The 56605-nt window shown below is 51.1% G+C and carries 57 protein-coding genes (2 of these 57 running past the window's edge); 24 read left to right on the top strand and 33 right to left on the bottom strand.

Going from position 1 to position 56605, the window contains the following annotated elements:
* Positions 1 to 140, bottom strand: the 5' end (the start) of a protein-coding gene (locus tag ACYVIY_RS07135; RefSeq protein WP_460975614.1) for a hypothetical protein. Its footprint begins 229 nt before the window's first position; the window shows 140 of its 369 coding nt (coding positions 1–140); its start codon is at positions 138 to 140; the stop codon falls past the left edge of the window.
* 153 nt (positions 141 to 293) lie between these two features.
* Between ACYVIY_RS07135 and ACYVIY_RS07130 the strand changes: the two genes are divergently transcribed.
* From ACYVIY_RS07130 to ACYVIY_RS07110, 5 genes are all read left to right on the top strand, one after another.
* A complete protein-coding gene (locus tag ACYVIY_RS07130) occupies positions 294 to 1235 on the top strand; it encodes a hypothetical protein (RefSeq protein WP_460975613.1) in 942 nt (313 codons plus the stop codon).
* 97 nt (positions 1236 to 1332) lie between these two features.
* Positions 1333 to 3351, top strand: a complete 2019-nt coding sequence (gene ispG / locus ACYVIY_RS07125; RefSeq protein ID WP_460975612.1) for a (E)-4-hydroxy-3-methylbut-2-enyl-diphosphate synthase — start codon at positions 1333 to 1335, stop codon at positions 3349 to 3351.
* An 81-nt stretch (positions 3352 to 3432) separates the two neighbouring features.
* Positions 3433 to 3621 carry a DUF6728 family protein gene (locus ACYVIY_RS07120; RefSeq protein ID WP_460975611.1) on the top strand — a complete coding sequence of 63 codons (189 nt, stop codon included), beginning with the start codon at positions 3433 to 3435 and terminating at the stop codon, positions 3619 to 3621.
* A gap of 109 nt (positions 3622 to 3730) precedes the next feature.
* Positions 3731 to 4081 (top strand): MmcQ/YjbR family DNA-binding protein, encoded by a 351-nt coding sequence (locus ACYVIY_RS07115; protein WP_460975610.1) that lies wholly within the window; start codon positions 3731 to 3733, stop codon positions 4079 to 4081.
* Between the two features lie 63 nt (positions 4082 to 4144).
* Positions 4145 to 4696, top strand: a complete 552-nt coding sequence (locus ACYVIY_RS07110; RefSeq protein ID WP_460975609.1) for a tetratricopeptide repeat protein — start codon at positions 4145 to 4147, stop codon at positions 4694 to 4696.
* Between the two features lie 97 nt (positions 4697 to 4793).
* Here the strand turns inward: ACYVIY_RS07110 and ACYVIY_RS07105 are convergent, their stop codons facing one another.
* Both ACYVIY_RS07105 and gldC read right to left on the bottom strand, forming a co-directional pair.
* Entirely contained in the window at positions 4794 to 5939 is a 1146-nt protein-coding gene (locus ACYVIY_RS07105; protein ID WP_460975608.1) for a thioredoxin family protein, read from the bottom strand.
* A 47-nt stretch (positions 5940 to 5986) separates the two neighbouring features.
* Positions 5987 to 6337: a gliding motility protein GldC gene (gene gldC, locus ACYVIY_RS07100; protein ID WP_460975607.1), complete on the bottom strand. Its 351-nt coding sequence runs from the start codon at positions 6335 to 6337 to the stop codon at positions 5987 to 5989.
* 281 nt (positions 6338 to 6618) lie between these two features.
* On the opposite strand from gldC, the gene ACYVIY_RS07095 reads away from it, so the two are divergent.
* On the top strand, positions 6619 to 7020 hold the full coding sequence (locus tag ACYVIY_RS07095) for a group III truncated hemoglobin (RefSeq protein WP_460975606.1): 402 nt from the start codon (positions 6619 to 6621) through the stop codon (positions 7018 to 7020).
* A gap of 77 nt (positions 7021 to 7097) precedes the next feature.
* Here the strand turns inward: ACYVIY_RS07095 and ACYVIY_RS07090 are convergent, their stop codons facing one another.
* On the bottom strand, positions 7098 to 7853 hold the full coding sequence (locus ACYVIY_RS07090) for a DUF4197 domain-containing protein (RefSeq protein WP_460975605.1): 756 nt from the start codon (positions 7851 to 7853) through the stop codon (positions 7098 to 7100).
* 179 nt (positions 7854 to 8032) lie between these two features.
* On the opposite strand from ACYVIY_RS07090, the gene ACYVIY_RS07085 reads away from it, so the two are divergent.
* From ACYVIY_RS07085 to ACYVIY_RS07075, 3 genes are all read left to right on the top strand, one after another.
* On the top strand, positions 8033 to 9301 hold the full coding sequence (locus tag ACYVIY_RS07085; protein WP_460975604.1) for a competence/damage-inducible protein A: 1269 nt from the start codon (positions 8033 to 8035) through the stop codon (positions 9299 to 9301).
* 90 nt (positions 9302 to 9391) lie between these two features.
* On the top strand, positions 9392 to 10822 hold the full coding sequence (locus ACYVIY_RS07080) for a dihydrolipoamide acetyltransferase family protein (protein ID WP_460975603.1): 1431 nt from the start codon (positions 9392 to 9394) through the stop codon (positions 10820 to 10822).
* A gap of 44 nt (positions 10823 to 10866) precedes the next feature.
* On the top strand, positions 10867 to 11451 hold the full coding sequence (locus tag ACYVIY_RS07075; protein WP_460975602.1) for a 5' nucleotidase, NT5C type: 585 nt from the start codon (positions 10867 to 10869) through the stop codon (positions 11449 to 11451).
* Between the two features lie 93 nt (positions 11452 to 11544).
* Here ACYVIY_RS07075 and ACYVIY_RS07070 read toward each other — a convergent pair whose 3' ends face one another.
* The 6 genes from ACYVIY_RS07070 to aroQ all read right to left on the bottom strand — a co-directional run bounded on the left by ACYVIY_RS07070 (position 11545) and on the right by aroQ (position 15960).
* Entirely contained in the window at positions 11545 to 12357 is an 813-nt protein-coding gene (locus tag ACYVIY_RS07070; protein ID WP_460975601.1) for an acyl-CoA desaturase, read from the bottom strand.
* A gap of 105 nt (positions 12358 to 12462) precedes the next feature.
* Positions 12463 to 13122 (bottom strand): DUF4159 domain-containing protein, encoded by a 660-nt coding sequence (locus tag ACYVIY_RS07065; RefSeq protein WP_460975600.1) that lies wholly within the window; start codon positions 13120 to 13122, stop codon positions 12463 to 12465.
* On the bottom strand, positions 13119 to 13811 hold the full coding sequence (locus tag ACYVIY_RS07060; protein WP_460975599.1) for a 16S rRNA (uracil(1498)-N(3))-methyltransferase: 693 nt from the start codon (positions 13809 to 13811) through the stop codon (positions 13119 to 13121). Before ACYVIY_RS07060 ends, ACYVIY_RS07065 begins: the two co-directional genes overlap by 4 nt.
* Before the next feature lie 37 nt (positions 13812 to 13848).
* Positions 13849 to 14424, bottom strand: a complete 576-nt coding sequence (locus ACYVIY_RS07055; RefSeq protein ID WP_460975598.1) for a MarC family protein — start codon at positions 14422 to 14424, stop codon at positions 13849 to 13851.
* A gap of 27 nt (positions 14425 to 14451) precedes the next feature.
* Complete coding sequence (locus ACYVIY_RS07050; RefSeq protein ID WP_460975597.1) at positions 14452 to 15462, bottom strand: aminotransferase class V-fold PLP-dependent enzyme; 1011 nt, start codon at positions 15460 to 15462, stop codon at positions 14452 to 14454.
* A 69-nt stretch (positions 15463 to 15531) separates the two neighbouring features.
* Entirely contained in the window at positions 15532 to 15960 is a 429-nt protein-coding gene (aroQ, locus tag ACYVIY_RS07045; RefSeq protein WP_460975596.1) for a type II 3-dehydroquinate dehydratase, read from the bottom strand.
* An 83-nt stretch (positions 15961 to 16043) separates the two neighbouring features.
* Between aroQ and xerD the strand changes: the two genes are divergently transcribed.
* The gene (gene xerD, locus ACYVIY_RS07040) at positions 16044 to 16955 is read left to right on the top strand and encodes a site-specific tyrosine recombinase XerD (protein WP_460975595.1); all 912 of its coding nucleotides are present in this window, start codon (positions 16044 to 16046) and stop codon (positions 16953 to 16955) included.
* A 65-nt stretch (positions 16956 to 17020) separates the two neighbouring features.
* On the opposite strand, the gene ACYVIY_RS07035 is transcribed toward xerD, so the two are convergent.
* Both ACYVIY_RS07035 and ACYVIY_RS07030 read right to left on the bottom strand, forming a co-directional pair.
* Positions 17021 to 17560, bottom strand: coding sequence for a hypothetical protein (locus ACYVIY_RS07035; protein WP_460975594.1), 540 nt, complete (start codon positions 17558 to 17560; stop codon positions 17021 to 17023).
* A gap of 223 nt (positions 17561 to 17783) precedes the next feature.
* Positions 17784 to 18320 (bottom strand): hypothetical protein, encoded by a 537-nt coding sequence (locus ACYVIY_RS07030; protein ID WP_460975593.1) that lies wholly within the window; start codon positions 18318 to 18320, stop codon positions 17784 to 17786.
* A gap of 95 nt (positions 18321 to 18415) precedes the next feature.
* Here ACYVIY_RS07030 and ACYVIY_RS07025 point away from each other — a divergent pair, with 95 nt between their 5' ends.
* A complete protein-coding gene (locus ACYVIY_RS07025) occupies positions 18416 to 19612 on the top strand; it encodes an aminotransferase class V-fold PLP-dependent enzyme (protein ID WP_460975592.1) in 1197 nt (398 codons plus the stop codon).
* 87 nt (positions 19613 to 19699) lie between these two features.
* On the opposite strand, the gene gloA2 is transcribed toward ACYVIY_RS07025, so the two are convergent.
* The 3 genes from gloA2 to ACYVIY_RS07010 all read right to left on the bottom strand — a co-directional run bounded on the left by gloA2 (position 19700) and on the right by ACYVIY_RS07010 (position 20862).
* Positions 19700 to 20089, bottom strand: coding sequence for an SMU1112c/YaeR family gloxylase I-like metalloprotein (gene gloA2 / locus ACYVIY_RS07020; RefSeq protein WP_460975591.1), 390 nt, complete (start codon positions 20087 to 20089; stop codon positions 19700 to 19702).
* A 5-nt stretch (positions 20090 to 20094) separates the two neighbouring features.
* A complete protein-coding gene (locus ACYVIY_RS07015; protein ID WP_460975590.1) occupies positions 20095 to 20289 on the bottom strand; it encodes a hypothetical protein in 195 nt (64 codons plus the stop codon).
* 66 nt (positions 20290 to 20355) lie between these two features.
* Positions 20356 to 20862 carry a SixA phosphatase family protein gene (locus tag ACYVIY_RS07010; RefSeq protein WP_460975589.1) on the bottom strand — a complete coding sequence of 169 codons (507 nt, stop codon included), beginning with the start codon at positions 20860 to 20862 and terminating at the stop codon, positions 20356 to 20358.
* Between the two features lie 167 nt (positions 20863 to 21029).
* Between ACYVIY_RS07010 and ACYVIY_RS07005 the strand changes: the two genes are divergently transcribed.
* The 4 genes from ACYVIY_RS07005 to ACYVIY_RS06990 all read left to right on the top strand — a co-directional run bounded on the left by ACYVIY_RS07005 (position 21030) and on the right by ACYVIY_RS06990 (position 25083).
* Complete coding sequence (locus ACYVIY_RS07005) at positions 21030 to 21458, top strand: hypothetical protein (protein WP_460975588.1); 429 nt, start codon at positions 21030 to 21032, stop codon at positions 21456 to 21458.
* 256 nt (positions 21459 to 21714) lie between these two features.
* Positions 21715 to 23184: an asparagine--tRNA ligase gene (gene asnS, locus ACYVIY_RS07000; RefSeq protein ID WP_460975587.1), complete on the top strand. Its 1470-nt coding sequence runs from the start codon at positions 21715 to 21717 to the stop codon at positions 23182 to 23184.
* Positions 23185 to 23267: 83 nt separating this feature from the next.
* Positions 23268 to 24350: a complex I subunit 1/NuoH family protein gene (locus ACYVIY_RS06995; protein WP_460975586.1), complete on the top strand. Its 1083-nt coding sequence runs from the start codon at positions 23268 to 23270 to the stop codon at positions 24348 to 24350.
* Positions 24351 to 24411: 61 nt separating this feature from the next.
* Entirely contained in the window at positions 24412 to 25083 is a 672-nt protein-coding gene (locus tag ACYVIY_RS06990) for a phosphatase PAP2-related protein (RefSeq protein ID WP_460975585.1), read from the top strand.
* 1 nt (position 25084) lies between these two features.
* Here ACYVIY_RS06990 and ACYVIY_RS06985 read toward each other — a convergent pair whose 3' ends face one another.
* Entirely contained in the window at positions 25085 to 26098 is a 1014-nt protein-coding gene (locus ACYVIY_RS06985) for a BamA/TamA family outer membrane protein (protein ID WP_460975584.1), read from the bottom strand.
* A 289-nt stretch (positions 26099 to 26387) separates the two neighbouring features.
* Here ACYVIY_RS06985 and ACYVIY_RS06980 point away from each other — a divergent pair, with 289 nt between their 5' ends.
* The 4 genes from ACYVIY_RS06980 to ACYVIY_RS06965 all read left to right on the top strand — a co-directional run bounded on the left by ACYVIY_RS06980 (position 26388) and on the right by ACYVIY_RS06965 (position 31986).
* Positions 26388 to 27203: a phytanoyl-CoA dioxygenase family protein gene (locus tag ACYVIY_RS06980; RefSeq protein ID WP_460975583.1), complete on the top strand. Its 816-nt coding sequence runs from the start codon at positions 26388 to 26390 to the stop codon at positions 27201 to 27203.
* 98 nt (positions 27204 to 27301) lie between these two features.
* Complete coding sequence (locus ACYVIY_RS06975; RefSeq protein WP_460975582.1) at positions 27302 to 28075, top strand: SDR family NAD(P)-dependent oxidoreductase; 774 nt, start codon at positions 27302 to 27304, stop codon at positions 28073 to 28075.
* A 112-nt stretch (positions 28076 to 28187) separates the two neighbouring features.
* Positions 28188 to 29642 carry a DEAD/DEAH box helicase gene (locus tag ACYVIY_RS06970; protein ID WP_460975581.1) on the top strand — a complete coding sequence of 485 codons (1455 nt, stop codon included), beginning with the start codon at positions 28188 to 28190 and terminating at the stop codon, positions 29640 to 29642.
* Between the two features lie 193 nt (positions 29643 to 29835).
* Positions 29836 to 31986: an outer membrane protein assembly factor BamB family protein gene (locus tag ACYVIY_RS06965; RefSeq protein WP_460975580.1), complete on the top strand. Its 2151-nt coding sequence runs from the start codon at positions 29836 to 29838 to the stop codon at positions 31984 to 31986.
* A 72-nt stretch (positions 31987 to 32058) separates the two neighbouring features.
* On the opposite strand, the gene ACYVIY_RS06960 is transcribed toward ACYVIY_RS06965, so the two are convergent.
* The 3 genes from ACYVIY_RS06960 to ACYVIY_RS06950 all read right to left on the bottom strand — a co-directional run bounded on the left by ACYVIY_RS06960 (position 32059) and on the right by ACYVIY_RS06950 (position 33416).
* Positions 32059 to 32205 carry a hypothetical protein gene (locus ACYVIY_RS06960; RefSeq protein WP_460975579.1) on the bottom strand — a complete coding sequence of 49 codons (147 nt, stop codon included), beginning with the start codon at positions 32203 to 32205 and terminating at the stop codon, positions 32059 to 32061.
* Between the two features lie 15 nt (positions 32206 to 32220).
* Positions 32221 to 32565, bottom strand: a complete 345-nt coding sequence (locus ACYVIY_RS06955; protein WP_460975578.1) for a DUF421 domain-containing protein — start codon at positions 32563 to 32565, stop codon at positions 32221 to 32223.
* A 188-nt stretch (positions 32566 to 32753) separates the two neighbouring features.
* Positions 32754 to 33416: an SGNH/GDSL hydrolase family protein gene (locus ACYVIY_RS06950; RefSeq protein WP_460975577.1), complete on the bottom strand. Its 663-nt coding sequence runs from the start codon at positions 33414 to 33416 to the stop codon at positions 32754 to 32756.
* A 236-nt stretch (positions 33417 to 33652) separates the two neighbouring features.
* Between ACYVIY_RS06950 and ACYVIY_RS06945 the strand changes: the two genes are divergently transcribed.
* Positions 33653 to 34498 carry a class I SAM-dependent methyltransferase gene (locus ACYVIY_RS06945; protein ID WP_460975576.1) on the top strand — a complete coding sequence of 282 codons (846 nt, stop codon included), beginning with the start codon at positions 33653 to 33655 and terminating at the stop codon, positions 34496 to 34498.
* Positions 34499 to 34613: 115 nt separating this feature from the next.
* Here the strand turns inward: ACYVIY_RS06945 and ACYVIY_RS06940 are convergent, their stop codons facing one another.
* From ACYVIY_RS06940 to ACYVIY_RS06885, 12 genes are all read right to left on the bottom strand, one after another.
* Positions 34614 to 35930, bottom strand: a complete 1317-nt coding sequence (locus tag ACYVIY_RS06940; RefSeq protein WP_460975575.1) for a gluconate:H+ symporter — start codon at positions 35928 to 35930, stop codon at positions 34614 to 34616.
* A 104-nt stretch (positions 35931 to 36034) separates the two neighbouring features.
* The gene (locus ACYVIY_RS06935; RefSeq protein ID WP_460975574.1) at positions 36035 to 37309 is read right to left on the bottom strand and encodes an McrC family protein; all 1275 of its coding nucleotides are present in this window, start codon (positions 37307 to 37309) and stop codon (positions 36035 to 36037) included.
* Positions 37310 to 37336: 27 nt separating this feature from the next.
* Positions 37337 to 40747, bottom strand: coding sequence for a VCBS repeat-containing protein (locus tag ACYVIY_RS06930; protein WP_460975573.1), 3411 nt, complete (start codon positions 40745 to 40747; stop codon positions 37337 to 37339).
* Between the two features lie 160 nt (positions 40748 to 40907).
* A complete protein-coding gene (locus ACYVIY_RS06925; protein WP_460975572.1) occupies positions 40908 to 41627 on the bottom strand; it encodes a hypothetical protein in 720 nt (239 codons plus the stop codon).
* A gap of 88 nt (positions 41628 to 41715) precedes the next feature.
* Positions 41716 to 43578, bottom strand: coding sequence for a RagB/SusD family nutrient uptake outer membrane protein (locus ACYVIY_RS06920; RefSeq protein WP_460975571.1), 1863 nt, complete (start codon positions 43576 to 43578; stop codon positions 41716 to 41718).
* Positions 43579 to 43591: 13 nt separating this feature from the next.
* Positions 43592 to 46816 (bottom strand): SusC/RagA family TonB-linked outer membrane protein, encoded by a 3225-nt coding sequence (locus ACYVIY_RS06915; RefSeq protein WP_460975570.1) that lies wholly within the window; start codon positions 46814 to 46816, stop codon positions 43592 to 43594.
* 171 nt (positions 46817 to 46987) lie between these two features.
* Positions 46988 to 49096, bottom strand: coding sequence for an ATP-dependent DNA helicase RecG (gene recG, locus ACYVIY_RS06910; protein WP_460975569.1), 2109 nt, complete (start codon positions 49094 to 49096; stop codon positions 46988 to 46990).
* Between the two features lie 92 nt (positions 49097 to 49188).
* Entirely contained in the window at positions 49189 to 50616 is a 1428-nt protein-coding gene (locus tag ACYVIY_RS06905) for a DUF5723 family protein (protein WP_460975568.1), read from the bottom strand.
* Positions 50617 to 50789: 173 nt separating this feature from the next.
* A complete protein-coding gene (locus ACYVIY_RS06900) occupies positions 50790 to 51392 on the bottom strand; it encodes a NifU family protein (protein ID WP_460975567.1) in 603 nt (200 codons plus the stop codon).
* 132 nt (positions 51393 to 51524) lie between these two features.
* Complete coding sequence (gene rpmA, locus ACYVIY_RS06895; protein WP_460975566.1) at positions 51525 to 51830, bottom strand: 50S ribosomal protein L27; 306 nt, start codon at positions 51828 to 51830, stop codon at positions 51525 to 51527.
* A gap of 97 nt (positions 51831 to 51927) precedes the next feature.
* Entirely contained in the window at positions 51928 to 52245 is a 318-nt protein-coding gene (gene rplU / locus ACYVIY_RS06890; RefSeq protein WP_460975565.1) for a 50S ribosomal protein L21, read from the bottom strand.
* A gap of 92 nt (positions 52246 to 52337) precedes the next feature.
* Complete coding sequence (locus ACYVIY_RS06885) at positions 52338 to 52787, bottom strand: PaaI family thioesterase (protein WP_460975564.1); 450 nt, start codon at positions 52785 to 52787, stop codon at positions 52338 to 52340.
* Positions 52788 to 52917: 130 nt separating this feature from the next.
* Between ACYVIY_RS06885 and ACYVIY_RS06880 the strand changes: the two genes are divergently transcribed.
* The 4 genes from ACYVIY_RS06880 to ACYVIY_RS06865 all read left to right on the top strand — a co-directional run bounded on the left by ACYVIY_RS06880 (position 52918) and on the right by ACYVIY_RS06865 (position 55562).
* Entirely contained in the window at positions 52918 to 53679 is a 762-nt protein-coding gene (locus ACYVIY_RS06880) for a phosphosulfolactate synthase (protein WP_460975563.1), read from the top strand.
* An 88-nt stretch (positions 53680 to 53767) separates the two neighbouring features.
* Positions 53768 to 54409: a DedA family protein gene (locus tag ACYVIY_RS06875; RefSeq protein ID WP_460975562.1), complete on the top strand. Its 642-nt coding sequence runs from the start codon at positions 53768 to 53770 to the stop codon at positions 54407 to 54409.
* Positions 54410 to 54495: 86 nt separating this feature from the next.
* Positions 54496 to 55248, top strand: coding sequence for a shikimate dehydrogenase family protein (locus ACYVIY_RS06870; protein WP_460975561.1), 753 nt, complete (start codon positions 54496 to 54498; stop codon positions 55246 to 55248).
* Positions 55249 to 55277: 29 nt separating this feature from the next.
* Positions 55278 to 55562: a putative quinol monooxygenase gene (locus ACYVIY_RS06865; RefSeq protein WP_460975560.1), complete on the top strand. Its 285-nt coding sequence runs from the start codon at positions 55278 to 55280 to the stop codon at positions 55560 to 55562.
* Positions 55563 to 55593: 31 nt separating this feature from the next.
* On the opposite strand, the gene ACYVIY_RS06860 is transcribed toward ACYVIY_RS06865, so the two are convergent.
* Together ACYVIY_RS06860 and ACYVIY_RS06855 are read right to left on the bottom strand one after the other, a co-directional pair.
* A complete protein-coding gene (locus tag ACYVIY_RS06860; RefSeq protein ID WP_460975559.1) occupies positions 55594 to 56370 on the bottom strand; it encodes a glycoside hydrolase family 25 protein in 777 nt (258 codons plus the stop codon).
* 146 nt (positions 56371 to 56516) lie between these two features.
* Positions 56517 to 56605 carry the 3' end of a tetratricopeptide repeat protein gene (locus ACYVIY_RS06855; protein WP_460975558.1) on the bottom strand. The gene runs 1315 nt beyond the window's last position, so only the last 89 of its 1404 coding nucleotides appear in the window; its start codon lies off the right edge, out of view; its stop codon occupies positions 56517 to 56519.

Below are 56605 nucleotides of genomic sequence, written 5' to 3'. Positions count from 1 at the left end.
GACTTTACCTTTGCTTTACGTTCGGCGCGTTCCAGACGACGTATTTCCTTCTTGGTCATGGCCGACGTAGTATCCTGAGCGTAAGCTCCTGCACTGAATAGCAGAGCAAAAGCGAAGGCAGTGACTATTTTGGTTTTCATAACGTTCATTCGTTTGTGTAAATGACAGGTTGTTCCCTAATAGGGCTGGATAAATCCAGTAACTAATTTAGAGACAACAACCGATTTTAAAACCTATTGTTTTTGCGTATCTTCCCTTCATCACGCGTCTCTCCATTAGCCAGCAGACTACAGATGAAGCGTTCCTGGGCCATGTTCCTATTTATTGTACTGAGTTCACCGGATGCGCGCGCTCAAGCCGACCTGTCTGCTCGGAATAACTCCTTAACCCTGGCCGATACCATTCACCTGACCGCCCGGCGATACTTTCTCTCTACGTCACACGAGTATAGCTTTCATTACGCCAACCATCTTTCCGACGCTCAATTAGTGCCCTTGTTACGTCTCACCCCCGACCCGACGGTGCAAAAATTTGTCCGGCGCGGGCGGCTGGCGAACGGGCTAAAAATCGGGCTTCACACGGCCGGGGCGTCAATGACGGCGGCTGGCTTTCTCACTCCGCGTTACCCTCTCGAACGAAGCGGCATGTTACTATTGTCTGGCCTTGGATTCTTTTATGCAGGCTTTATTCCAAACGGTCAGATGAGAAGACACTATCAACGGGCCGTAGCTACGCACAATACGTTTCTGCGGAGTCAGGCCAGCACTACGTTCTATGCGCCCTACTTTTCCGCGCCGAACGAAGCGCCTGTGCTATCGCTGGCCGATACAGTAGCCATCTCGCGACATGGCCTCAGTAATCGCTATATTTATCGGAGAATCCGGGTGTATCCAGCCTGGCAACTGACGCAACTGGCCGATCGACTGCATGACAATGATGTTAAAGATGGTTTTCAGTACGTTCGACGGGTGAGTTCGATTGCGGGCCTTATCGGAAGCTTCGGTGCCAGCTATCTAACGTCGTCTTTGCTGGTATATGGCATCCGGCGCACGAATGGCAATTCGGCAACGCTCAATACGCCTTTGTTCTGGGGATCGCTGGCAGCAGTAACGTTTACGTACGGCATCCGCTTACACGTCGGTCGGGTTCAGCTACGTACTATTGAGTTAGTCAATAAACGAATACGCGATCGACATAACCCGGCCGCAACAGGCGAACATTTCGTTCAACCCTAACGTTTTTCAATCACACGGACAGTCAATAGAAGAAGCGGTTTTTCCGTACCTTTGCTTATGACAACCGTCCGTACCAAACGGCTCTGCCGACATTTGTATGTTTGATTCGTTGCTTACTCCTTCTATCTCGGCGGTGACTAATACGTCGGAACCACCTGTTCTCTACACGCCCTCCCTAACGCAGTACGTTCGTAGGAAAACCATCCCGGTAACGATCGGCGACGTACCGATGGGGTCCGATTACCCAATTCGCGTTCAATCGATGACAACCGTCGATACGATGGATACGGCCGGTTCCGTTGAACAGACCATCCGGATGATCGAAGCCGGTTGTGAATACGTACGGATAACGGCTCCGAGTGTAAAGGAAGCCCAGAACCTCGAAAACATTCGCAAGGAACTGCGGGTGCGGGGCTATACAACTCCACTGGTTGCGGATATTCACTTTACGCCTAATGCAGCTGAGCTGGCGGCTCGAATCGTAGAGAAGGTTCGCATCAACCCCGGCAACTACGCCGACCGCAAACGCTTTGAGTTCATCGACTATTCGGACACGGCCTATGCCGCCGAACTCGAACGGATTCGAGACAAGTTTTTGCCCCTGGTACGTATCTGCAAAGAATACGGTACGGCCATGCGCATCGGCACCAACCACGGCTCTCTGTCAGACCGGATTCTGAGTCGGTATGGCGATACGCCCGTCGGCATGGTGGAGTCGGCCCTGGAATTCCTGCGAATCTGCGAAGACGAAAAATACTACAACATTGTGCTGTCGATGAAATCCAGCAACCCGCAGGTGATGGTGCAGGCGTACCGGCTGCTGGTTCAGCGACTCGGTGAAGAAGGGCTCAAACCTTATCCGTTACACCTGGGCGTTACCGAAGCCGGTGAAGCCGAAGATGGCCGGATTAAATCAGCGCTGGGTATTGGTACGTTACTCGAAGATGGCATTGGCGATACGGTACGCGTTTCGTTGACCGAAGAGCCTGAACGGGAAGCCCCTGTAGCCAAGGCGCTGATCGATCGCTATACCAATCGGGCGACCGAAAGCCATCCCATTCCCGTCGTAACGACTTACCCGATTGATCCGTTTCAGTACACGCGTCGACAAACGCACGAGGTAGCCAATTTTGGTGCCCAGAACGTACCACGCGTTATTGCTGACTACAGTAAGCTACGCGTCATTGAACACGACATTTTGCAGCCGATCGGCCATTTCTACCTGCCCGTTCCTGATAAGTGGCGGATGAATGATCTGGGTGCGGACTATATCTATACCGGTCAGCACCCGGCGCAGTTTATGCTGCCCAATGGCCTGAAAGAAATCCTGGACTACGCAGCCTGGCAAACTGTTGCTGATCAGACAAACGCATTCCCGCTGCTGACAGCCGATGAATTTACCTCGGCCCGTTCGCAGTCGGTTCAACTGCACGCCCGGCTGAATTTCGTACGGCTATCGCTGAGTGAGTTATCAGGTGAGTTGATCGCGTTACTACGTATCGACCGAACGGTGGTGCTGCTCGTTGGCACGACCAACGCCCACGCTATGCCCGAACTACGTCGGCTGTTTGTAGAATTGATCAATCAGGGCGTTACCGCGCCGGTTGTCATTCAGCGTGGCTATCCAGAAGTGCCCGAAGAAGACGAGCCACTGTATGCTGCTACGGACCTGGGAGGCCTGCTGATTGATGGATTAGGCGATGGCGTGATGCTCTCGGTATTTGGTGAAACAGTCAGTTTAAAACGGCTCAACGGTTTGGCCTTCGGCATCTTGCAGGCCGCCCGCACCCGCATTACCAAAACGGAGTACATCTCGTGCCCATCCTGCGGCCGAACCCTGTTTGACTTACAGGAAACGACGGCCATGATCCGCCAGCGGACTGATCACCTGAAAGGGGTTAAGATTGGCATTATGGGCTGTATTGTAAACGGTCCCGGCGAGATGGCGGATGCCGATTACGGATACGTTGGTATCGGACGTGATAAGATTGCGCTATATCGGGGCCAGCAGGTCATCAAGAAATCGGTTCCGGCCGGTCGGGCCGTCGATGAACTGATTGAACTGATTCGGGAAGATAATCGGTGGATTGAGCCCGAAAAAGTTGAAACATTTTGATTGAACAGCGCCTAAATTTTGTTAGCTAATCAGGACAGGACCAGTACCACTCGCATTCTATGACTCCTGTCCGAACTATCTATGAACCGCATCTTAGATTATCTTAAAATAGGGCCTGTTTTTGCGTATTTCCTCCGGGTATTCCGCAAGCCTGACCCAAATCATCCGACAAGCGTGAACCTGCGCATGATGCACGGCATCAACCGGATTTCGATTGTCATGTTTTTGTTCTGCGTATGTGTCATGATTTTTCGAGCCTGCACGCGGTAGGTACACTAGTCATTAGTAGTCATTGGGCATTCAGTTGTCATTCTTCGTTAGTCTACAATAAGTAACAACTGAATGCCCAATGACAATTGAATGACAAGAATAAAGCAGCATGAATCCAGAAACCCTGCGTGACTATTGCTTGACGAAGCCCGGTGTAACCGAATCGTTTCCGTTTGACGAATCGACACTAGTCTTTAAAGTGGGTGGGAAGATCTTCGCCTTGCTGGATACCGAGAGCCGCCCCACAACCATGAATCTGAAATGCGATCCTGAACGGGCTACGCAGCTCCGCGAGGAACACGCGGCTGTTACACCTGGATTTCACATGAACAAAACGCACTGGAACACAATAACGCTGGATGGAAGCGTTCGACAAAGCGATATGCAGGCCTGGATTGATCACTCTTACGAACTGGTCAGAAACGGGCTACCCAAGGCTGTTCGGGCTCAACTTATTTAAGCATCGTTTACCAAAAAAGCCTTAAAAATTGTAATTTCGCAGGGTGTAAAACCAGACTGGGTTATGGAAGTTGCGCTGTTGGGTCTGCTTTTCGTACTTTATCTGACCATTCGTTATTTTGTTACGGATCATGATACGCCGGCCGATAAAGACCGGAATCGGTTTCGAAAAGGAATCGACTTAGTGCAGAAACGTAACTTCTTTGAAGCGCATCGTTATTTCGATGAGGCCGTTCGACAATATCCCAAATCCGCAATCGCCTACGCGTACCGGGGCAAATGCCAGCTCGCTCAGGAGAACTATTATTCCGCCTTATACGACTTAACCCAGGCCGTTAACCGCGATAATACGTTAGCAGATTGTTATCTTGACCGCGGTATTGCTTATTATAGAATTGACGAGTTTCAGAACGCCTTTCGGGAGTTTGATAAGGCTGTCTGGCATTTTCGGGATGAGAAGCCCGATGCGTACCGCTGGCGGGCACTCGCCCGGATTCAGGTTCGTCAACTTCCTCAGGCGGAAAGTGATCTGCGGAGGGCTGTTTCGCTCGGCGATGAAAACTCGTTCCATCTCCTTCGCCAGCCCCCATTCACCCGCCCCGTATATCAAAAGTAGTTTTATAGGTAAAGGGTTGTAAGGTTGTCTAGTCGGTTTATCACCAGTTAACTAGACAACTTTACAACCCTTTACCTATAAAACTTTATAACTCCTTTTATCGTCCGGCCTGCGCCAGCTCTTTCGACTTCTGAGCGGCTTTTTGAGCATCATCGGCTTTGCCGCTACGGCGATAGGCGTTAGCCAGTTCAGCGTACAAGTCAGCCTGTTCTTTGGGCGATGGTTTCAGCGCGAGCGCTTTGTTCACCCATTTTACTACCGTTGGCGCATCGACCGCATCCGGACTGCTTCGGTTGAAGAGCCGCGAGATATAAATATACTCAGGCACTGAGAACTGGTTTGAACTTACCTGACTGTCCATTCGCTCAACGGCCTTAGCCGTCTGGCGAGCACGGAAATAGGCATTCACTTCGGGCAGTAACGTGCGGTTCGCGGCTACCCGAGCGTCGATTCCGATTTTTGTCAAATCTTGACGAATCTGGACAATTTTTGTCGCAGGATACTGAGCACCGCGGCTGCTGTACAGCGACGACATCAAGATGTTTTCAGCTACCTGCTGGCTTGGCTGAGCCCCATATGCTTTCCGATAGATATCCAGGTGACTGAGCATGTATTGAAACATGGGGTTCTCATAATCCAGAACGATCTTCTGTAAGGCTAACCAGTTCGTTTGATTCGCAAACGTAGCGGGCGACTGCTGACGCGCGTAGTCATTCATAGCGGCAATGTTCGCAGCGGTGTCTTTAGTAACACGCCCGTACATGGCATAGTCGATCAGAAAGTTGGCCGACCGCTCGCCCTGCTGATAGCGTGATTTCATGGTTTGGCTGCGCGTTTGTGGGTTTAAGGCGTTGGTGCCGTGCCGGATCACCTCATCCGTCGAGTTATTACTCATGGCGAAGTGCACCAGGTTTTGCTGCGGATCGAAATATAAGAATAAGGGCAGCGACGGCACAAACAAACGTCGGCTATCCAGAAAAGCGCGCGTGGATGGCAGCCCAATGTCGAGCTTCGTGCTGATGAACTTGCTGTTGTAAAACTTGCCAACCCGCGCATCGGCTAAGGTGGGCATAAAGCTCTGGCAAACGTGGCAGGTCGGCGAAAAAATTTCGATGAATACCGGCTTACCCGTCCGTCGGGCTTCCTGAAACACTTTCTCGACCGCGCCTTCGCGGAACTGAATACCGGCTTTCTGGGCCAACGCTGCCGTGGACAGCAGTACGAACAGAATAATTTTTCTCATATCAAATCGATCAGCTAACTAACGAAGGCTTCGCTGTCCAGCGTCTGTTACTGTTGTTTTTTCTGTTCCTTAATCTCTTCTTCCAGACGCTTACTCAAGACCCGGCACGTATTCTCGATATCGGCCGCCATCTTCTTATCGCCAGTTGCGTTAATAGCTGTGTCGGCAATGCCACTCATCATCTCGATCAGGAAGCGTTTCATATCCACCACTTCCATATCCTTGGTCCAGAGATCAATTTTCAGAGTACTGTTATGATAATGATCCCACAAGGCAATGGCGATGGCGCGTGTATCGCTGAGGCCTTCGTTGGGGTTGTCCGTAGCATCCCAATAAATCTTATCCGGAATATTTTGATTGTCTAACTCGACCGAAAAATGGATGTCTGATTTTTTCATAATGACAAAAATACGTAGCGCACGCTGAAAGCCGGTTGTTACGTCCCGTAAATCTGTTGATTTACGACGTCTTTAGGGCGCCAGCTGACCAAAGTCATTTTCTAGTCGGCTACGCAGCCGTACATTCGTCAGTACGTCCTGCCAGCATCTATACACGTTACGTGCCAATCCCAAAACAGCCGACGCAGTTGTTGAACGAAAGGATAAATTGGCAGCGTTAACAAACAAAAGCAGGGGTATATAAACGGGTATGCAAACCGTAACGGACTGCGATTTACGCTATGACTGAGAGATTATTGGATTCGCCGGAAGCCGTCCGACTATTAGTAGATTCCTTTTACGCCAAGGTGCAGGTTGACCCGGTGATTGGCCCCATTTTTATGGACGTAGCGCAGGTGGATTGGTCGGCTCACCTGCCGAAGATGTATGCATTCTGGGAAAACCTGATCTTTGGCAACAATGTCTACCACGGACATCCGTTCAGACCGCATTTGATTGTCAATCAGCAATATACGCTGACCATTGACCATTTTCGGCGCTGGCTGGAGTTGTTTACCCAAACGGTCAACGAAAACTTCACCGGTGAAATGGCCGAACAGGTGAAGCAGCGAGCCACGCAAATCGCTCTTGTCTGGAGCAACAAGCTAGACTATATCAACAACGACGCGTACATGGAAGGGTAATTGCCCGGCTGTTAAAAGACTTCCATCTCCCGAAGGTTCAGCGATCCGGAACGGGTGAACCTTCGGGAAACAGGCCGTTACTGTTTGCTGAATACGCGCTTCAGCAGATCCGTAACCCGAGCCGCCGGGTTCTCCCGAATGCGTTTCTCTTCCTGAGCTACGAGCACAAATAGACCATCTACTGCTTTGTTGGTCGCATACTGGGTCAGGTTAGAGTTGACCGGCTGTACCAGCGGTATTTTGTTGTATATATTCACTAAATCGCTGTAATAGCGGGTAGCGTTGTTTTTCTTTAACGTACTGTCAATAATCGGCGTGAACTCGGTCACCAATTGCTGGCCTGAGGTCCGGCGCAGGTATTGCGTAGCGGCATCGTCTGACCCACGTAGAATTCCAACGGCATCCTGAATACTCATGGACGTAATGGCCTTGATGAATACCGGCTTAGCGACTTTTGCCGCATCCTCAGCCGCCCGGTTCAAGGATAACTCGAATTTATCGACCTGTGGTCCGAAGCCAATCTGACGAAGCCGGGCGGCCACTTTCTGAGCTTCCGGCGGAAAAGCAATCCGCAGCAACGGGTTCTTGAAAAAACCATCGGTGGCCGATGCCTGATCGGCTCCTTTGCTGATACCGACCCGTAGCGCTTCACGCAAACCCGACGCAATTTCGCTGCCGCTTAGCCCACCTACCGAACCACCCGACGGTTGTGTAATGGCGTCTAACACTTTTCCAAATAATCCGCCCCCCGACGATTTTTGCCGGGTTGTATCCTGCGCCTGTAACGTAGTGGTTATGATTACCAGGGCAGCGGTCAAAACTTTCTTCTTCATTTTTGCTTTCAGGTTGATGACTAGCTAACGGCCAAAATGACTAAATCGTTTTTTGTACTTTTGACCATAACTAATGACTAATGTAAAGTGAGTGTTGAAAATAATTTTCTAAAGCGCTAACAGTCAGAGAATTAATATCCTAACGCACTTACAATCCATTAGCATTATTCAAGAATCTTATGCGTAATACCATCCGGGCCGAAGTAATCACCATCGGCGACGAAATATTATTCGGTCAAATAACCGATACCAACACCAAGTGGATTGGCACTGAATTAACCAACATCGGCATCCGTACAGTACGTAAATCGTCGGTTGGCGATCAGGCCGACGCAATCTTAGCTGTCCTGCGTGAAGCCCATCAACGGGCGGATGTCATTATCATAACCGGTGGATTAGGGCCAACCAAAGACGACATTACCAAGAAAACGCTGTGTACTTATTTTGGCGTAGATCTAGTGCGTAACGAACAGGCGCTAGCTTTGGTAACGGGTTTCTTTGCCAAACGGGGCCGCGAAATGACCGATCTGAACCGCGGCCAGGCTGATTTACCAGCCAACGCCGTTTACCTCCAGAACGACTGGGGAACGGCTCCAGGTATGTGGTTCGAGCACGACCAGGGCGACGCTCGCGGACGGGTTTACGTCTCCCTGCCCGGTGTGCCGTTCGAGATGAAACAACTGATGACCAATCGGGTATTGCCAAAGCTCGCGGCCCATTTCGAAACGCCGGTTATCAAACACAAAATCATACGTACCATCGGTATTGGCGAGTCGTTTCTGGCCGAACGGATCGAAGCCTGGGAGGATGCGTTACCCGATCACATCCGCCTGGCATATCTACCTAGCTTTGGGGCCGTGAAGTTACGCCTGACCGCCACCGGCGACGATTCGGCAACGATCGATCGGGAGTTGGATGAGCAGGTGCAGCGCGTCCTGCCTCTCATCTCGCAGCACGTATTTGGGTATGACAACGACGAACTGGAAACAGTTGTAGGCCAGCTTTTATCCGCCAGGAAATTAACTTTAGCCACCGCAGAAAGCTGCACGGGGGGCTACGTTGCTTCGCGGATCACCAGCGTTCCGGGCTCGTCGGCCTATTTTTGGGGCAGCATTGTAAGCTACAGCAACAGCGTGAAGGTCCATCAACTTGGTGTTCAGCCAGCGACGTTGGAGCAATTTGGGGCTGTCAGCGAAGAAACGATTCGTCAGATGGCAGAAGGCGTTCGCAACGCGCTTGGCACCGATGTCGGGATTGCTACCAGCGGCATTGCCGGACCGGATGGCGGTACGCCTGATAAACCGGTAGGTACCATCTGGATTGCCTGTACTACTGACCAGCGTACCGTTACGCGGCTACTTAAACTCGGTCAGTACCGCGAGCAGAACATCCAGCTTACCACAACGTATCTGCTCAACTTGCTGCGCGAAGAACTTATCAATCAATAGACAGAAGCGAATTGACAGGCAGGAGAACTCCAACCGTTTTTATACAACTGGGCATTTCCCTCCCGAATTCGATTTTAACTCCTTAAAAAAATGGCCCTCATCGACATGGTAATGCCCAAAATGGGCGAAAGTATAATGGAATGTACAGTTATTACGTGGCTCAAACAGCCCGGTGACCGAATTGAAGTAGATGAATCGGTACTTGAGGTAGCCACCGATAAAGTTGACACCGAAGTACCAGCTCCTCAGAATGGGATTTTGAAAGAAATTCTGGTGAACGATGGCGACGTAGTGGCCGTAGGGGCCCCGATTGCTCGTATCGAAACCGACGTAACCGCCGGGGACGAAGCATCCCAGCCAACCAGCGAGACCCCAGATGCCGATCAGACGCCGGTTGGTGTGGGAGACGTAGCCAATGTCCCCTCCGAAGCCGCAGAACCTCAGCCGGAGGAAGTACAGGTCGCTCAGGATCTGGAAGCCAGCATCTCGGCCATGAGTACTCGTCCAGCCCCTGCACAAGTCGCCAGCGAGTCAGCGTTTGCTGGGCGCTTCTATTCACCACTCGTGCTTAACATCGCGAAAGAAGAAGGCGTAACCCGCGATGAGCTGGATCGAATTCCGGGTTCAGGTGCCGACAATCGGGTAACTAAGAAAGACATACTAGCGTACGTACTTGAGCGAGCCGAAGGAAATTTACCTGCACCAGTCCCCGCTCAGCAACCGGCCTCCCCCGAAGAATCCACTAGTTCACCTACCCATACACCGGCCGCAGCAGTACCCAACGCAAAAGCCAACGGCTCCGTGAACGGCCAGTCCGACATTATTCAAATGGATCGGATGCGCAAGATGATTGCCCAGCGCATGGTCGAGTCGAAGCAGATTTCGCCACACGTCAGCTCGTTTGTCGAAGCCGACATGACGCCGATTGTGCAGTGGCGTACGCGCATGAAAGATCAGTTCAAGCAGCAGACTGGCGAAAATCTGACGTATACTCCTCTCCTGGTGGAAGCGGTGGTGAAAGCCATCAAGGATTTTCCGATGATCAACGTATCGGTTGAGGGCGATGCGATTCTGGTGAAAAAAGCAGTCAACATTGGTATGGCGGTGGCCTTGCCGAATGGCAACCTGATCGTTCCGGTTATTCACAACGCCGACCAGTATAACCTTGTTGGATTAACCAAGAAAGTGAATGATTTGACCAAGCGGGCGCGCGAGAACAAACTTACTGCCGACGATCTGGCCGGTGGTACGTATACCATCTCGAACATTGGCACCTTTGGCAATTTGATGGGTACGCCGATCATTGTTCAACCCCAGGTTGCTATTATGGCCTTTGGTGCTATTGTGAAAAAACCAGCGGTTATTGAAACGCCACAGGGCGACCTGATTGGCATTCGGCAGCTGATGTTCCTGTCGCACTCCTACGACCACCGCGTCGTTGATGGCTCGCTGGGCGGTCAGTTTGTGAAGCGCGTTTCGGATTACCTGGAGCAATTTGATATAAACAGAAACCTAATCTAAACCGGGATTGAGCTGATTTTTGCTGATTAAACTGATATTATCAAATGCCGAAGGCAATCAATTTAATCATCAGCTATCAGGTCAATCCTGGTTCATACAATATGAGAGAACGCATTGCCATCGACATGGATGATGTCATGGCCGACACCCACGCTAAGTTTGTGAAGTTGTATCTGGAAGGCGAAATGCCCCGGTACACCTTAGAAGAGTTGAAAGAAAAGTCGTTTCACGAACTATTCGATGAACACGAATACCGCACCTTGTCAAATCGGGTATACGAGCCTGGTTTTTTTCGCGACATTCCGGTTATGGATGGTGCGCAGGATGTTATTGCTGAACTAATGACGAAGTATGACGTATTCATTGCCTCGGCGGCTCAGGAGTTCCCGAATTCATTACGAGAAAAATGGGATTGGCTCCAGGAGCACTTTCCGGCCATTTCCTGGCACAACTACATCTTCCTGGGCGATAAAAGCGTACTGAACACAGCCTATCTCATCGACGATCTACCCCGCAATCTACGCACCTTTCAAGGACAAGGTCTTTTGTTCGACGCACTCCATAACCGCGATGACAAGACCTTTCAGCGAGTTAAGTCCTGGGAGGATATAGCATCGATTCTACTGTAACGTAACAAAGTTATAACCTGCGTTTGTAGTGCTAAAATGAAAGAGGTCCCGGATGCAGCATCCGGGACCTCTTTGTTGCTAAGCGCGAGTTGATTACGCTTCAATTTCTTTCTCTTCTTCAATAAGTCGGTCGTGTCCGACTTCCTGCTGCGCTTTTTTGCTTTCGGCCGAAGGTCTCAGGCGCACAATGTGCAATTTGTGCAAAACACCGATCAGCGGGTAGGTTGGATCGAATTCGAACCATTTAGCACCGAAGTTAGCCGCATTCGGGCGCTTGTGGTGGTTGTTCTGGAACAATTCACCCATCATTACTACGTCCAGAATCAGCGAGTTTTTCGATTGATCGTGGTTATCGAAGTTCGAATAGCCGTATTTGTGACCACTCCAGTTGATAATCGCTCCATGTACCGGTCCCATTACGAAATGTACGGGCAGCAGAAAAAAGAACGCCCAGTGCATATCCAGGTAGAAGAACGCAAAGATGTAAAACAGGCTATACAGAACACCCCAGCCAGCCCGTGAAACCCACGAATCGCCTACTTTCTCGATCAGGCTCCACTCCGGATAGTTCCGGTCGAACTGGCGCTCAATCGGCTGTTTGCGGTGCAGAACGGCGTTGTAAATATTTTTTGTCTGCCACATCATCGTGAATATGTTCTTTGTATGATGCGGAGAGTGGGGATCTCGGGGGGTGTCGCTGAACGCGTGGTGCATCCGGTGCAACACCGCATAAGCGCGTGGGCTTAAGTAAGAAGAGCCCTGAGAAATATACGTAAGGGCATAAAAGAAGCGCTCCCAGAATTTGCTCATCGAGAACATTTTATGGGCTGAGTAGCGGTGAAGAAAAAAAGTTTGGCAGAACAGGGACAGATACCAATGTCCAATGAATGCGGCCAGTACAATCACAATATCGCTTGATTAAAAGGTAAACGACTGATACACTATTATCACTCCTACAAAACTAACGATTTTTAAACCGTTTTGGCTTGCTGATTACGAATAATAGGCTAATTAATTTGTAGTCGTTGCGTACTGCAACAGGTTAGCGCCCATGCGTAAAGCCTGCTGACGCACGGGTTCGGGGTCATTATAAACGCTCTGATCCTCCCAGCCATTTCCCAGATCACACTCAAAACTATAGAAACAGATCAACCGTCCCTGATAGATCAAGCCGAATCCCTGGGGAGCCTTTCCGTCGTGTTCATGAATCTTGGGCAGCCCACTCGCAAACTTAAATTTCTGCTGATAAACGGGATGGTTAAAGGGCAATTCCACAAAATTTAACTCAGGGAATACCTTCTTCATCTCGCGCCGGATAAACTTGTCGAGGCCGTAGTTATCGTCGATATGCAGAAATCCACCCGCCATCAGATACCGACGCATATTCTGCACTTCGCCATCGCTGAACGTTACGTTGCCGTGCCCCGTCATATGGACGAACGGATAGCCAAAAATGTCAGGGCTGCCGGGCTCTACAATGTCTTCTTCGGGGAAGATGTTCATGCGCAGATTGGCGTTGGCAAACTTGATCAGGTTCGGCAGCGACGTTTTATTAGCGTACCAGTCTCCCCCACCGTTGTATTTGAGCTTGGCGATTTTGTAGGCGTACTGCCCATAGGTAAGCGATAACGTAGCGCACAGCAAGCTCAGTGTGAGTATCAACCGTTTCATGCGTTTATAAAATTTAAAAGTTGACAGGCGGCTAAAGCCGCCGTTTCGGTCCGTAAACGGTTCGCCCCCAGCGTTACCAGCTGAAATCCGGCGGCAACGGCCTGCTGAATTTCAGATTCGGCGAAATCGCCTTCCGGACCAATCAATACCGTATAGATTCCGCCTTTAGCCGCCAGATTTACCAAATGATCGGGCGGCTGGTTGGCGGGCAGATGCGCAATAAACCGCTGCTCACCGTCTGCTGTTTTCAGTACGTCGGCGAACGAAACCGCTTCATCCAGCCGGGGCAGGTACGACTGTAACGACTGTTTCATGGCTGCAATGGCGATCTTCTCCAGACGTTCTAGTTTGAGTACCCGCCGTTCGGAATGCTGACCAAAAAAGAAACTGATTCGCTCGATACCGATCTCCACCGCCTTTTCGACGAACCACTCAATCCGGTCGATGTTCTTCGTGGGTGCTACGCAGATCTGAATGGCGAACGGCCGCGCGGGTGTTGTTTCGGTACTGGTAACTCGAAACGTACACCGGCGAACATCCGCCTGCGTAATAACGGCAGAATAGCGGTTTCCTTGTCCATCGGTAACTGCAATCGACTCTCCCACGCCCAGGCGCAGGGTCTTGACAGCATGGCGTGAATCGTCTTCGGAAAGGTGCTGAACCGGGTCGGGCTGATAAAATAAATGCATACGTTCAGCAAAGATAACCTGATGGCTAATCGTCCGGCTAAAAATCGGCGATCAGGTTGGTCTTAAACAATTTAATGGCGATGGCCAGCAGGATAATACCGAACATCTTACGTAACACCGCCAAACCGCCCGCACCAAGCCGGGTTTCCAGCCACTCTGACGATTTTAGGACAATGTAAATCAGAATAAGGTTGATGACAATGCCTATTACGATATTCAGAATCTGATACTCGGCCCGCAGCGAAATCAGGGTCGTTAACGTACCAGCCCCGGCAATGAGTGGAAAGGCGATCGGAACAATATGCGCTGCCCCACCCGTGTCGACTTCCGATTTAAAGATCGTGCGCCCTAAAATCATTTCCAGTCCGATCAGGAATATAATCAGGGCTCCTGCCACAGCAAATGAAGCTACATCGACCCCGAATAATTTTAAGATTCGCTCGCCGACGAACAGAAACGAAATCATCAGAAGGCCGGAAGCCAGTGTGGCCCGTTCCGATTCGATTTTACCCACTTTCTTGCGCAGATCAATGATGACTGGCAAGGAGCCGATCACATCGATGACCGAAAACAAAATCAGGGTTACCGAGATAACTTCTTTTACATTGAACATGGTGGGGTGATACGTGTCGTTCCTATCTTAGAAAGACAAGAGGAATTGTTTTAAGGTTTCAATCTCCTCATCGGTAATGGCCGGAAAGTTTGCAATGCGGAAGGTGGTGCTTTTCCAGTCTCCGTATCCATTACCCAACGTAATGCCAGCTCGCTGAGCCGCGTCTTTTACCGCCTTGATGTCGGCTTCGGCACCCTGTATCGCAATAACCGTATCAGACCGGTGTGTAGCTTCATCCACCAGTAATCTGAACGGCGAGTGCGCCATCTTCTGCTCGAAAAAGGTGTACCAGTCAGCCGCTCGCTTTCGGGTAATTGCATCGACTTCCTGAATCCCCGGAACCTGCTGAAGAACCCGCATAAGCAGGTATATACCGAGGCCATTAGGTGTATAGGGCGTCTGAAACTTGGCGAAGTTCTCATGTATGAACAGCAAACTGTTGTAGTGCTCGTTTTCACCGATTTCCTGCGCTCGTTGCAGCGCGGCAGGTGAATAGATCAGCACCGCTAATCCGGCCGGGAGACCGAAGCACTTCTGCACCGACGCAAACCATACATCCGCCAGCGACCAGTCGAACGTGATTCCCGCCATCGACGATACGGCATCGACGGCAATCAGCCCCGCAAAATTCTGGCGATACGTGGCGAGAGCATCCATACGCACCTGAGTTCCATTGGAGGTCTCGTTCTGTACAATGCACAGCACATCGGCCTCGGTACGTTCGTTGACTGGTTTAATCCGGTGGGCATACTCCATCCACTTCTTACCAAAGGCTCCGGTATACGGATGGTCGCTGGTAGTCTTGGTCAGCGACTGCGCCACAATTTCCCAGCACTCGGTCGCCGACGCCACAAACGCTAGGTGGTAATCGGCCGGAATAGCGAGCTTTTCGTGAAGTAACCGGATGGTTTGTTCAACAACGCCCATGAACGCTGAACTCCGGTGGTTCAGGCTTACAATCCCTTCCCGCACAGCCTGGGCAGCATAATCAGCGACCTGCGGATAGACTTTTGACGGACCGGGATAAAACGTGATCATAGCTATAAATTTGGTATATACATCTTACGAACTACGGATTGTATAAGTGCAGGTTCTGTGAAAATTGGGTCACTTATCGATGGTTAGCAGATACCGGATCGCCAGTTCGTATCCCGGTAACCCTAGTCCTACGATTACTCCTTTGCACTTAGCCGATAAGTAGCTGTGATGCCGGAACGATTCGCGGGCGTGGACATTGGAGATATGTACCTCAACGGTTGGAGCTGGTATCGCAGACAAAGCGTCGGCAATGGCGATGGAGGTATGCGTGTAGGCCCCGGCGTTGATTACGATTCCATCAACCGTAAAGCCCAGTTCGTGAATTTTATCGATGAGTTCGCCTTCGTGGTTCGATTGAAAATACCGCAGCTTGGCATCGGGGAACACGTCCTCAAGCGTTTTCAGGTAATCCAGAAATGTCTGGCTGCCATAAATATGGGGCTCTCGTTTACCCAGTAGGTTTAAGTTAGGGCCGTTGATAATGAGGAGGTCTTTCATGAATGGAATATGAATTACAGCGTTGCCATTTGAGGATACCCGAAATAGCGCGTAATTCGTCTACTTCAAATGGCAACCCTTCCGTGTGGCAAAGTTATATAAACGCCTTTAAGAACTACCTTACACTCGAACGCTCACTGGCAGAGAACTCCGTAGACGCGTATCTGCACGATGCCGAAAAACTGTACGAGTATATCCTGCTGACAGACCCCGCCCGAACGCCGATTGAGGTTGGCGAAAAAGAGCTAATGAACTTCCTGAAGTACCTCGGCGAGTTGGGCCTGACCGCGCACAGCCAGGCCCGGATGCTGTCGGGGCTGAAATCGTTTTTCAGCTATTTGATACTCGAAAACCTGATTACCCACGATCCAACGCAACTCTTAAAAGCCCCCAAGCTGGGCCGAAAATTGCCCGATACGCTGACTTTCCCGGAAATTGAACGCATACTGGAGGCCATCGACCTATCGACTCCGGGCGGTACCCGCGACCGGGCCATGCTTGAAGTGCTATACAGCTCCGGCTTACGCGTTTCTGAACTGCTCAACCTGCGCCTGACCAACTGTTATTTTAGGGAAGGCTTTATTCGGGTGCTTGGCAAAGGCGATAAGGTACGACTGGTGCCCATCGGGCAGGACGCGATTCATTACACCCAGATTTACGTAGAACACGTACGTAGTAAGCTGGACGTTCAGAAAGGCGACGAAGACACCATTTTCCTGAACCTTCGGGGCAAGCAGCTTTCCCGGATATCGGTCTTCACAACCATCAAAAAATTGGCCGATGAAGCGGGCATAAACAAGACCATCAGCCCGCATACCTTTCGTCACTCGTTTGCGACGCACCTCATCGAAGGCGGAGCTGACCTCAGGGCGGTTCAGCAGATGCTCGGCCATGAATCCATCACAACCACCGAGATCTACACGCACCTCGACCGCGACTATCTCCAGCAAACACTACGTGAGTATCATCCAAGAGGCATAGGGCGTAGGGTATAGGGCAAAAGAATAAACGCTTAGTATAAGTGGCTGTTGCAAAAGGAATAATACTGCGTAAATAACAGCTATCTTTTTGTTAAAATAATGTCACCAAGAACTGTATCTTGGGGGCTCTTCACCATGATTTGTTTACAGTCATTACTTACTTCTTTGAAATACCATCCCTGAGCAAATCGGATACTATTAGATCCTGACTGTATGAATAGTCTTACCCATAACATTGGGCCGTACTGCTTTAGCTCAGGATAGTCATATCCTATCTCAGGAAAAATTACACTACTGATAACGTCAACACCATACGTTTTCTTTACTACTGCACCCACATCCAGCCGATTCTCGAATAATGAATCTGGGTCAATGACACTTCCATCTGGCAAGAAGGTAACCATACCCTCTCTCATTGGAGAAGCTTTATCAGTATTGCCTAGATTAGTTTGAAATTGCCATTGTCCCAGGATGTTTTGTTTGAGTATTGGCGCTTTGCAGGTGGCTTGGGTTGAAGACGGATCTTTCGGAGCTGGTAATGGTGTAATACGAACTCGGCAGGTTTGAAAAGCGGTCATGAAAGCAAACAACATTGTTAGTTGACATAAAGGCTTTCTCATACAATAAGCGATTTGTTTGTGTAACGAGCGAGCCGGTTCACTTATTCTTTTATGTCTATTATTAGTCTCAAGCTATTTAGCCGGCTTGTGCAACAGCCCTGTAGTCCGAACAAATCCCCATGCCCCCAGCCCTCTTACCCTACGCCCAAAAACAAAAGTCCCCGCTATCGAGCCGATAGCGAGGAACTCATAACCTAACTAACCCAAAACTATGTGATCTGGCTTATGCGTCAACAGTCATTTTTTCACCAACAAATTGCTGATGCTGGTGCTTGAAAAGCAGATTGAACGACGTAAGGCTGCCGTATATTTTCGTGATGTATTGCTGAATATTTACTTTCTCTTCATCGTCCAGATTGCTGGCGTTAACCCGTTGTTCCAGCACCCGAAGCCGATCGCGCACCATGACCAGTTTATGAAAGAAGGCATCAACCGGCATCTCTTTCTGCGCTAAGTCAGGCCGACCTGGTTTCAGGATCAGTTTGCCACCTTTCCACTTGTCGCCGAGCGGAACCGTCTCGGTCTGATCAGACCAGCGCTGCAGGATGCGGGTAAGCGCCTGCTCCACGTCGAACAGACTAACCTGGTCACTGTCCGGTTCAATGGCGTCAATAACCGTCAGGGGCGTATCAAATTTAAGTACCTTCACGCCCTGTTCGAGGAACGTAATGGTGTAGCCGGTGGCTTTTACATTAACAACAACACCATTGCCAAATTCAGCGTGATGAACGCGGGAACCAATGCCCAGCAGGAGAGTCATACCGACCAACTGTTTTAGTTTTCAGCGTAATACGAACAAACTGTATGCCAAAACGCGCTAGTTCGCTGATTTCGAGTTGATTTTCATTAACACCTATGGTTTCAGATAGCACACATATCACTTGTCAGAATCACCTGTTTACGCTGCCAGAAGGCATTCATTACTTAAACTGCGCCACCCGCGCCCCCACCAGCCGGTCGGTGGAGAAAGCCGGGCACGACGCCCTCACGCACCACGCCAATCCATTTGGCTTACGTCCCGATGACTTCTTCGCGGATGCCGTGCGCGTGCGGGCCTTATTTTCCCAATTGATTGCCAATCCGGACCCGGATCGAATCGCCGTTATCCCCGCCGTTTCGTATGGGATGGCCGTAGTCGCCCGTAACTTACCGCGTAAACCAGGCATCCAAAAAGGGCAACATATCGTGCTGGTTGGTAGTGAATTTCCAAGTGATGTCTACGCCTGGGACCGCGTTTGCCAGGAACTTGGCTTAACTATTACGACCGTTCCCATGCCCGACGCATTCCCGAAAGGCATACTTTGGAACGAACGGCTGCTAAACGCCATCGGGCCAGATACGGCTCTGGTCGTTATCCCACCCGTGCATTGGATGTATGGAATTCGGTTCGACCTGGAAGCGATCGGGAGACGAGCGCGGGAGGTCGGTGCGTGGCTGGCCGTAGATGGTACCCAGGCGATTGGTGCCCTACCGTTCGATCTGTCCGCCGTGCAGCCCGACGCGCTGATTTGCGCAGGCTACAAATGGTTGATGGGCCCCTATTCACTGGGCTTAGCCTACTACGGTCCGGCTTTTGATGACGGCATACCGCTGGAAGAAAGCTGGATGAATCGGCTCGACAGTAATCAGTTTCACCGCCTGATGGATTACCAGCCAACGTATCGTTCCAAAGCATACCGCTATAACGTGGGTGAGCACACTCATTTTTTACAGATGCCCATGCTCGAAGCCGCGCTGACTCAATTGCTGGATTGGCAGCCGGAACGCATTCAAGCCTACGATCAGGCGCTTATGGCAGAGGTCTGGCCCGCTCTTGCGCAGTTGGGCTGTTACGTCGAACCCGAAGCGGGCAGTCAGGGGCGCAGTCATCATTTAGTTGGCCTTTGGCTACCAGAACAAGCCGATCCAATGGCAGTTCAGCAAGGGCTTCAGGCCCGTAACGTATCGGTGTCAGCCAGAGCCCGCGCGTTACGTATCGCCCCGCATGTGTACAACACTCCTGCCGATGCAGCCGCCCTGGTCGACGTTTTGACGGACGTACTGAGCAAGTAATTTAGTGTAGAAGAGTTAGTGAAGCAGGCGTTGTGGGGTAATAAGTAGAGCTTAACGGACTTCGCTAACTCTACTTATTACCATGTCCTATTGCTCGTACAGCTCAAGTGGCAAGCCGTCGGGGTCGGCGAAAAACGTGAAGCGTCGACCTGTCTGTTCATCAACTCGGATGGGTTCGGTCACGACGCCCTGGCTGTTCAGGTGGGCAACGGCGGCATCCACATCAGCCACCGCGAAGGCCAGATGACGCAGCCCCACGGCTTCAGGCCGGGAAGGGCGCTTCGGCGGATTAGGAAACGAAAATAGCTCAATCTGATACTGCCCATTTATGGCTAAGTCGAGTTTATACGACTGCCGTTCTGCCCGGTACACTTCCCCTACTACGGTTAAGCCGAGTAGTTGGGTGTAAAAATGTTTAGAGACATTATAATCCGAGCAAATGATGGCAACGTGGTGAACCGCAGAAAGCTGAAGCATAGGGGTTAGGGCGTCAATAACGTATCACCGGCCAGCGTGTCGACAACGGTACCGTCTTTTCCGGCTGGAAAGGCGCGTTCAACTTCCCGGCGCTTGTTCCAGGGAGCCGTAGTTCGACGCGCCATGTCGATCGCAAATAACGCAACGATGGCGGTGAAGATGATAAATACAACGATGAAAATCCGGCGATTTCGATTCACGGCTTGTCAGTACATTGAAACGTATACGGCCGAACTAATCCTCCAGTTCAGCCGTATACTCTGTTATTATAAATCCTGTTGAAGTTGTTTAGGCGCAATCTGGAAGCCGATCCGACCCGTGCGTCCAGATACCTCCTCCCAGCTTATATCCTCAAACTCCACGGCAACTACAGCTCCTTTGCTCATCGATCCAACCGACTGATGTGTTAAAAACTCGGCGAAATACGAAACATCCGGGTTGTGTCCAACAATCATAGCTGTTTTAACGGTACCGGGTACTCCATTGACGGCTGCCAGGTAGGCCTTGGGACCTCCATCGAACAGAGTCCCGTCAACGCCTATTTTGTCCACATCATAGCCGATCTGTTCGGCAATCACTTTAGCCGTATCCAGCGCGCGCGGGGCCGTACTGCTTATCAATACGTCGGGCTTAATTCCTTCCTGGTGCAAGTGGCGTCCTATTCTGGCCGCAGCCATTATTCCTTCCGGCGTCAATTCGCGGTCATGGTCGGCCATAAAAATTGCCCGATCTTCCGCTTTGGCGTGCCGAACAATGTATAGTGTAATAGACATAAATACGTAGTGAAATGGCCCTGGCCGTTCTGACGTAAAGGGTCAGGTAAGTTTTTTGTTCAACTAGCAATCGACAAAAACGGATCTTATTTAATCGAATTGCCCTGAAAAGAGTTTATAAGTACCGACTGCAAAAATAAGATTGCGATCGGGACGTCACTACTCTTATGCGGTTTCAAGGCGAAAATTGTACGTTATCGTTCGGACTTCGTTTCGACGATGGGCAGGTACTGTTAACGGGTACAATCTGGCAACGCCGAAATAGACCGGGGGAATTGGCCGCTCAGCCTCCCCAACTGCGTTTCAGGCAAGTATTTAATAATTCAGAACTCACTAGCCTGAAACACTGGCTAGCCGAGGGCTCAACTGAGCCGCTGAACGTAGCGGACCCGATTCGGCAAATTCGCCGGATTTCGACTCTGGGCCAGAACAATGTGTCTCTGGAACTGGATTATCACCGTGAGTCAACGCCCGACTGGTGGGAATGGGAAGTCACAAATCCGTTGAAGATCAGACTGGACGTACGGCCAAATGAGCTTGATTTTCTGATTAAGTCGCTCAATCCAGGGAGCTGGCCCACTGATTTAAGCTGGTAAACCGATTTAGTACGTCGGTTGGTGGCCGGGCGCATTTCCCAGTTGGTACAGGTTCTTTGGTATCTTTGAGCCTGTTTAAACTATTGCTCTTTTGGCTTAGACAAATCAGCCCTTTCTGACGTATACACCTATACTTACCCCTATACGTAACAAACCGGCGTTTTGTTTAAACAGACCTTACTTTTCTGCACAGTGGGCGTTTCGCCCGACAATCCGTATTTTTGCGGACCGTTTACCATCCGGTTGCCGTTTTAGCATGAGTTATCTACCCATTCAGCAAGTTTTAAAAACTGCCCCAGTTGGCACCGACGTGACCGTTAAAGGCTGGGTTCGCACAAAGCGTGAAAGTAAAAACGCCGTATTTATTGCCCTCAACGACGGCTCAACGATTCATAACATTCAGGTTGTGGCTGAAGCGGGTCAACTGCCCGACGACACCTTGAAACTTATTACAACCGGTGCCTGCCTGGCAGTTACTGGCCATTTGGTCGAGTCGCAGGGCGCGGGTCAGGCCGTCGAAGTGAAAATTGCCAGTGTACACATCTACGGCGCTGCCGATCCCGAAAAATATCCCTTGCAGCCCAAACGTCACTCACTGGAGTTTTTGCGGGAGATTGCCCACCTTCGGCCGCGTACCAATACGTTCAGCGCCATTCTGCGGATACGTCACGCACTGGCATTCGCGGTGCATAAGTACTTCAACGACAATGGTTTTTACTACCTGAACACGCCCATCATCACGGCTTCGGATGCCGAGGGTGCCGGTGAGATGCTTCGGGTGACTACGCTCGACCCCATCAAGCCTCCGCTGACCGAAGAAGGTCAGGTTGATTACAGCCAGGACTTCTTTGGGCGCGAAACGAACCTGACCGTATCGGGCCAGCTGGAAGGCGAACTGGGCGCGTTGGCGTTGGGCAAGATCTACACATTTGGGCCCACCTTCCGGGCCGAAAACTCGAACACAACTCGTCACCTGGCGGAGTTCTGGATGATCGAGCCGGAGATGGCCTTCTATGAACTGGCGGACAATATGAATCTGGCCGAAGATTTTGTCAAAACCGTTATCCGGTACGCGCTGCAACATTGCGCGGACGATCTGGCGTTTCTGGACAACCGACTGAAGGAAGAAGAAAAAACCAAGAAAAAGGAAGAACAAAGCGAATTGGGACTGCTGGAAAAACTTCAGTTTGTCATCAGTAACGAATTTGTTCGGCTTACGTATACCGAAGCCATTGACATTCTGGTTAATTCGAAACCAGCTAAAAAAGGTCAGTTCCAGTACGAAGTTAGTTGGGGCGTTGACCTACAGTCGGAGCATGAGCGCTACCTGGTTGAAAAGCACTTTAAAAAACCTGTTATCCTGACGAACTATCCCCGCGAGATCAAAGCCTTCTACATGAAGCAGGACGATAGCCCAGCAACAAACTCACGTGGCGAAGTTTTCGGTCCAACCGTGCGGGCAATGGACGTATTGTTCCCTGGTATTGGCGAAATCATTGGCGGATCGCAGCGCGAAGATGACCTCGATAAGTTGGTTTCCCGGATGCAGGAAGTCGGTATCGATCCCGAAAGCATTTGGTGGTATCTGGACACCCGCCGGTTTGGTTCGGCCCCCCACGCAGGTTTTGGGCTTGGTTTCGAGCGGCTGGTCCTGTTCGTGACCGGCATGGGCAACATCCGCGATGTGATTCCTTTCCCAAGAGCCCCCAAAACGGCTGAATTTTAATGTAGTTCGGTTGTTTACCTGTTTGGGGTTCGCTTGCCACGATAGCCAGACAGGTAAACAACCGAACAGGCAAACAAAAACCCATGCTCGCCCTTCCTCTTTTTCTCGCCATTGCCTCAGGGTTTGTCGTTGTTGGTGTTTACACCGAACGGAAGGTATCGGCATTTATGCAGGATCGACTAGGTCCGATGGAAACCGGCAAGTGGGGCTTGCTCCAGCTCTTTGCCGATCTATTAAAGCTTCTTCAGAAAGAAGATATCGTTCCGACGGCTGCCGACCGTCGTTTGTTTCTACTCGCTCCAGCGGTCATTTTCGCGTCGGTATTTGCCGGTTTTGCCGTGCTTCCGCTCACCCCCGACCTACAAGGTTCAAACGCAGCCGTGGGTGTCTTTTACCTGATGGCCATCGTTTCGTTCGACGTAGTGGGCATTCTGATGGCGGGCTGGGGTTCTAACAACAAATATTCCTTATTTGGGGCCATGCGCTCCGTCGCGCAGATCATCTCCTACGAAATACCGCTTGGGCTTACCATCCTGTGCGTGGTCATGATCTGCCAGACGCTTAATTTACAAGAAATCAGCTTTCAGCAAGGCCTGTTTGCGTCAGAGACAAACTACCTGTTCGGCCTCAAAGCCCTCGGAATCGACGTAACGGGCTGGGGCGGTATTTTCGCCTGGAACATCCTCCGCAATCCGTTTCTGCTGATCGCTTACGTAATCTTTTTTATCTGTACGCTCGCTGAAAGCAACCGGGCTCCGTTTGACCTTCCCGAGGGCGAGTCTGAAATTGTGGGCGGTTTTCATACCGAATATTCCGGGATGCGGTTTGCCTTACTGTACCTCTCCGAATATGCCATGATGCTTCTGGTCTCGTTCCTGGGGGCCATTCTGTTTCTCGGCAGCTGGAACACCCCGCTGCCTAACCTCGGCCCCGTCCGGCTGGCGGAGTGGACAAGTGGCGCTCCCGGCACCATCTGGGGCAACCTTACGGGTGGATTCTGGCTCCTGTCGAAAGTTGCCTTCGCCGTTCTGCTTCAGATGTGGGTCCGCTGGACGTTTCCGCGCATCCGCGTTGATCAGATGATGTTCCTGTGCTGGAAGGTGCTGACCCCCGTTAGCTTAGTACTCCTGCTAATCTCGGGCATTTGGCGCCTGCTGATGGTTTAAATCGTAGAGGCTGGCAGCTTCCGGCCTAACTTTGTACCTTTGCGGCCTTTTACGCCTTAGTATGTCTTTACTTACTCCCGATCCGACCGGGGATCTAGCCTGGAAGGCGGCCTGGCAGTCGCCCGTTTTTCGCCGTAAATTTTTCATTGGCCTCGCCGGAACGATCGCGCTGCTCTTTACTTTTCCCGTCTTTTTTCAAACGATCGAACGGCATACCGGCCCCGTCCTGAACGATTGGGTTCTGGCTCAGCTTCCTCCACAGGACGTATCGATTGCGATTTTTCTCCTGATCTGGGCCACGGCGCTGCTACTCCTCATTCGGGCTCGGCGCAGTCCCGCGGTCTTTATGATGTTTATGTACAGTTACATCATCGTCAGTCTGTCGCGGATGCTAAGCATCAACCTCGTACCACTTGATCCGCCCATTGGACTTATTCCGCTGATCGACCCCATCAGTAACGCCTTCTACGGGAAAACATACATCACAAAAGACCTGTTCTACTCGGGCCACACCTCCACTATTTTTCTGATGTTTTTATGCTTCCGGCGTTGGTGGGACCGGCTCCTGGCTCTGATTGGATCAATTTTGGTGGGTAGTCTCTTGCTCGTTCAGCACGTGCATTACACCGTCGACGTACTAGGGGCGTTTTTGTTTACGTATCCCCTTTACTGGATTGGTAAGAAGATCGCACTCAGCGGCTGGAACGATCAGGAGAAAAATATAGACCAGTAACCTAGAAGGCTTCGCCCAGCTGAAAATACAGGCCGTGGGACGTATGCTCACCAACGCCCCAGCCATAGTCGACCCGCAGATTCAGGCGCTCTTTGCGGTTCAGTGCTACCCGTAGCCCTCCTCCGTACGAATATTTCAGGTCTTGCAGGTTTATCTCGCGTAGGTGATCGCCGACGTTGCCCACGCCCAAAAACCCTACAGCGCCAATCCGCCAGACAATGGGCACCCGGTATTCAGCCTGGAGCACCACCTGATTCTTGCTGCGAAACCGACCGTCGTAAAATCCCCGCATGCTGTTTGAACCGCCAAAACTGGCTAAGCTTCGCAACGGTACGTCGCCCGCATTGAACTGACCGTAGGCCTGCAACGCCAGGACCTGCTGCCGAAAAATGCGAATAAAACGGCGAACATCAACGGCATACGCAGTATAACGAAACCCAGAACCCAACAAGGGCGTAAAATGGGTAAAAAGCACCTGAGCAAATGCGCCTTTATCGGGTGCGAACGCATTATTACGGGTGTCGTACGTTAAGCTGAGTCCAGTACCGGAGATGTGATACGGACTACGACCCAGTACGTTGAGCCGATCGAGCAGGTCGCCAGGCTCGTGTTCAACCGTTAGCAGTCGCTGATATTCATAGATGAGCCCGGCAAAAAAACGATCTTTCAGTTTCCGCTGTAAATGCAGATACAGGTAGTATTGGCGAAACGTGTAGGCTTCCTCGTTGGCGTCGGCAGCTTCTTTGCCTAAACCCCAGAATTTATCGGGGAAATAACTGTACGACAGCTGATGGGACAGAATATACCGCTCACCGGGTAAATAGGTAGTTCCGTTTAGGGCGGCAATAAACTGCCTGCGTAATGAGTATAAAGCTAATGCCTGTGTGTTCGATGTACGAGTGAGGCTGTCGTTCCGGTTGAAGCGAAATGTGAATGAACCCGCAAGCCCAACTGACCAATCTGTTTCAATAGAGCGTGCAATTAAGGGTAAAATTAACGTATTTTGTGTCCGCACTAGCTGACTAGGCGCTGACTCGCGTGGTAAAATTACGCTGTCAGGCTGGGCATTTGAGGCAGAGACTGAACCCAATAATAAGCTGATTAACAAAGAAATCAGCCGCTTATCACAAATAACATTCACAAAACAATAGATGACCGTTAATTAAAGTCGCATTAATTAAATGATCGCAAAGTAAGCCTAAAATTGTAAATTTTGTAGATTTGGGGCTTTAAGAAACCATTAAGGCTGCGCCCATAGGCAAGGTCAGCACGAAAGGCGAACCCCCGAACTGTAAACCACCGATATGAGCAAAATTAACTTGCCGCCCTTCACCCTGGGCGAAACCATTACTCCGGAGCAACGGCAGTTTTTCAACAAGCATGGTGTTATTGTTTTCCGGAATTTTATTGAACCCGAAACAGTAAAGAAATTTATTAGTGAGGTAGAGCGTATCGAGAAAGAATGGCTAGCTGAAGGACGAGACAAAGTCAATGGCGTTCCGCTCAAATTTGGCCAGGACGAAGAAGGCAATCCAATGATCCAGCGGATGTGTTTTCTGTCTCAGCATAGCGCAGCACTCCATGAGTTTTTGCAGGACCCACGTCTGCAAGCGGTCGTTGATCTGCTCCAACCTTACGAAGGTCGAATTGCTGAAATCGAAAAAGACGGGCTTATTCTGAACCACTACATTCGTACCCCTAATAGTAAGTTCTCGCAAATGGGTTGGCACACCGACAGCCCACGTGACATCTTCCTGGGTCAGCGCATTATGCCGATGCTGAATGTAGGCATTCACCTGAATCCAACACCGTACGAGAATGGCGGCTTACGTGTCATTCCTGGTACGCACAAGCAGGGGCTGTTCAAAATGCTGTTCCGCAAAAAGTACTTTGTCGATAACGATCCTGATAAGCACGAAATTGGCTTCGACATAAACGCCGGTGATTTGTCGGTTCACGATGGTCGGCTTTGGCACCGGGCGCAGCAGTCTCCTCACTTTGGCGAAGCGAGCCGCCGTCGGGTTATGTACGTCCCCGTCGTTACGGGCAAATACATGCCGAAGCACGAGAACAGCAAGACCCCATTCTATCACCGATTCATCTCGAAAGTCAATATCTAATTGGTCATAAAGTTGTAGCGTTACAAAGTGGTACAGTTGTTTTCAAAAGCAGCTCTACCACTTTGTAACGCTACAACTTTATAGCTTTATAACTACGTATGGCGTACGCCTTAGTAACAGGAGCCAGTAAAGGCATTGGTCTAGCCATTGCCCAGGAGTTAGCCCGCCGTAAATTCGACCTGTTGCTGGTGGCCCGCTCGGAATCGGCGCTCCGACAGGAAGCCAGTCGGTTAGCCTCGACCTTTGGCGTTAAAACGGACATTCTGGCCGCAGACCTGGCGCAACCCGAATCTGCGCAACGTGTGTTTGACTGGTGTCAGCAGCAGGGTTACACTGTACAAGTGCTCGTCAATAACGCAGGCTACGGCTTAAGCGGCCCGTTTGAGAGCCATCCGCTGGCGGCTCATTTAGATATGCTGGCCGTTAACAATACGGCGCTGGTGCAACTGTGCTACCTATTTCTACCCCAGCTTCAGCAACAACTCCGGGCATACATTTTGAACATTGGCAGTTCAGCGGCTTATCAGGCCGTGCCCCGACTGAGTTTATACGCAGCTTCCAAAGCGCTTGTGTTGCAATTCAGCCGCGGACTGGCACAGGAGCTTCGGCGTACATCCGTAACTGTAACCTGCGTCTGCCCAGGCTCGACTGACACAGATTTTGTGACTCGAGCGCAGATTGGCGAGAAAGGCCGAAAAGCCGCTCAACGGGTCAATATGACACCCGCCGACGTAGCCCGGCAGGCGGTTGACGCTACGTTGGCTGGCCGTACTGAACTGATCACCGGAGTGCTTAATAAGCTAGGCGCGTTTATGGCCTGGCTGATGCCTAAACGGGTGGTTGAGCAAACGGCGGGGAGCATCTACGAGTAATCGAAGTAGAATGATGGCACTTTATTTGCGCTAATGAGGTTGTACACATATATAACTTCCATTTAGACGTTGGACGCTATTCATTCCTTGCCTACCGACGTCCAGCCAACACATGCAATTTTCTGATTTATTAGTAAGTGAGCCCATCCTGAAGGCACTTACCGAAGAAGGCTATTCTACGCCAACACCCATCCAGGAACAAGCCATACCTATTTTGTTGAACCGCCGGGATTTGCTGGGCTGCGCCCAGACTGGCACGGGAAAAACGGCCGCTTTTGCCATTCCCATTCTTCAACTACTTAATGAAGAACGCAGCAAAAATCCTGCTGCGCCCCGGCGAATTAAAACGCTGGTGCTGACCCCAACGCGCGAACTGGCCATTCAGATCGACGAGAGCTTCGCAGCTTATGGTCGCCATCTTAAACTTCGTCATGCCGTTATTTTTGGGGGAGTTTCGCAGCATTCACAAGTCAATGCCATTAAAGCGGGTCTGGATATTCTTATTGCCACCCCCGGTCGTCTGCTTGATCTGATCAATCAGGGATTTATTTCGCTGCGCGACATTCAGTTCTTTGTGTTGGATGAAGCCGATCGTATGCTCGATATGGGATTCATCCATGACGTAAAGAAGATCATCGCCCGCTTGCCGGAGCGTCGTCAGTCGCTCTTTTTCTCGGCTACCATGCCCCCTGACGTAGCGAAGCTGGCCGACACCATTCTGAACAACCCTGCTAAGGTAGAAGTAACGCCGGTTTCATCGACGGCCGATACGATCCAGCAAGGGGTATACTTTGTTGGAAGAGAAGACAAGCGGAAGCTGCTGGTACACGTTCTGGCCGATAAGTCAATCGCGTCAGCGCTGGTATTTGCCCGCACGAAGCACGGAGCCGATAAGGTTGCTAAAGATCTGTTGAAAGCCGGTATCCAGGCCGAAGCCATTCACGGCAACAAATCGCAGAACGCCCGCCAGCGTGCCCTTTCGAACTTTAAGTCCCGGCAGACCCGCGTGCTGGTAGCTACCGACATTGCCGCTCGCGGCATCGACGTTGACGAGCTTTCCCATGTCATTAACTACGAGTTGCCAAACATTCCCGAAACCTATGTACACCGCATCGGACGTACTGGCCGGGCCGGAAACGACGGCATTGCGCTCTCATTCTGTGATGCTGAAGAAGCCGAATTCCTGAAAGATATTCACAAACTGATTGGCAAGCGCGTACCGGTCATTGAAGAACACCCGTATGTTCTGGACGTTCCCCTCTCTGCGGTTTCGCCAGGGGCACCGCAACGGAAGGGTGGTCAAACGAACCAGCGCGGCAACGGTCGAAACAACGATCGGCGCCAGGGCGGTAGCCCTCGTCCGGCAGGAGCATCAGCCAATAACACCCAGCGCCGGGCCAATGATCGGCCAAAGGCAGCGGCTAGTTCCGATTCGCCCCGTCGCGAAGGTGGCTACGGTCAATCACGTAACAACGGTTATGCTGGCAAACCTCGTCAGGAAGCCAGACCGCAACGAGGAACCGGCAACAGTCGATTCACAAATTTCGACTCGGATAAAAACTATTAACCGAAAGCCCTGGACTCGAGTCCAGGGCTTTTTTTATAGAATCAATCAGGCTATTTGGCCACGTCACGCACCACAGCTTTATAAGCTAGCGAATTGTGCAGCACTACGTTCGTTTAGGCAGATTTCAAAGCGTTTCACCTCACCTAAAAACAGCAAAATTTCATAGTTTTGTTAGATTCTCTTTTTACTCTCGATGAAACGATTGCTTCTACCGATCGGTGCGCTGGCGGCACTGGCGCTTGGCTGGGTACGCTTCAGCCAAAACCTTACGGACGACAAGCCGAATGACTACACCAACTGGGGCGAATACCTCGGTGGACCGGATCGGAGTCACTATTCGGCACTCACGCAGATCACCCCTCAGAATGTTGGCCAGCTACAAGTTGCCTGGACGTACTCGGCAGCAGACAGTGGTCAGATTCAGACCAATCCGATCATCATCGATGGAGTCTTTTATGGAGTCACGCCTACCGTTCAGGCCTTTGCGCTCGATGCCACGACGGGCAAGGAAATCTGGAAATTTGGTGATCCCCTGAAAGTATGGCATAGTACAAGCCGGGGTGTGGCTTATTGGTCCCCCAAATCAGGCTCCGAAGCCGCGCGTATTCTCTATACCGTCGGCCCCTTACTATACGCCCTTGACGCCAAAACCGGCAAACCGATTGACAGCTTCGGCGAAAATGGCCATACTGATTTGCACGAGGGGTTAGGGGAACAGGCTAAAGACAAGTTTATTATTTCGAATACGCCCGGCACTGTGTTCGAAGATCTGATCATCATGCCTGTTCGCGTGTCGGAAGGATCAGATGCGGCTCCGGGTTATATCCGCGCGTTCAACGTGCGAACTGGCAAATTGGCCTGGACGTTTCGAACCATTCCTAAACCCGGCGACTATGGGTACGAGACCTGGCCAAAAGACGCCCATAAGAACATCGATATAGGCGGAGCCAACAACTGGTCGGGTACGGCCATTGACCGCCCCCGCGGCATAATCTACGTACCGACCGGTTCAGCTTCGTACGATTTTTACGGTGGCAACCGCAAAGGGCAAAATCTGTTTGCCAACTGCCTGCTCGCGCTGGACGCCAGAACTGGTAAGCGGCTCTGGCACTTCCAGGCGGTTCACCACGACATCTGGGATCGTGATTTTCCGTCTCCGCCTAATCTGGTGACGATTACCCAGAAGGGCTCCGATGGTCGGCCCCGAAAAATCGATGCGGTGGCTCAGGTTACCAAATCTGGGCACGTATTTGTGTTCGATCGGGTAACGGGCAAGCCTTTATTTCCGATTGATGAGGTTCCAGTACCTAAATCTGACCTACCGGGCGAGTTTAGCTGGCCTACCCAACCCGTTCCGCGGAAACCCGCTGCGTTTGCCCGCCAGCAGATGACCGAAGCCGACATTAACCCCTATTCGATTGATCGTGATTCGTTATTGAAGGTATTCCGGGGCATTGGCAGTCGGTTCTATGAGCCGTTCAGCAAGCGTGGCAGTCTGCTGTTTCCGGGTTGTGACGGTGGGGCCGAATGGGGTGGTTCAGCGGCCGATCCGGATGGCATTCTCTACGTGAACGCGAACGACGTACCGTGGATATTCACCATCGTCGACGCGCCCAAAAGCGACGAACTGGCACATCTAAGCCCTGGTCAGCGGGTATACACACAGAACTGCGTAGGCTGCCATGGGCCGGAGCGAAAAGGCAATGCCCGAAGCGGCTACCCCTCTCTGGTTGACATTGCCCAACGACGCGATCGGCCTTACGTAACGAATATTGTTACGACCGGCAAAGGCATGATGCCGGGCTTTACGGCCCTTTCTGCCGAGGAGAAGCAGGCGCTGGTTGCCTTCCTGTTCAACGACGAAAAGCAGGAAGTGTCGAGCGGCTCGCCGTATCCCTCGAAGGTTAAGGAACCTTATTTACCGTATAAAGTAACAGGCTACAACAAATTTCAGGACAGCAAAGGCTATCCGGCCATTGCGCCCCCCTGGGGAACACTTAACGCGATCAACCTGAACACGGGTGAGTTTCTGTGGAAAATCCCGCTGGGTGAAGAAAAGGAACTGGCGGCTAAAGGGATTCGCAACACGGGTACAGAAAACTATGGCGGTCCTGTAGTAACAGCAAGCGGTTTACTGTTCATTGCTGCTACGAAAGACGAGAAGTTTCGGGCCTTCGACAAAAAAACAGGGAAGCTCCTTTGGGAAACGCAGCTTCCGGCGGCTGGCTTTGCCACGCCCGCTACGTATCAGGCAGGTGGTAAACAGTACGTAGTAATCGCCTGCGGGGGAGCTAAATTAGGCGCTAAAAAAGGCAATCAATACGTAGCGTTTGCGCTACCCTAACGAGTTCTGGATTGCTTATACCAAAACCAAACGGGCGTCTGATGTTCAGACGCCCGTTTGGTTTTGATCGTCTTACTTATCAGTAGATCGTGTTTTTATGACACTAATCTGTCCATTCCGTTCAATGAAGGCAGCGGCTACGCTATCCAGCGAGGCTTCGTTTCCTTCGTGCCTTGCCGCTTCCTGCAAGTCTTGTCTGGTAACCAACATAGCATCCATGTCCTCTTGATGAAATCAACCGTTCTCATACAAAATTCTCTGCTGACCACTCATCAAACGACTGAATGTAGCGCTGTGTAAACTGACGTACGCACACAAGCGGTGCAGGATAGCCAGCACTACGCAAGCCATCAGGGTACCTGTAAACGAGGACGCCCCGACAATACCCCGGCCCAGCGTTGTTCCCAGCAGGAGCGATATAACCGTGTCGAATGGCGACCGCATCCCAAATGCCCGTCGGCCTGCTAACCGAACCAGCGCTATAGCCAGCAGGAATATAACAAACGCCCGACAGGCCATCTGAGGATCGGTTAACTGATTATCTTTATGAAAAATATCGCCAAACCATTCGTCAATCATGGCGCACCGCTAATATCAATAGAAAGAACTTGTCCCGTCGTTTGTCAGACCCATAACTTAGAAATTCAGGGATGGTTTAGCGGTGCCTGAATACTCTACGTAAAAGCAGAGCCGTTAGCTCCGAACGGAAAGCCAACGGCTCCAGGAATGCGGAGTCTGGTCGTACAGGCCCGAAAGTTGTAATCGTCTTATTTCACCGTCGACAGCACTTTCTGCATTTGTTCGGCCACAAACTGATTACCAGCATCGTTCAGGTGAACACGGTCGGTAGTCAGAATGCCGCGATCCTTGTTTTCCGGATTGTTCTTAAGGTTATACTCCAGGAACGCTTTGCGCAGATCGACCAGGGGCAGGTTCTGACGCTTGGCAATATCGCGAATCAACTGGCTGTACTGGTTCAAGTCGCCGTCCTGCTGATTGCTCATATCGGTTTTCTCGCCAATGGCCGCTGGTGTGCAGAGAACAACCCGCGCGTTGGCGGCCTGTAATTTCTTCACAACGGCTTCGTAGAACTTCACAAACTTATCGGGATCGGTACCGGTGCCGTAGGTTGCCTTGTGCCAAACGTCATTCACACCCACCCAAACGACAACAACGTCGGGTTTTTGGGCTAGTACGTCCTCATCCATGCGCAGGAACAGATCATAAATCTTGTTGCCGCCGATTCCCGCTCCAATCAGTTCAAACTGATCGCCGGGCAAGCTTGTCTTTAAGCGGTCAATATACCCGCCGGGTTTAATGCCCGCCTGGGTAATCGAGTCACCGAAGAAAACGACACGGGTTGGTTTTGCCGGGGCCATTGCCAGTAAGCCAGCTACCAGAAAAAGGGAAAGTCGGAGAATTGTTTTCATGGATAAAAAAGCAACGTATCTGGCGAATTTACCCAATTACAATTTTAGCTAGAACGGGCCCAGTTCCCTGTTTACCCTTTACTCGAAACTTAATACCACTCGATAAAACGTATTTACATCGTCCTGGCATTAATAGACATCTTCGGCAGTAAAAATCAACAACACTCTGATTGTCAATAATTTCTAAAAATTCAATACGTGACCTTATGTAAATAATCAATCTAAATCGGAACAGCATGGAAGCTCAACTAGAACAGATTCGGGAACAGCAGAAAGCGACCTGGAATAAATTTTCTCCAGGCTGGCGGAAATGGGACGACTTCACCATGAATTTTCTCAAACCCATGGGGGATGAAATCATTAACGCGTTAGCGTTGAACGATACGGATATAGTCCTTGATGTTGCCTCTGGAACGGGTGAGCCGGGGTTAACTATTGCATCACTGGTAACCAACGGGAAAGTCGTTATCACGGACCTGGCCGAAGGCATGCTAGACGTAGCGCGCGATAACGCAACCAGAAAGGGAATCACCAATTACGAAACGGTTGTTTGCGACGTTTGTGACTTACCGTTCGACGATGCGATGTTCGATGCCGTAAGTTGCCGCTTTGGATTCATGTTCTTCCCGGATATGTTGCTGGCAGCTAAAGAAATGGTGCGTGTTCTTAAGCCAGGCGGTAAACTGGCCGCTTCGGTCTGGGGTACGCCTGACAAAAATTTCTGGATAACGGCCACGCTAAGCACCATCAACAAGCACATGGAATTACCGGCCCCAACACCGGGTGCACCGGGCATGTTTCGCTGCGGTAGTCCCGGTTTTCTGGCTGATTTGTTTAAGCAGGCCGGTCTGCGTAACGTTACGGAAAAAGAACTTAATGGCCAAGTGATTTACGGCAGCAATGCTACGTACTGGAATTTCATGAACGATGTTGTCGCTCCCGTGGTAGCGGCCATGAGCAAGGCTGATGACGCGATGAAAGAAAAAATCCGGACTGAAGTCTTTGACTTAATCGACGCTAAATACGCCGACAAGAAAGCCTCCCTCGATTATGGAACGTTAGTTGTATCTGGCCAGAAGTAGTACTGCAGAAATAGTTGCAGGCGCTTATCCCCACTACAGTGGGGATAAGCGCCTGCCTTTAGTTACAACCGATTAGCTTACGAACAATACGTAATGCAATTCGCCAGGCACGTTCTCACACAACCAGATTCAACGCCAGCACACCAAATAGCCCGATAATAGACACAATAGTTTCCATGAGAGACCATGTTCGAATTGTCTGTCCGATGGTCAGGTTGAAATACTCCTTAAACAACCAGAAACCGCCATCATTGATGTGCGAAAACATCAGGCTGCCGGAGCCAATGGCCAGTACCATCAGTTCGGGTTTAATGGTCTGGCTTTGAATAAGGGGGGCAATGATACCGGATGTTGTTAACCCGGCTACCGTAGCCGACCCAACACAGACCCGGATGAAAGCGGCAATCCCCCAGGCTAGCACCAACGGCGGAATAGACATATCGGCCAGCATACTGCCAATGAATTTACTGGTGCCGCTGTCAGTAAATATCTGTTTCAGCGCGCCCGCACCGGCTATTACGAGTAAAATCGGCGCAATGGCTTTCACCGCTTCTTCCATGTCTTTGGTAACCGCTTTCATGGTCATTCCGCGCCGGATACCCAGCGCGTACATAGCCACCAGCACCGAGAGGAGCATGCCCATATACGGCTCAGCCAGTATGGTAACGATGGTTTTGAGCGGTGAATCATCGGGCGTCGCACTTTTGAGTGGCCCAAAGGTCGTCAGCAGCAGCACCGGCAGCAGGGCCACAAAAAAGCTGATGCCCGCCCCCGGCAAATTCTGATTAGGCACCTCCCGAATATCGAACAATTCTTTGTCGGGAGCGATTTTCATGTTCACCAGCGTCTTGCCGAATATGGGACCGGCAATAACTATGGCCGGAATGGCAATGATGATGCCGTACAGCAGCGTCTGGCCGATGTTAGCGTCAAGCTGGCCCGCTACGGCCGACGGCGAGGGATGCGGAGGCAGGTAACCGTGCGCGACCGATAGCGCCGATAACATGGGAACGGCCACCGACAACAACGGCAATCGAGACGAAGCGGCAATGGTGAAAATGAGTGGGACAACGATGATGAACCCGGCGTTGTAGAAAAGGGGAATACCGACTACAAAGCCCGCCAGTGCCAGCCCCCAGCGGATGTTCTTGATCCCGAATATGCCAATCAGTACATCAGTAATGCGTCGGGCGGCTCCGCTCTCGGCAACCAGCCGCCCCAGCATGGCACCAAACCCAATGATGAGTACCAGATCGCCGAGCGTACCGCCAATGCCGGTCTGGATGGATTTCCCCACGTCCCCAACGCTCATACCCGATGCCAGTCCAATGCCGAGCGAAACAAGTACAAACGAGATAAACGTATCTAAGCGAACAAAAGCAACTAACAGAACAAGGGTAAGAATCCCGATGAGGGTAAGAATAAGAGGCATAGGGTTACGGTGGTTGATCGGCTCAAACGCAAATGACGCAAAAACACAGCGTTTTCGCGCTATCGTCCTGCGTCATTACCGCGTCATCTGCGTTAAAACTATCATTAAAACGATAAAGCGTACGCAGCCAGCATTTCTACTTCTTTGGCTAACGGAGCGGCTATGTCGAACGGCACGACGTGCAGACGGGTAGCGGGATCATACCCAAACACGGCCAGCGGCTCGCGAAACGTTTCATTGGCCGGGTAGACCAGAAACAGCTCGTCAGCCTCGTACTTCTTGCTGTAGGCATAAAGTTGGTATAAATCGGTCTGTTCGATACCATAATTCCCGATACGGTCATCGCCTTTAATCTGCTTCCACTTGGTATCGAGTACAAATGTCCGACCCGGCTGGCGAATGATAATGTCCGGACGCAGCTTAAACTTAGGCAGACCAATATGCTCATCGACCAGGTGAGCCGACGACTCCTGCACGGCTACGGCACCCGCTTCGGGCCAATAGGTTCGAATGCCATGCGTAACATAATCTTCAAATACCTGCCCGATCGGAAACAGTAAGGAGAGATCTGTAGTCGAACCAGTTCGAACCCCAAACCCGCTTCCCGTCAGTAACGCTTCTGCCCAGCGGATGGCGGGTCTATAGCGGTCGAACAGTCGGCTCATCCGCTGAACACTTTTCAGATCAGCCGGAATGGATTCAGAGATGGGTACATCCACTAACGCTCCCAAAAGCTGATGAATCCGTCGCTGGTTTGCTCCACTTGCTGTTCGGTGCAGCAGGAAATCCAGCGTTGTTTTCACCAGGCGATTAGGCGCTACGTCGGCCGTTAACGTATCGTACCGCATGGCCAGGCGCTCGGCGTGGTATGCATTCTCTCGCTGCTGACGAGCGGGCTGAAATTTGCCTTTCCAGCTAGTTCCGGTCCGTTCGGACGACACATACGCCTGTTGCAGCCCTTGCCGGACCAGGGGCTCTACGGTATCCAGAAATACGCTCACAAATACGTCCCAAACGGGCAGGGACAAGTCCCTAGTCCGGGCTGACCCAAGCAAACGGAACGGGCTATGCCGTAGGTATTTCAGCATATTGAACAGAATAGACCGGCCCTCTGCCCCTTTCGTTACTTTGGGCACAATTTCGAGCTGCGTGCCATCAGGCAGGGTTAATAAGCCGACGTAATTACGTACCCGAACGTATTCGCGTCCTTTCTGCACAAAAAAAGTAAGCAGTGAATCAATTCCTTCAGTGTCGAAAGCCAGCTGCCGAAGCGCCTGAAACGTAGTATCGGCCACAAGCACTACGTCGCCAGTCGGCTCCTCGTATTCGCGGGCAACGCTGATTAAGCCGTATTCAGCTACTGTGATGCTCGTTGCCATACAAAATGAAGTATGCAGTAACTTAGTTTAGGGTTTGGCGGGTTGATACGCCCGAATACCCTGTTGATTGATGCCAACAAGCAGGGTATTTCCGATGGGTAACACACTACGTACGTCACCCGTCAGGCGAAAGCCCGAGCGAGCTGGGGGTACCGCTTCAAATCCTCCTCCAGCGGTACCATGCAACAGCACGCCATTGTTCGCGTCGGAACGACCAAACCGTAAACGGGCCTGGGTGGTATTTCCACACAAGAGCAAGTCTTTCCGGCCATCGCGGTCGTAATCGAGGCTGGTTATGGTGTAAACCGGCGCGAGCTGGGCAGCCACTGGCAACGGCTTCGGTGTTAGTTTGCCCGCTTTCGTACTCGCAAAATAAGTAGTCTGTAACTGGTTAGCCGTTAGCGTATTGGCTTCGCGTAGTTCATCAGCTGTAAAGACGTCGGTCAACGTAGCACTGGCATACGTATCGTAGCTTGTAAAGCGGGCACGCAACATACCAATCTGGTCGAGCAGTTCATCCCGAGTGGCGTGCGGGTAACTTTTCCCTTGTACATACAAACACAGGACCGGATCAATTTTGCCGTTGTTATCGAAGTCTTTGTACACCAGTTCGGCGGGTTGCTGATCACTAGCCCGGCATTGGGTGTTGAGGCCATAATTGCCGACAATCAAATCCGGTCGACCATCGCCGTTAAAGTCATCGACCAGCAGTTTGTTCCACCAACCTCTGCTCTCGTTATCAAAATACTGGCTTGTCTTATTAGTAAACTGACCGTTCTCAACAGCAAATACGCTGACGGGCATCCATTCGCCTACCACGACCAGTTCAGGTTTTCGATCGCCGTTCAGGTCTGCCCAGGCAGCATCGGTCACCATACCGATACGAGCTAAATCAGGTGATATCCGCGCCGTCTGGTCCGTAAACTGCGGCTGGCCACCCTTACTGGTATTGATGAGCACATAGCTTTGTGGAGCTTCGGGATACCGGCCCGGCACGACCCGCCCACCCACAAATAAATCGGGGCGACCATCGCCGTTGACGTCAGCGACCCGCACGCAGCTCTTGCTCGAACGCATAGCTGGTAGCGCAGTAGGGCTTCTGGTGAAATTTCCTTTGCCGTCGTTTACGTACAATCGATCCTGCAAGCGGGGGTCGTTGGGCTGAAAATCATTGTATCCGCCACTGCATACGTAGAGATCGACAAATCCATCGGCGTTGGCATCAAAAAAAACAGCATCGGCGTCTTCACTCGCCTTATCGGCTTCAAAGGCAGCCTGCGTACGGCGATTAAACTGGTCACAGCCGTTACGTCCTCCGGCCTGTTGCAGAAACAAAACGCCTGCTTTTCCGCCACTGCCACCGGCATATACGTCCTCAAGACCATCACCGTTCACATCGGCCTTGGCCAAGCACGGCCCAGTAAATGATAAGGCATTGACCAGCAGCGGCTGTCGCTTAAAATCATTGATGGGCCGGGCGGAGTACGATTGCTCGATGGGGGCTTTCGTTTCCCGAAACAACGGAGTCTCGGGTTGGAGCTGACGGTACGTCTCTTTAGCGTCTGTCTGCCGCAGCGTCAGCAGCTTGTCGGCTGGTACGTTGGTCAGGAGTTGCTGCTTGCCCGTGGGCCAGATTACGAGTACTGAATCGATACGGGAATTGGTACCCAGTCCAAAATGCAAACGGGGCGAAACGCTGGACTGATAACCCCGCGTTGGCATCTGCTCGACAAACTGCTGCTTGCCAGCTTGGTACACAATGACCTTAGCGCCTACGCCCTGCGTGTTGGCCCCACTTCCGGCCAGCTGAACCGTCAGGTAATGATGGTTACGTTGCTTGTTCGCTTCGTTCTGAAAGATAAATGCGGGCTGATTGGTGTTGTTTACGACCAGATCCAGATCGCCGTCATTGTCCAAGTCGGCATAGGCGGCTCCCGTGCTGTTCGACACCTGGGTTAAGCCCCAGGCGGCTCCCGCATTGGCAAACGTTACGTTTCCGGTCTGGTCACCGCCCTGGTTGCGAAACATATAGTTTGCTACGTTGGACGAAGGCATCTGATGCACCAACTGCAACACATCCTCGCGGGTCGGATTAGTCGGTCGGTTTTGCATGAAGTCGTTCATGTACTTCAGAAAATCCATATTCGTGTAGTCGCGCACGTAGCCGTTTGTTACGTATAAGTCTTTCCATCCGTCGTTGTCGTAATCGGCAAACAAGGGTGCCCAGCTCCAGTCGGTATTCGAAATACCCGCCAGTTGCCCAACTTCGCGGAACGAAGGATTACTGGCTTCATCACCGTTGTTGAGTTGAAGCATGTTGCGCATGGTCTGGTGGTGGAAGCCCGATTCAACGGCAAGCGCGTATTTTTCGTAGTTGTCCGGAGCCATAAGCAGCTTCTGCCGTCGGTTGTCTTCGGGCAGCATATCCAGCGTCAGGATATCCGGACGGGCGTCGTTGTTCACATCAGCGAGGGCATTTCCCATCGAAAAATTGGAGATATGTCCCAGCGAAGTTTTCAACGTATTTTTGAACGTACCGTTTTTCTGATTGAGGTACAGGTAGTCCGGCACGCCATAATCATTTGATACGTATACATCCGGCCAGCCATCATTATTGAGGTCCGAAACTCCAACGCCCAGGCCGTATGTCAGTACAGAGCTGCTCAGCCCGGCCTTTTCGGTAACGTCTTCAAAGCGCTTGCCCGTGTTCCTGAACAGCCGTACCCCGATTTCAGGATTAGCCTGCTTAAGCAGGGCCGCGGTAGCCGTGGCATCGAGCACGGGTAACAACCGCGGATTATGGTTTAGCTGAAACAGATCAAGATCGCCATCGCGGTCATAGTCGAAGAAAGCGCCCTGTGTGCTCTGCATCGGCTTGGCTAAACCATACGCAGCCGTCTGGTCCGTAAAGTGTGGAATGCCCTGGGCGTCGGGGCCTTCATTAATAAACAGTTCAGGCAACCGTTTTTCCGGACTTAAACTGCCGGAATGACAAACGTAGATATCGAGCCGACCATCGCCATTGACATCCGCCATGGTAACACCGGTTTTCCAGGGACCTTCGCGACCGGCTACACCTGCCTTGTCCGTTACGTCCTCAAACCGCATGTTCTTCCGGTTCAAGTATAGCCGGTTTGGCGTCATGTTCCCGGTGAAATACAAATCATCAAAGCCATCTCCGTTCAGATCGCCAACTGCTACCCCCCCACCATTGTAGAAGTATTCATACATCATGACATTGGTGTTCAACCCTTCGTCCAGGTTGTTGGCAAACGTAACGCCGGTCTGGTCCGGAGAAAGTAAGGTAAACAGCGGTGGACCACTGGTTTCGGCCGTGGTGGCCTGCTCACTGGCAGCCTCTTTTTTCTGGCAACTCAAACCCAGCCAACAGGTTGTTAGCAATAACCAACCACACGCAGCCCGCGACGACAGCTTCATATAAAACGGAAACGAAAAATGCACTATAGACAAAGTTTAAAATAGAGCCGGTTCAGGTACTCGGAACCCAGCGAAAAGCCGGGTAATTTTGGGTACTTCAACCGGGACACGTAGTCGATAAAAATCAGCAAATTTCCTCAAAGTTAAACCTTAAACAGCTTCACAATCCACTGCAATAGTGGAGCATTTTTTTCAGGTCTGCTTCCTCTCTAAAGTTGATGGCTTCGTTGTCGAGGTACGCAGCTACCTGCTGACGATGTTTGTTGAATACTTTTAACAGGCTGGCTCGGTTAATGGGATAAGATCGGCCATTCGGGTCAATAAGGAAATAGGTTTTGTCTTTGATCAACAAAAGATCACCTTTCGCATCGAGTTTGGCAATTGAAGCATTGCTCGATACACTGAACTGGTAATTGGTAATGGCCGATACGCCGGACGACTGATCATACCCACCTCGTTTTTCATTTTTAACCGTTTTTATGCCTTGCTTCATTCCCAACTTGTAGCCGTTATCATCCGCAACAACCTCTATATATCCTTTTAACCGGTCGTAAACAAACAAATCCTGCTGTGCCGTCGGGCCGTTGATCCCAATAAGCCGAACAACCGGGTCATCCACCAATGCCAGCGTGTCGCCGTTGGGATTGATAAACTGCATTTCACCCAGCAGAATATGGTAGTTCAGCCGGGCAGCAGCCGCTGTTCCGTTCTGGTAGACTACTTTTCCCTCGCGAAACTGATCATAGCGATACCGATCGGCGAATGGAATCGCTTTGACTCCTTCTGCCCCTCCTTTTATCCGAATCACCGGCGATGTCTGCGCCCAGTTGGTTCCGTGGGCCATGATCCCGATGCTGATTAGCAGCAGTTTTGTTTTCATGACAAACTTCTGGTTATATAAAAAATTGGTGCCAGCATATCGCTACGCTGGCACCGGTTGAATTATAGAACGTCAGGCAGATAAACGGTTATTGATAGCCTGGATTCTGCAACAGTTTACCGTTCCGGTTCATTTCATCACGGTTGATCGGCCGGAAATACATTTTATCATCCCAGGCACGGTTTTCTTTTCCAGGGTCGCCTTCTACAACTCGATACGTATAATCGTAACTGGTTGGATCATAGCGGTAGAGTGTTACCGTTTTGCCTGGTTTTAGCGTACCTGTTATCGAGATCCACTGTACCTTACGGCCCAGGGTGGCGGGCGCAATCATCCAGCGCCGGGCATCGTGATAGCGGTGCTCTTCAAAAGCCAGTTCAACCCGGCGCTCGTTCCGGTACCGCTGCCGCAGCGCATCACCCGTTTCCGTTATAGCAGGCATACCCGCCCGGAAGCGAATCTTATTTAGCCAGGTAACGGCTTCGGCATCCTGGCCTAGTTCGATGCAGGCTTCGGCATAGTTTAACACAGCTTCGGTGTACCGCAGGAAGGGCCAGGGAATCTGCTGCCAAGTATTCTGGTCGACAATAGCCGGGCTGGGGTCAATAAATTTCCGCATATAGTAGCCCGTGTAGCTACCGTTCCAGTCCTCCACGGAGCTTTTACGGGTATCGAGCCCAGCTATGGCCACTTTGTTACCACCGCTAATTACCTCGTACTGGCCAGTCTGAATTTGGTTAGCAGGGTCTTTAGCGGCTACGTCGGCAGTACGGGGCTTCCAGGGCGCACCGTCGTACAGAATCGATCCGTAGAAACGCGGGTCACGGTTCACGTAGGGAGCGGAGGCATGGGCGGGGTTTGACCAGCTGAACTTGGTTCCGTCCATCATTTCATAGTCGTCGACCATCTGCTGAATCGGCGTGTTTCCGGCCCAGTTATGATAGCCGTTCGGGCCGTTATATAGCCCCTGACGACCGCCGTCTTCCTGCTTGATGTTCGAGAACAGCCGCGAGAACAGGATGTCTTTTTCTCCACCGTTCCGGGCTAGCGCAATGTTCATGTAGTTAGCCGTTCCTTCTTCTTTCGTGGCCGGAGCGGCCAGATTTAGTTGTGAACCGTAGGCGGTCAGATCCAGCACGGCTTTGGCCGCTTCTTTGGCTTTCTGCCAGCGTTCAGTCCGACTGCCACTTACGTAACCAAGCAATTCAGGCTTGGAAAAGGCGGCATGCGCACTCGACTTGGTCTTGGCTGTTGCCGCGTCGTACAAATCGCTGGCGGCATAGATCAGGATACGGGCTTTCAGGGCGCGGGCGGCTGCCTCGTTGGCCCGACCCAGCGCCATTGTTTTACCCTTGAGTAGCGTAGCCGCTTCGTCGGCATCTTTCACGATAAAGTTGATACACTCCTCCATCGTGTTGCGGGGTACTGTGTAATCAGTCGCACCAAGTCCGTAGGTTTTATCCACAATCGGCACGCCACCGTAATACCGAACCAACTGGTGGTAATAATAAGCGCGCAAAAACTTGGCTTCGCCGGTTAGCCGCTCCACGATGTTGTTTGCATTGGTGAAGCCAGGCTTAGCCAGGTTTTCCAGTGCCAGGTTACAGGCCCGAATCCGCAGGTACATGGCGTTCCATTCATGCGGATTGTTAGCCCACCCCTGATCGGCGGCATTAGCCCGGCCTTCTGTGATGGTAGTTATGTTGCGGCCGGGGTGCGTAAACTGCGCTTCGTCAGTGGTCGATGCGAGTTGTTCCTCCCGAAAACCGCCTAACTCCAAGCCGGCATAAATGCCCGTCACGAAGGCTTCAGCGAGCGAAGCATCCGACCACACAGCCGTACCGGACACTTGGTCCAGCGGTTGCGTATTGACAAAATTATCGTTACAGCCCGTCACGGTCATGGCACCGAGAAGCAGGGCTAAACTTATGGTTTTAACGTTACGTATCATATTGACTTTCTGATTAGAAGCGTAGCGATGCACCGAAGTTCATGACGCGGGCTTGTGGGTAATATTGCCCAGTCGAGTTTGACGATTCGGGATCGAACGAACCTAGTTTATTAATAATGTTGAACAGGTTCAACCCGTTCGCATACACCCGCAGGTTGTTAAGGCCTACCTTCCGGCCAATAGCCTCCGGAATGGTATACCCCAGTTCGAAGTTCTTCAACCGAATGTAATCTGCCGAACGCAGCCAGTACGTGTTTCCATTTGAGTAATACTGATCGCTCCGGTTGGCAATCCGCGGATGAACACTGCTTGGGTTCTCAACCGTCCAGCGATCGGTATAAAACTCGCTCAGGAAGTTACCGATGTTCCCCGATTCGCCTAAGCTGATGTACTGACGAGCTCCAGCCGATCCTTGAAACAGGATGGTCAAATCAAAGTTTTTGTACGAAGCTGTAATGTTCATACCGCCCTGAAACAGGGGTAAGTTCGTGCGTTCGAGCCGATACCGGTCGTCAGGGGTAATTTTTCCGTCGCCGTTATAATCCTTGTATTTCATATCGCCCGGGCGGAGCGTTTTTACAATGGACGTATAATCGATCCGGTTGGCATCAATCTCGGCCTGATCTTTAAACACTCCGTCGTACTCATACACCAGGTATGAATCGAGCGCGCGGCCTGTCGTCCGTTGCCACTCTGGCGCACCGGGGGCCTCGTCCCAGAATAAAATTTTGTTCTGTGCGTAGCCACCGTTTACACTAACCGAATACTTCAGCGCACCGGATTGACCGTTGTAGCCGACGAGCAGGTCAAAGCCCCGGTTCCGTAGTTTTCCGATGTTTTCGGGCGGTAAGGTTAGGCCCGTTGAGCGGGGAATCGACGCGTTACGGGGATACAGGATGGACGTCCGCAGGTTATTGAAATAATCGAACTCAAAGTTGATCTTACCATTGAACAACTGTCCTTCCAGACCAATGTTGGCGTTGTTGGCCACCTCCCACGTAATGGTCGGGTTCGGAATCCGGGCTTCCGACAAAGTAGTCCGCGGGGCGTTGTCAACAATCCAGGTATTGAATCCATAGGTAGCCAGGTACTGATAGGTAGCAAATTGTGGTGGATCAGTGTTTGGAATGTAAATCTGATCGTTACCCAACTGTCCCCACGAACCGCGTAGTTTCAGGTAATTAACCGCTGGCACTGAGTTTTTCCAGAAGTTTTCCTCCGATACAACCCAGCCGGCCAGAAAACCGGGGAAGAACCCATAACGGGTTGCTTCGGGGAAAATATCGGAGCCGTCGTAGCGCCACAGGAATTCGGCCAGATACTTCTCTTTATAGTTGTATGCTACCCGACCGAAGTAGTTGATACGTGCCCGGTTGTAAGCACCGCCCGTTGCGTTCTTTTCGAGATCACCACCCGCAAACAACTGATCGATTGAGGGCGAAATAAAGAACCGCCGGAAAGCCTCGACGTTATCCCCCGAAATAGTCTCGCGGTTTACCCCTGCCAGGAAGGTCAGCCCATGGTCGCCAATTTTACGTTCATAGGTAGCCAGTCCACCCAGCAGGATATTTAGCTGGGTTTCTCCGTATACGTTCAGGCGAGGCTCAGCCGGACCGCGTACGCTGGCTGTCAGGTTCGGGATGCCGTTGGCATCGATACCTGTTCCGCGTTCGTAGAGAGTCCAAGGCGTCTGCCAGAGCCGACGGTTACGCAGGCGTTTGTCAACAGCTGCTGTACCGCTGATTTTGAGACCCTCTATACCAGGAATCTTAAAATCGACCTGACCATTAGACTGGAAGTAATCCTGCCGGTCGCGGTCGTAGCCCGTTGCATTGGTCGTGATAACCACCGGATTTTCTCCGTTTTCAATATCGGGACCGGGCCGACCGTCTGGCCAGAAAGCGGGCTGATTTGGCTTACCCCGCATCTGCATCCGGAAAATAGCACCGGCACCGCGCGTCGGGTAAAAACGGAACTCTTCACGAGCCAGTAAACCTACCGACAGGTGAATGTACTTATTAATATTAGCATCCAGGTTCACCCGCGCATCATACTGTTTGTAGCCTGTTGCTGAGTTTTTGTAGTACGCATCCTGATTCTGATACCCTACCGAGGCCAGATACTTGAAATCTTCAGTTCCGCCGGTTAGCTGCAAATTATGCTGCTGCTGCGGAGACCAGGTTTTAAGCGTCGAGCGGTACCAGTCGGTATTTGGGTGCCCCCACGGGTCAGAGCCATCGTTGTATTTGGTGATATCCTCTGGTGTGTAAGGAGCTTTACGCACTGAGCCGTCCGGACGGGTATAGTTGCCCGACGTCTTATAAGCCTGCGTAGCCGCCGACCATTCACTAACGGGTAACCCGTAAATATCCAGGTCGTTAAGCATTTGGGCATACTGAGCTGCGTTGGCCAGCTTCGGGACAACCGTTGGCTGCGAAAACCCTTGATTAAATGAGTACGAAAGCTGGGGTTTACCCGTTTTTCCGCGCTTGGTTGTAATCAGGATAACGCCGTTGGCTGCCCGCGACCCGTAAATAGCCGCCGACGCATCTTTCAGCACGGATATATTCTCAATGTCGTTCGGGTTAATGCGATCCAGCCCCCCCGCCCGCGCCGGAATACCATCGACTACAACCAAGGCATTGTTGTTACCAATGGTATTTGTACCTCGAATCCGAATGGCAGATCCGTCGGCACCAGGTTCACCACTCCGGTTTACGGCAATTACGCCGGGCAGACGGCCCGCTAGCGAGTTCGACAAGTTGGTTGTTGGCGATTTGACCAGGTCAGCGCCTTTAACGGCAACCACTGACCCCGTAATCGTTTCTTTCTTCTGCACACCATACCCCACCACCACAACTTCGTTGAGCATTTTGTTGTCCGAAGCTAATGTAAGGTTGAGGGTGCTCCGACCATTCACGGCAACTTCCTGGGTGACGTACCCGATGTACGAGAATACAAGCGTCGGGTTGTTCGCCGGTACGTTGAGTGAGAACCGCCCCTCAACGTCCGTTACAGACCCGGTTGTGGTGCCTTTCACAACGACACTAACACCGGGTAGACCTTGCCCCTGTTCATCGCTAACCTTCCCGGTTAACCTGGATTGGGCCAGCACACTTAGTGAACAGCACAAGCCAAGCAGCACGGCCAGTACATTGACCCGGACCCAGTTCACCCGGCGCGGGATGGTCCCTTCCCGAATTGAGCAAGCCGCTTGTTTAGTAGATTGATTTTTCATGGGCTTTAACCAAGATTTAACGTGTATTAATCTTAGGTTAAAGCCTGCTTAGTAGTTGTTTTTACTTACTCTTTTTTACCAGATGCTTACTCTATTTTAATTAATGTTATAAATTAAACGGTATATACTTCAATTCTTATAAAACTGGTCACAGACCATTTGCAGGAATTACTACGAGATACGTCCCCAATTATTTTCCGACTTTTTAATGCCATCTACGTGATTGCGGATGGGTGCGTGCTGAGGTAGTATCAGTTCAGGGTCCTGCAAGAGAATCGTTTGCGCTGACTCGCGGGCTGCCGTCAGGATGGGCCCGTCTTTGGCCAGGTCGGCAATCATGAGATCCATAACTCCGCTTTGCTGGGTACCCGTCAGGTCACCGGGTCCTCGAAGTTGCAGATCGACATCGGCAATCTCAAAGCCGTTGTTGGTGCGGCACATGGTTTCGAGCCGGGTACGCGTATCGCTGCTCAGTTTATAGCCCGTCATCATCACACAATACGACTGTTCGGCCCCCCGCCCTACCCGACCACGTAACTGATGCAGTTGAGAAAGACCAAAACGCTCCGCACTTTCGATGACCATGACACTGGCATTCGGTACGTTCACCCCAACCTCGATAACCGTCGTTGCCACCAGAATCTGCGTTTCGCGGTTGATGAATCGCTTCATTTCGTCATCTTTCTCGTAAGGCAGCATCTTCCCGTGCAGAATCCCAATCTCGTACTTGGGCCGCGGGAAAGCACGCTGCATACTCTCGAAGCCATCCATCAAATCTTTATAATCGAGCTTTTCGGACTCTTCAATGAGCGGATAAACTACGTATACCTGCCGCCCGAGTTCGATCTGCTGCCGCATAAACCCGAATACTTCGGAGCGGTGTTTGTCGTACTTATGAACGGTTTTGATGGGTTTACGTCCTTTAGGCAACTCATCAATCACCGATACGTCCAGGTTCCCGTAAAGCGTCATGGCCAGCGTCCGGGGAATGGGCGTAGCGGTCATAACCAGAATGTGAGGTGGTACGGTCTCGTTCTTACGCCAGAGTTTAGCCCGTTGCGCCACCCCAAACCGGTGCTGTTCGTCGATAATGCACAGCCCAAGGTTTTTGTACTGCACAGCGTCTTCCAGCAACGCATGGGTACCGACGAGGATATGCATTTTCCCCGATTGCAACTCTTCATGCAGGACGACCCGGCGTTTCTTGTTGGTTGAGCCTGTTAAAATACCCAGGTTCAGGCCCATCGCATCGGCAAACGGCTTCAAGCCATTGTAATGCTGATCAGCCAGGATTTCGGTGGGAGCCATAATACAGGCCTGCGCCCCATTGCCAATGGCCATCAGACAGGCAATAAATGCCACAATGGTTTTGCCACTGCCTACGTCACCCTGCAGCAAGCGATTCATTTGCTTCCCGGTCAGAAAATCGGCATAGATTTCTTTAATAACACGCTGCTGCGCTCCCGTCAGTTCAAAGGGCAGCAGTTCATTATAAAAGTGCTTCATCAGCGACGTATCGCGGAAGATCTGGCCGGGGAACTCTTCTTTCTGAATCAGCTTGTTTTTGATCAGCCGCAACTGGTTGTAAAACAGCTCTTCAAACTTCAGCCGACGTTGCGCCTGCTTCAGCCAGGCCTGGTCCTGGGGCAGGTGGATGTTCCACATGGCTTCCCGCTTACCGATAAGCCGGTATTGCTGGATTAGTGATTCGGGTAAGGTTTCGCGGATGTGCGGCCAGGATTGTTCCAGTAGCCCGCGCATTACTTTTCCGATCGCCTTACTATCCAGGTGGCGCTTGCGAAGCTTATCCGTCAGGTTATAAACCGGAAAAAAGCCCGGCTCGTGTTCCGAAGCCGTCACGGCATTGTCCAGTTCGGGATGGACAATACTGAACTGACCGTTAAAGGATTGCGGCTTCCCATAGGCGATGTACTCTCCATCGCGACGGAGCGTCTTTTCAATATACGTAATGCCCTGGAACCAGACGAGACTCATTGAACCCGTTCCATCGGTGAACGTAGCGACGAGTCGCTTCTTGGGGCCTTCGCCCTCCATGCACCAGTCACGGAGTCGCCCCCGTACCTGAGCCGACGGCATAGAGTCCATCAGCTCGCTAATGGTGTAGTAACGCGACCGGTCGTCGTAGCGAAAGGGGTAATATTGGATCAGGTCGCCGTAGGTAAACAGATTCAGCTCTTTGTTGAGCAGCTCCGTTCGCTGCGGGCCTAAACCCTTCAGGTAAAGAAGTGGTGTATCGAAAAAAGTAGCTCGTTCGGTCATAACTGACCCAGTAAATCTCGGTTTACAGCGGGAATTTGACCCGGTCTGAATAGACCAAATTTACGGATTTTCGCCGAAAACAAAAGCCTGCACTACTCGTCATCATCGGCTCGGCTAATGCCGAACGCAATACCGGCGTACACGTCTAAACCCCGCGGCTGAATACCGTTTGAGCTGTTTCCGACGAGACCCAGAAAATTATCAGTGCCGAGCCAGGCGGGTCCAACCCGTAGCGACGCCCCCGCCGTGAAGCCCCGGTTCAGGTAAGCAATCGGTACGGCAATACTCAGCCAGCGGGCATCGTAACGGGGAGTAACCGCAAAAATGGTCGGCTGATGAATGGCCGTTGCCTGTATGGACCGAGCGTCCTGCAAATACGTTACGTTAATGCCCACCCCATCCGGCATCTGATAGTCGAGAGACAGATTGATCGAGGTAGGTAAACCGGCCCGGAACGTAGTTCGATCTGGATTGCGCCCTGTATTCAGTTTTTCCTGGATCACGCGGGTAACCTCAAGGCTACCAGTAACATTGTTAAAATCGCTGCTTCTGAACCGGACAGGATTTTGACCAATATCGGTGTAATTATATTGCTCACCCTTATACGTTAACCCGCCCAAATCCGTTACTGCAGCCCCTATGCGTAACGCAGGACTATCGGAGTCGTACTGACTAACGTACGTAAAGCCAAGGTCGAACCCAACTCCTACGCCAGGTGCGGACGTACTGAGAAGCGATTTTAGATTCAGCGACCGGTTTTGCAGAAAGGTTGTGTAACCCAACGTAGCGTTCAGTTGATTGACTTCTAAAAACGCTGTGTTCGGATTGCTCGGGTCCGTAGCAATGCGGTAGTTCAGGCCTCGATTGATAAAGTGCTGTGCATTGTAGCCCAGCAGCCCTTTTAGAGTAGCCCCAACTAAGAGTTTCTGCCCATCACCTTCCCAGACGGTACCAGCGTACGTCAGACCTAGCTCTGCATACGTGTTAGTATTGGCGCTTAACTGGTTGTCATTACTCGGGATGCTATATAGAGCACCATCGTTCAAACCCGCCCGAAAAGCTGACAGTAAGGATTCCGACGCGCCCATAACCTGCCCAACGGCTCTAAATCGGCTCGTTACCGCAAAAGCGCCCCGAGTGCCGGTACGCATCAGAATAGCCGGTCCCCGTATCTCGCCAGCCAGGGTTCCATTTTTAGGTCTTCCATCGAGCGTTTCGCGTGTGTAAGCAACCGCAAAGTTCAGCGAGCCATCCTGGCTTTTGTATTGATCGGGTACCGTACCCGTAATCAGGCTTAACAAGGAAAAGGGAGCCTGGTAGCGCAGGAAGTTATTGTTCGCGTGAATACTGCCGACAAATACATTGAAATAAACGTTACTCGGCGAATCGGCAGCTAATGAAGGGTTGATGTATAGTCGATTGGTTCCGCCGTAACGACTCGTTGACAGACCTAATAAATTCTGACCGAAACTGGCCGTCGTCATCAGTAACAGTGACCCCAGCAACAGCGAATACTTCATGAATGGTAGATTAGTTGGTAAATTATTGTGTAAAGTAAACGTCTATTCGCGCTGCCTGTTGACAGAATTCCCGCTTTATTGAGTAAGTGGAAAACAAACAGGTCGCCCTCAATTGGTTATAGACGCCTTTTTCGGGCATGTACAACCAACTGAGGGCGACCTGTTTTTAGCGGCTAAACGCCTTCAGCTTCGACCAGTTTAACCTCTGGTACCAAACGAGTCAGCAGGTTTTCAATACCGGCTTTAAGCGTCAGCGTTGAGGAGGGGCAACCGCTGCACGAGCCCTGCAACAGCACTTTCACCGTGCCACTCGGCTCATCGAACGAGTGAAAGTTTATAGCTCCTCCATCCGACTCTACGGCTGGCCGTACGTATTGATCCAGTACCGCCTTGATTTTTTGCACTGTTTCAGAGTCTACCTCCAGCTTGGTGGTGTTGGCATCCATCGTCCGCTGCGCAAACACCGGCTTCTGCTCACTGAAATACTCCTTTAAGAACAATTTCACTTCGAACAGGACCTCATCCCAGTCCGTCTCGTCGTCTTTGGTGATGGTTACGAAATTAGCGGATATGAACACGCGCCGGACGAACTCAAATCCAAATAAAGCCACCGCCAATGGCGAAGATTTACCATCCAGCAGGGCATCGCCCGGCGTAGCGTAATCAAAGGAAAGCCCGGACGGAACCAACTCAAAATTAACAACGAACTTCATTGAGTTCGGGTTGGGGCTTCCTTCGGTGAATATAGATACTGGGCGACCTAACGTCTGATTCATCTTCGTATGCGGTTTATCGTTTCCGGTTCGTGGTTATGCGTCTAACAGCATCTCCCTTTTTTTAGTTTTTGACCACAAAAAAACCCGCCGGGTATTGACCAGACGGGTTCATTTAAAGCTTTTGCGCTTCAATTACGCTTCAACAGGTGCTGCAGCTACCGGAGCCACCTCAACGGCAGACGGACCAGCAGGAACGATGTCGACGTACGAACGGCTATCGCGGCCGGGACGGAATTTCACTACGCCATCAACCAGGGCGAATAACGTATAGTCTTTACCCAGACCAACGTTTTTGCCGGGGTGGTGCTTCGTACCACGCTGACGAACAATGATGTTGCCGGCAATGGCCGACTGGCCGCCGAACAATTTAACACCCAGGCGTTTGCTGTGTGAATCGCGGCCGTTTTTGGAACTACCTACACCTTTCTTGTGTGCCATTTTTTTAGGAGTTAGGAGTTAGAAGTCAGGAGATAGAAGTTACTGCGTGTCCGCTTCTGCGGAGCATTCTCACTTCTCACTACTCACTTCTGACTACTTATAAAGTGATATCTTCGATCAAAACTTTGGTCAAATACTGACGGTGACCATTCTTCTTTTTGTAGCCTTTCCGACGTTTCTTCTTGAAGACGATTACTTTTTCGCCTTTCAGGTGTTCAACGATTTTGGCGGCTACTGTCGCTCCGGCGACGGTTGGGGCACCAACGGTGATGCTCCCTTCGTTGTCAACAAGGAGAACTTTCACCTTGTCGGAGGCAAGTGCAGCGTCCACATCGCCCTCTAACCGGTGGGTATAGATAGAACGACCTTTCTGGATCTTGAATTGCTGCCCTGCGATCTCTACGATTGCGTACATGACTTGTGTATAAAATTGAAAATGAGGGTGCAAAACTACGAAGATGTCAGGCAATAATCAATAGTTACACCGTAATAACTAGCGATTTGCACTCAAAACGGAAGTTTAACCGAGGTTTGAACCAGGTTTGTTGCACACTTGGCGATCAACTTTCCGTCGGCAGCCACGATACGTCCTTCGCAATGAATGATGTTTTTACCCGCTCTGACCACTTCGGCCGTTGCCGTAACGACCTCACCTATCCGGGCTGCATGCAAAAAGTCTACCGCGATATTTACAGACGTAAAGGCGTTCTCGCGGCCGAGCGTGAAGACCATTGCCCCGATCAGATCGTCCAGTATACCGGCTGCGGCTCCGCCGTGTAATACCCCCGCCGGATTGGTCATATCCTCACGAATTGTATAATCGGCCACCAACCGACCGACCTCAACTGCCCGGAGCGTCCCATTGAGCCACCGGCCGAATGGCGAAATACTCGTGCTCATGTCCTGACCAACCAGCGACTGAAAGAACTCAAGTCGAGGATTCGATGCATTGTTCATAGACGGCAAAAATAGCATTAAACTAAGTCCAAAGCCCATCTACCGCTTTTATTTGTGTACTTTCTTGGGAGGTTTTCGGGACTTGTACTACTTTTGGGCGATTTTAAACTCGCCTATTCAATCATTTGTAATGAATTATACGCTTACGCAGCTTCCTGAACGCACTACCAAGCCCCGCCAAAGTGGCATAACCATGGTAATGGACAAAGGGCTGAGCCTACGCGAAGTAGAGGATTTTCTGTCCACTTCTGCCGAATACGCCGACATTATTAAACTAGGCTGGGCAACTTCGTTCGTTACGCCTAATCTGAAAGAGAAGCTTGCAATCTATCGCTCGGCGGGCGTGCCGGTTTATTTCGGCGGCACCCTGTTTGAAGCCTTTGTGGTACGTAACCAATTCGACGACTACCGGAAGCTACTGGATAAATATGGCATGGAATACGCAGAAGTGTCCGATGGTTCTATTGATATGAATCAGGATGACAAATGCGAATACATCCGGCAACTGACCTCGCAGGTAACCGTCTTATCGGAAGTAGGCTCGAAAGATGAGGCCAAGATTATTCCGCCCTATAAATGGATTCAGCTCATGAAAGCGGAGTTGCAGGCTGGGGCCTGGAAAGTGATCGGCGAGGCCCGCGAAGGTGGTACAGTTGGTTTGTTCCGGTCGAGTGGTGAAGTTCGCCAGGGGCTGGTCGAAGAAATTCTGACCCAGATTCCGTTCGAAAGTATCCTTTGGGAAGCCCCCCAGAAAGAACAGCAAGTCTGGTTTGTTAAACTACTGGGCGCTAATGTCAACGTCGGCAACATTGCTCCCCACGAAGTTATTCCCCTGGAAACCATTCGGTTAGGGCTCCGTGGAGATACATTTACCCACTTTTTAGATAAGTAATCAGGAAGCAGCAGCGAGGACTAGGTATGCGTCAATTCGTGAACGCGTCAGCCCTTCTCGTTTCTGACACCTTGCTCATAATCAACACATGGACATAATTAAATCGTTGCTTGATTTTCTGCTTCATCTTGATCGATACCTCGATCTATGGGCTAATGAATACGGTGTTTTGCTGTACGCCATCCTGTTTTTGATTGTATTTACCGAAACAGGGCTGATTGTGATGCCGCTATTACCCGGCGATTCACTCTTGTTCGCGGCTGGGGCACTGGCCGCCCGGGATACCAATGAACTAAGCGTCTGGGTGATTATTCCACTTTTGATTACGGCTGCTTTATTAGGCGATAACGTGAACTACTTTGTTGGGAAATTCCTGGGAAACCGAATAAAGATGCAGGAACGAATTCTGTTTTTTAAGCGGGAATATATTTCAGAAACCGAGAAATTCTACGCCAAATACGGTGGACAAACAGTCATTATGGCTCGTTTTATCCCGATTGTACGTACCATTGCCCCCTTTGTAGCCGGAGCGGGGAGTATGAATTATGGTACGTATATCAAGTTCTGCATCATGGGCGCCATATTATGGGTAACTGGCATTTCGCTGCTGGGTTACTTCTTTGGTAATATTGAGTTCGTTCAGAAAAACTTTGAGCTGGTTGTTTTTGGCATCATTGGTTTGTCTGTACTTCCCATCATCATCGGTGCGATTCGGAAACGAATGAACTAACTTACTTCAGCAGGTAAAGATTTTTACAATGGGGCGTCGACCGTAGGAGTTGGCTCCCCATTTTTGCATCGTCAATTCAGTCTATCATGATACGTTACGGCCTCATCGGTTATCCGCTTACCCACTCGTTTTCTCAGCGCTACTTCACCGAAAAATTCAGCCGCGAAGGCATTGTCGATAGTCGCTACGATTTGTTTGAGATGCCCGACATTACGGCTTTACCGGCCTTACTGCAAACACCTGATTTACGGGGGTTAAACGTAACCATTCCGCATAAACAGGCGGTGCTGCCCTATCTGGACCGATTGGACGCATCCGCCGAAAAAGTAGGTGCTGTAAACGTCATCAGATTAGATCCTGACGGCTCACGCATTGGCTATAACTCGGATTACTATGGATTTCGGCGAACGCTGGAAAATCGTCTGGACAGAGGTATCGGGGACGAAACCGGTACAATGCAAGCTTTAGTATTGGGAACGGGGGGAGCGTCAAAAGCCGTAATTGCTGCGCTGATCGACATGGGTATACAGTACCAGTATGTATCGCGGACTAAAACTAACGAAACCATTACGTACGAGGACGTACCCAGTTATTTAGATACTCATCACCTGATCATCAACTGTTCACCCGTAGGTACGTATCCAAACGTACAGGAAGCACCGAATTTGCCTTACGATCAACTTACCAACCGTCATATCCTCTACGACTTAGTATACAACCCGGCTGAAACCCGCTTTATGCAGCTTGGCAAAGCACAGGGTGCGCAGGTATTAAATGGTTATCAGATGCTCGTTCTGCAGGCCGAGAAGGCCTGGGATATCTGGCAATATAAAGCGTGATTTACTGGAACTTACTAAAACCAACCAATATGCCTCTATTAGTTTTCGCTACGATCACGGCTAAGCCAGGTACCGAGACCGCTATGCGGGAAGGCTTGCTCGAATTAGTAGAGCAGGTGCGCACCGAAGACGCCTGCCAGCTTTACGAACTGTATCAAAGCCTCGAACACCCCGAACGTTTCATCATGCACGAACGCTGGGACGACCAGGCCGGTCTGGATGCGCACAATCAAATGCCGCACATGCACGCGTTTGGTGAAAAAGCAAAGGATTGGTTCGCTGAGCCGGTTGAGTTAACTAAAGTGGCCGTATAAACCGGCCATCAGTTCGTTTTAACGAATCTGTTCACTGGAGACAGATTTCCTGCATCCGGTTTTCATCCAGCACAAAGACGTTGAAATCGACCTGACCGCGTATGCCCTGTACCCAGCCGTTCTGGTTGTGCTGCCATAGATAGAGTTTATCGGGATCATAATTGCGCAAATGCTTGGTCGAATAGTCGGCGATCCAGAGCGGGTAGGCATCCAGGTTGCCTTTAATATATCGGCGGTACAGATTTCCGTTCGTATAGATGATGGGCTGAATTCCGTAGTGTTCCTCGACAGTCTGTAACCAAAGCCGCAGTCCGTTGATAATTGTTTCGTCAGACTGACCGTTTACTACTTCAAAGTCGACTACGGGTGCGAAATCGCCAGCGGCCAGATCAACATGGTCGATGAAATTGGCGGCTTGTTTAATCGGGTCACGGGTAGGGTGAAAAAAATGATAAGCTCCCCGACGTAAGTTCGTTTTTTTTGCCTCTCGCCAGTTCTTTTTGAAATGTTTATCGGCCAACGTAGCGCCTTCGGTGGCCTTGATGAATACGAACTGTAAGCGCACGCCATCGGCTTCCATCTGTCGCACGCGTTCCCAGTTAATTCGATCATTATGACGCGATACGTCGATACCGTGAATGCCGTAACGCATAGGCAAACGAATGCCGAAGGCCTTAACGAAACGCCAGTCCATATCGGTCTGGCGATACGAACGAAAAATCAAGATACCTGCCAGTACCACCAAAGCCGCTGCGATCCATAGCCCATACCGTCGAAAAATGATCTTTACCAGAACGCGGAACTTCATGCAAGCGTATCGATTTTAGCCCCTAATTTATGGCTTTACGGACTTTTACTAACCCAGATTTCCAGAAGATTATTTATAAGAAAGCCGCTGCCAGTTCTGGCAGCGGCTTTCTTATATCCACGTATTCAGGTATTAAAGTCGCCAGCTTAGTCTTTTTTGTACTGCTGAATAATCTTATAAAGCGCTTTCTGCTTCTCCAGTTCAGGGAAGAATTCAAAGAGCTGAACGTGCGCAT

Source organism: Spirosoma knui, assembly GCF_054780635.1.
Note: the sequence above shows the minus strand (reverse complement) of the source record. Positions and strands in the feature narration are given on the sequence as shown.

What these genes read in the sequence shown, in the direction of transcription:
- ACYVIY_RS07130 (WP_460975613.1), top strand. Translation starts at nt 294, where the DNA reads ATGAAGCGTTCCTGGGCCATGTTCCTATTTATTGTACTGAGTTCACCG.
- ispG (WP_460975612.1), top strand. Translation starts at nt 1,333, where the DNA reads ATGTTTGATTCGTTGCTTACTCCTTCTATCTCGGCGGTGACTAATACG.
- ACYVIY_RS07120 (WP_460975611.1), top strand. Translation starts at nt 3,433, where the DNA reads ATGAACCGCATCTTAGATTATCTTAAAATAGGGCCTGTTTTTGCGTAT.
- ACYVIY_RS07115 (WP_460975610.1), top strand. Translation starts at nt 3,731, where the DNA reads ATGAATCCAGAAACCCTGCGTGACTATTGCTTGACGAAGCCCGGTGTA.
- ACYVIY_RS07110 (WP_460975609.1), top strand. Translation starts at nt 4,145, where the DNA reads ATGGAAGTTGCGCTGTTGGGTCTGCTTTTCGTACTTTATCTGACCATT.
- ACYVIY_RS07105 (WP_460975608.1), bottom strand. Translation starts at nt 5,939, where the DNA reads ATGAGAAAAATTATTCTGTTCGTACTGCTGTCCACGGCAGCGTTGGCC.
- gldC (WP_460975607.1), bottom strand. Translation starts at nt 6,337, where the DNA reads ATGAAAAAATCAGACATCCATTTTTCGGTCGAGTTAGACAATCAAAAT.
- ACYVIY_RS07095 (WP_460975606.1), top strand. Translation starts at nt 6,619, where the DNA reads ATGACTGAGAGATTATTGGATTCGCCGGAAGCCGTCCGACTATTAGTA.
- ACYVIY_RS07090 (WP_460975605.1), bottom strand. Translation starts at nt 7,853, where the DNA reads ATGAAGAAGAAAGTTTTGACCGCTGCCCTGGTAATCATAACCACTACG.
- ACYVIY_RS07085 (WP_460975604.1), top strand. Translation starts at nt 8,033, where the DNA reads ATGCGTAATACCATCCGGGCCGAAGTAATCACCATCGGCGACGAAATA.
- ACYVIY_RS07080 (WP_460975603.1), top strand. Translation starts at nt 9,392, where the DNA reads ATGGCCCTCATCGACATGGTAATGCCCAAAATGGGCGAAAGTATAATG.
- ACYVIY_RS07075 (WP_460975602.1), top strand. Translation starts at nt 10,867, where the DNA reads ATGCCGAAGGCAATCAATTTAATCATCAGCTATCAGGTCAATCCTGGT.
- ACYVIY_RS07065 (WP_460975600.1), bottom strand. Translation starts at nt 13,122, where the DNA reads ATGAAACGGTTGATACTCACACTGAGCTTGCTGTGCGCTACGTTATCG.
- ACYVIY_RS07060 (WP_460975599.1), bottom strand. Translation starts at nt 13,811, where the DNA reads ATGCATTTATTTTATCAGCCCGACCCGGTTCAGCACCTTTCCGAAGAC.
- ACYVIY_RS07055 (WP_460975598.1), bottom strand. Translation starts at nt 14,424, where the DNA reads ATGTTCAATGTAAAAGAAGTTATCTCGGTAACCCTGATTTTGTTTTCG.
- ACYVIY_RS07050 (WP_460975597.1), bottom strand. Translation starts at nt 15,462, where the DNA reads ATGATCACGTTTTATCCCGGTCCGTCAAAAGTCTATCCGCAGGTCGCT.
- aroQ (WP_460975596.1), bottom strand. Translation starts at nt 15,960, where the DNA reads ATGAAAGACCTCCTCATTATCAACGGCCCTAACTTAAACCTACTGGGT.
- ACYVIY_RS07035 (WP_460975594.1), bottom strand. Translation starts at nt 17,560, where the DNA reads ATGAGAAAGCCTTTATGTCAACTAACAATGTTGTTTGCTTTCATGACC.
- ACYVIY_RS07030 (WP_460975593.1), bottom strand. Translation starts at nt 18,320, where the DNA reads ATGACTCTCCTGCTGGGCATTGGTTCCCGCGTTCATCACGCTGAATTT.
- ACYVIY_RS07025 (WP_460975592.1), top strand. Translation starts at nt 18,416, where the DNA reads ATGGTTTCAGATAGCACACATATCACTTGTCAGAATCACCTGTTTACG.
- gloA2 (WP_460975591.1), bottom strand. Translation starts at nt 20,089, where the DNA reads ATGCTTCAGCTTTCTGCGGTTCACCACGTTGCCATCATTTGCTCGGAT.
- ACYVIY_RS07010 (WP_460975589.1), bottom strand. Translation starts at nt 20,862, where the DNA reads ATGTCTATTACACTATACATTGTTCGGCACGCCAAAGCGGAAGATCGG.
- ACYVIY_RS07005 (WP_460975588.1), top strand. Translation starts at nt 21,030, where the DNA reads ATGCGGTTTCAAGGCGAAAATTGTACGTTATCGTTCGGACTTCGTTTC.
- asnS (WP_460975587.1), top strand. Translation starts at nt 21,715, where the DNA reads ATGAGTTATCTACCCATTCAGCAAGTTTTAAAAACTGCCCCAGTTGGC.
- ACYVIY_RS06995 (WP_460975586.1), top strand. Translation starts at nt 23,268, where the DNA reads ATGCTCGCCCTTCCTCTTTTTCTCGCCATTGCCTCAGGGTTTGTCGTT.
- ACYVIY_RS06990 (WP_460975585.1), top strand. Translation starts at nt 24,412, where the DNA reads ATGTCTTTACTTACTCCCGATCCGACCGGGGATCTAGCCTGGAAGGCG.
- ACYVIY_RS06980 (WP_460975583.1), top strand. Translation starts at nt 26,388, where the DNA reads ATGAGCAAAATTAACTTGCCGCCCTTCACCCTGGGCGAAACCATTACT.
- ACYVIY_RS06975 (WP_460975582.1), top strand. Translation starts at nt 27,302, where the DNA reads ATGGCGTACGCCTTAGTAACAGGAGCCAGTAAAGGCATTGGTCTAGCC.
- ACYVIY_RS06970 (WP_460975581.1), top strand. Translation starts at nt 28,188, where the DNA reads ATGCAATTTTCTGATTTATTAGTAAGTGAGCCCATCCTGAAGGCACTT.
- ACYVIY_RS06965 (WP_460975580.1), top strand. Translation starts at nt 29,836, where the DNA reads ATGAAACGATTGCTTCTACCGATCGGTGCGCTGGCGGCACTGGCGCTT.
- ACYVIY_RS06960 (WP_460975579.1), bottom strand. Translation starts at nt 32,205, where the DNA reads ATGGATGCTATGTTGGTTACCAGACAAGACTTGCAGGAAGCGGCAAGG.
- ACYVIY_RS06955 (WP_460975578.1), bottom strand. Translation starts at nt 32,565, where the DNA reads ATGATTGACGAATGGTTTGGCGATATTTTTCATAAAGATAATCAGTTA.
- ACYVIY_RS06950 (WP_460975577.1), bottom strand. Translation starts at nt 33,416, where the DNA reads ATGAAAACAATTCTCCGACTTTCCCTTTTTCTGGTAGCTGGCTTACTG.
- ACYVIY_RS06945 (WP_460975576.1), top strand. Translation starts at nt 33,653, where the DNA reads ATGGAAGCTCAACTAGAACAGATTCGGGAACAGCAGAAAGCGACCTGG.
- ACYVIY_RS06940 (WP_460975575.1), bottom strand. Translation starts at nt 35,930, where the DNA reads ATGCCTCTTATTCTTACCCTCATCGGGATTCTTACCCTTGTTCTGTTA.
- ACYVIY_RS06935 (WP_460975574.1), bottom strand. Translation starts at nt 37,309, where the DNA reads ATGGCAACGAGCATCACAGTAGCTGAATACGGCTTAATCAGCGTTGCC.
- ACYVIY_RS06930 (WP_460975573.1), bottom strand. Translation starts at nt 40,747, where the DNA reads ATGAAGCTGTCGTCGCGGGCTGCGTGTGGTTGGTTATTGCTAACAACC.
- ACYVIY_RS06925 (WP_460975572.1), bottom strand. Translation starts at nt 41,627, where the DNA reads ATGAAAACAAAACTGCTGCTAATCAGCATCGGGATCATGGCCCACGGA.
- ACYVIY_RS06920 (WP_460975571.1), bottom strand. Translation starts at nt 43,578, where the DNA reads ATGATACGTAACGTTAAAACCATAAGTTTAGCCCTGCTTCTCGGTGCC.
- ACYVIY_RS06915 (WP_460975570.1), bottom strand. Translation starts at nt 46,816, where the DNA reads ATGAAAAATCAATCTACTAAACAAGCGGCTTGCTCAATTCGGGAAGGG.
- recG (WP_460975569.1), bottom strand. Translation starts at nt 49,096, where the DNA reads ATGACCGAACGAGCTACTTTTTTCGATACACCACTTCTTTACCTGAAG.
- ACYVIY_RS06905 (WP_460975568.1), bottom strand. Translation starts at nt 50,616, where the DNA reads ATGAAGTATTCGCTGTTGCTGGGGTCACTGTTACTGATGACGACGGCC.
- ACYVIY_RS06900 (WP_460975567.1), bottom strand. Translation starts at nt 51,392, where the DNA reads ATGAATCAGACGTTAGGTCGCCCAGTATCTATATTCACCGAAGGAAGC.
- rpmA (WP_460975566.1), bottom strand. Translation starts at nt 51,830, where the DNA reads ATGGCACACAAGAAAGGTGTAGGTAGTTCCAAAAACGGCCGCGATTCA.
- rplU (WP_460975565.1), bottom strand. Translation starts at nt 52,245, where the DNA reads ATGTACGCAATCGTAGAGATCGCAGGGCAGCAATTCAAGATCCAGAAA.
- ACYVIY_RS06885 (WP_460975564.1), bottom strand. Translation starts at nt 52,787, where the DNA reads ATGAACAATGCATCGAATCCTCGACTTGAGTTCTTTCAGTCGCTGGTT.
- ACYVIY_RS06880 (WP_460975563.1), top strand. Translation starts at nt 52,918, where the DNA reads ATGAATTATACGCTTACGCAGCTTCCTGAACGCACTACCAAGCCCCGC.
- ACYVIY_RS06875 (WP_460975562.1), top strand. Translation starts at nt 53,768, where the DNA reads ATGGACATAATTAAATCGTTGCTTGATTTTCTGCTTCATCTTGATCGA.
- ACYVIY_RS06870 (WP_460975561.1), top strand. Translation starts at nt 54,496, where the DNA reads ATGATACGTTACGGCCTCATCGGTTATCCGCTTACCCACTCGTTTTCT.
- ACYVIY_RS06865 (WP_460975560.1), top strand. Translation starts at nt 55,278, where the DNA reads ATGCCTCTATTAGTTTTCGCTACGATCACGGCTAAGCCAGGTACCGAG.
- ACYVIY_RS06860 (WP_460975559.1), bottom strand. Translation starts at nt 56,370, where the DNA reads ATGAAGTTCCGCGTTCTGGTAAAGATCATTTTTCGACGGTATGGGCTA.